Annotated in this window: 52 protein-coding genes (1 of these 52 running past the window's edge); 44 read left to right on the forward strand and 8 right to left on the reverse strand. The window is 58.5% G+C overall.

Annotation, left to right across the window (positions count from 1 at the left end; genetic code table 11):
• Positions 1-124 precede the first annotated feature (124 nt).
• Genes msrA through VL688_12210 form a run of 4 tightly spaced genes read left to right on the forward strand, consistent with a single transcriptional unit; the run spans position 125 to position 3345 of the window.
• Entirely contained in the window at positions 125-742 is a 618-nt protein-coding gene (gene msrA, locus VL688_12195; protein ID HTL48811.1) for a peptide-methionine (S)-S-oxide reductase MsrA, read from the forward strand.
• 56 nt (positions 743-798) lie between these two features.
• Positions 799-1818 (forward strand): PA0069 family radical SAM protein, encoded by a 1020-nt coding sequence (locus VL688_12200; protein HTL48812.1) that lies wholly within the window; start codon positions 799-801, stop codon positions 1816-1818.
• Positions 1819-1840: 22 nt separating this feature from the next.
• On the forward strand, positions 1841-2350 hold the full coding sequence (locus VL688_12205; protein HTL48813.1) for a hypothetical protein: 510 nt from the start codon (positions 1841-1843) through the stop codon (positions 2348-2350).
• Positions 2351-2352: 2 nt separating this feature from the next.
• On the forward strand, positions 2353-3345 hold the full coding sequence (locus VL688_12210) for a heparan-alpha-glucosaminide N-acetyltransferase domain-containing protein (protein HTL48814.1): 993 nt from the start codon (positions 2353-2355) through the stop codon (positions 3343-3345).
• On the opposite strand, the gene VL688_12215 is transcribed toward VL688_12210, so the two are convergent.
• Positions 3312-3680, reverse strand: a complete 369-nt coding sequence (locus tag VL688_12215) for a hypothetical protein (GenBank protein ID HTL48815.1) — start codon at positions 3678-3680, stop codon at positions 3312-3314. The genes VL688_12210 and VL688_12215 overlap by 34 nt on opposite strands.
• Positions 3681-3768: 88 nt before the next feature.
• Between VL688_12215 and VL688_12220 the strand changes: the two genes are divergently transcribed.
• Complete coding sequence (locus VL688_12220; protein HTL48816.1) at positions 3769-4149, forward strand: hypothetical protein; 381 nt, start codon at positions 3769-3771, stop codon at positions 4147-4149.
• A gap of 1 nt (position 4150) precedes the next feature.
• Here the strand turns inward: VL688_12220 and VL688_12225 are convergent, their stop codons facing one another.
• Positions 4151-4585 carry a hypothetical protein gene (locus tag VL688_12225; GenBank protein ID HTL48817.1) on the reverse strand — a complete coding sequence of 145 codons (435 nt, stop codon included), beginning with the start codon at positions 4583-4585 and terminating at the stop codon, positions 4151-4153.
• Positions 4586-4754: 169 nt separating this feature from the next.
• On the opposite strand from VL688_12225, the gene VL688_12230 reads away from it, so the two are divergent.
• From VL688_12230 to VL688_12245, 4 genes are all read left to right on the forward strand, one after another.
• Positions 4755-5030, forward strand: a complete 276-nt coding sequence (locus VL688_12230) for a DUF493 domain-containing protein (GenBank protein HTL48818.1) — start codon at positions 4755-4757, stop codon at positions 5028-5030.
• 2 nt (positions 5031-5032) lie between these two features.
• Complete coding sequence (locus VL688_12235; protein HTL48819.1) at positions 5033-6181, forward strand: PQQ-dependent sugar dehydrogenase; 1149 nt, start codon at positions 5033-5035, stop codon at positions 6179-6181.
• Positions 6182-6216: 35 nt separating this feature from the next.
• Positions 6217-7578 carry a YhjD/YihY/BrkB family envelope integrity protein gene (locus tag VL688_12240; protein HTL48820.1) on the forward strand — a complete coding sequence of 454 codons (1362 nt, stop codon included), beginning with the start codon at positions 6217-6219 and terminating at the stop codon, positions 7576-7578.
• A 113-nt stretch (positions 7579-7691) separates the two neighbouring features.
• On the forward strand, positions 7692-8444 hold the full coding sequence (locus tag VL688_12245) for an SIMPL domain-containing protein (GenBank protein ID HTL48821.1): 753 nt from the start codon (positions 7692-7694) through the stop codon (positions 8442-8444).
• 7 nt (positions 8445-8451) lie between these two features.
• Here the strand turns inward: VL688_12245 and VL688_12250 are convergent, their stop codons facing one another.
• Positions 8452-8763: a hypothetical protein gene (locus VL688_12250; protein HTL48822.1), complete on the reverse strand. Its 312-nt coding sequence runs from the start codon at positions 8761-8763 to the stop codon at positions 8452-8454.
• Positions 8764-9080: 317 nt separating this feature from the next.
• Here VL688_12250 and VL688_12255 point away from each other — a divergent pair, with 317 nt between their 5' ends.
• Together VL688_12255 and VL688_12260 are read left to right on the forward strand one after the other, a co-directional pair.
• The gene (locus VL688_12255) at positions 9081-9668 is read left to right on the forward strand and encodes an SPOR domain-containing protein (protein HTL48823.1); all 588 of its coding nucleotides are present in this window, start codon (positions 9081-9083) and stop codon (positions 9666-9668) included.
• 173 nt (positions 9669-9841) lie between these two features.
• A complete protein-coding gene (locus VL688_12260; protein ID HTL48824.1) occupies positions 9842-11281 on the forward strand; it encodes a diguanylate cyclase in 1440 nt (479 codons plus the stop codon).
• Between the two features lie 11 nt (positions 11282-11292).
• On the opposite strand, the gene VL688_12265 is transcribed toward VL688_12260, so the two are convergent.
• Positions 11293-12075, reverse strand: a complete 783-nt coding sequence (locus VL688_12265; protein HTL48825.1) for a hypothetical protein — start codon at positions 12073-12075, stop codon at positions 11293-11295.
• Positions 12076-12150: 75 nt separating this feature from the next.
• On the opposite strand from VL688_12265, the gene VL688_12270 reads away from it, so the two are divergent.
• The 17 genes from VL688_12270 (at position 12151) to VL688_12350 (ending at position 36118) form a co-directional block, all read left to right on the forward strand.
• Positions 12151-12795 (forward strand): hypothetical protein, encoded by a 645-nt coding sequence (locus VL688_12270; GenBank protein ID HTL48826.1) that lies wholly within the window; start codon positions 12151-12153, stop codon positions 12793-12795.
• Positions 12782-13930, forward strand: coding sequence for a TRAM domain-containing protein (locus VL688_12275; GenBank protein HTL48827.1), 1149 nt, complete (start codon positions 12782-12784; stop codon positions 13928-13930). The genes VL688_12270 and VL688_12275 overlap by 14 nt, the downstream gene beginning before the upstream one ends.
• Positions 13930-14325 carry an HIT family protein gene (locus VL688_12280; GenBank protein HTL48828.1) on the forward strand — a complete coding sequence of 132 codons (396 nt, stop codon included), beginning with the start codon at positions 13930-13932 and terminating at the stop codon, positions 14323-14325. The genes VL688_12275 and VL688_12280 overlap by 1 nt, the downstream gene beginning before the upstream one ends.
• Positions 14326-14393: 68 nt before the next feature.
• Positions 14394-16091, forward strand: coding sequence for a hypothetical protein (locus VL688_12285; protein HTL48829.1), 1698 nt, complete (start codon positions 14394-14396; stop codon positions 16089-16091).
• Positions 16088-17824, forward strand: coding sequence for a hypothetical protein (locus VL688_12290; GenBank protein ID HTL48830.1), 1737 nt, complete (start codon positions 16088-16090; stop codon positions 17822-17824). Before VL688_12285 ends, VL688_12290 begins: the two co-directional genes overlap by 4 nt.
• A gap of 6 nt (positions 17825-17830) precedes the next feature.
• Positions 17831-19534, forward strand: a complete 1704-nt coding sequence (locus VL688_12295; protein ID HTL48831.1) for a glycosyltransferase family 39 protein — start codon at positions 17831-17833, stop codon at positions 19532-19534.
• On the forward strand, positions 19531-21252 hold the full coding sequence (locus tag VL688_12300) for a hypothetical protein (GenBank protein HTL48832.1): 1722 nt from the start codon (positions 19531-19533) through the stop codon (positions 21250-21252). Before VL688_12295 ends, VL688_12300 begins: the two co-directional genes overlap by 4 nt.
• Before the next feature lie 108 nt (positions 21253-21360).
• Entirely contained in the window at positions 21361-23856 is a 2496-nt protein-coding gene (locus VL688_12305) for a glycogen/starch/alpha-glucan phosphorylase (protein ID HTL48833.1), read from the forward strand.
• A 291-nt stretch (positions 23857-24147) separates the two neighbouring features.
• Complete coding sequence (locus VL688_12310) at positions 24148-25242, forward strand: DUF4912 domain-containing protein (GenBank protein ID HTL48834.1); 1095 nt, start codon at positions 24148-24150, stop codon at positions 25240-25242.
• Positions 25243-25249: 7 nt separating this feature from the next.
• Positions 25250-26833, forward strand: a complete 1584-nt coding sequence (locus tag VL688_12315) for a 1,4-alpha-glucan branching protein domain-containing protein (GenBank protein ID HTL48835.1) — start codon at positions 25250-25252, stop codon at positions 26831-26833.
• A gap of 28 nt (positions 26834-26861) precedes the next feature.
• On the forward strand, positions 26862-27083 hold the full coding sequence (locus VL688_12320; GenBank protein ID HTL48836.1) for a winged helix-turn-helix domain-containing protein: 222 nt from the start codon (positions 26862-26864) through the stop codon (positions 27081-27083).
• A gap of 166 nt (positions 27084-27249) precedes the next feature.
• Positions 27250-29748, forward strand: coding sequence for a DUF3536 domain-containing protein (locus VL688_12325; protein HTL48837.1), 2499 nt, complete (start codon positions 27250-27252; stop codon positions 29746-29748).
• Positions 29749-29763: 15 nt separating this feature from the next.
• On the forward strand, positions 29764-30942 hold the full coding sequence (locus tag VL688_12330; GenBank protein HTL48838.1) for a diadenylate cyclase: 1179 nt from the start codon (positions 29764-29766) through the stop codon (positions 30940-30942).
• Between the two features lie 314 nt (positions 30943-31256).
• Positions 31257-31868, forward strand: a complete 612-nt coding sequence (locus VL688_12335) for a YceI family protein (protein HTL48839.1) — start codon at positions 31257-31259, stop codon at positions 31866-31868.
• Positions 31869-32002: 134 nt separating this feature from the next.
• A complete protein-coding gene (locus VL688_12340) occupies positions 32003-32218 on the forward strand; it encodes a hypothetical protein (GenBank protein ID HTL48840.1) in 216 nt (71 codons plus the stop codon).
• 18 nt (positions 32219-32236) lie between these two features.
• Complete coding sequence (locus VL688_12345; protein ID HTL48841.1) at positions 32237-33952, forward strand: DUF692 family protein; 1716 nt, start codon at positions 32237-32239, stop codon at positions 33950-33952.
• Positions 33953-33988: 36 nt separating this feature from the next.
• Positions 33989-36118, forward strand: coding sequence for a hypothetical protein (locus VL688_12350; GenBank protein HTL48842.1), 2130 nt, complete (start codon positions 33989-33991; stop codon positions 36116-36118).
• A gap of 7 nt (positions 36119-36125) precedes the next feature.
• Here VL688_12350 and VL688_12355 read toward each other — a convergent pair whose 3' ends face one another.
• From VL688_12355 to VL688_12365, 3 genes are read right to left on the reverse strand one after another with little or no spacing between them, the layout of a single operon-like run.
• On the reverse strand, positions 36126-36869 hold the full coding sequence (locus VL688_12355; protein HTL48843.1) for a class I SAM-dependent methyltransferase: 744 nt from the start codon (positions 36867-36869) through the stop codon (positions 36126-36128).
• 2 nt (positions 36870-36871) lie between these two features.
• The gene (locus VL688_12360; GenBank protein ID HTL48844.1) at positions 36872-38413 is read right to left on the reverse strand and encodes a hypothetical protein; all 1542 of its coding nucleotides are present in this window, start codon (positions 38411-38413) and stop codon (positions 36872-36874) included.
• Positions 38414-38441: 28 nt separating this feature from the next.
• Positions 38442-40658, reverse strand: coding sequence for a YfhO family protein (locus VL688_12365; protein HTL48845.1), 2217 nt, complete (start codon positions 40656-40658; stop codon positions 38442-38444).
• A gap of 166 nt (positions 40659-40824) precedes the next feature.
• Here VL688_12365 and VL688_12370 point away from each other — a divergent pair, with 166 nt between their 5' ends.
• The 16 genes from VL688_12370 (at position 40825) to lhgO (ending at position 57011) form a co-directional block, all read left to right on the forward strand.
• On the forward strand, positions 40825-41556 hold the full coding sequence (locus VL688_12370; GenBank protein HTL48846.1) for a glycosyltransferase family 2 protein: 732 nt from the start codon (positions 40825-40827) through the stop codon (positions 41554-41556).
• A gap of 82 nt (positions 41557-41638) precedes the next feature.
• Positions 41639-42631, forward strand: a complete 993-nt coding sequence (locus tag VL688_12375; protein ID HTL48847.1) for a kinase — start codon at positions 41639-41641, stop codon at positions 42629-42631.
• Between the two features lie 2 nt (positions 42632-42633).
• On the forward strand, positions 42634-43593 hold the full coding sequence (locus VL688_12380) for a thiamine pyrophosphate-dependent dehydrogenase E1 component subunit alpha (protein HTL48848.1): 960 nt from the start codon (positions 42634-42636) through the stop codon (positions 43591-43593).
• Positions 43593-44783, forward strand: coding sequence for a DegT/DnrJ/EryC1/StrS aminotransferase family protein (locus VL688_12385; GenBank protein ID HTL48849.1), 1191 nt, complete (start codon positions 43593-43595; stop codon positions 44781-44783). Before VL688_12380 ends, VL688_12385 begins: the two co-directional genes overlap by 1 nt.
• Before the next feature lie 4 nt (positions 44784-44787).
• Positions 44788-45828, forward strand: a complete 1041-nt coding sequence (locus VL688_12390) for a transketolase C-terminal domain-containing protein (protein ID HTL48850.1) — start codon at positions 44788-44790, stop codon at positions 45826-45828.
• Between the two features lie 9 nt (positions 45829-45837).
• Positions 45838-46821 (forward strand): NAD-dependent epimerase/dehydratase family protein, encoded by a 984-nt coding sequence (locus VL688_12395; protein ID HTL48851.1) that lies wholly within the window; start codon positions 45838-45840, stop codon positions 46819-46821.
• A 27-nt stretch (positions 46822-46848) separates the two neighbouring features.
• A complete protein-coding gene (locus VL688_12400; protein ID HTL48852.1) occupies positions 46849-47901 on the forward strand; it encodes an FkbM family methyltransferase in 1053 nt (350 codons plus the stop codon).
• A 52-nt stretch (positions 47902-47953) separates the two neighbouring features.
• A complete protein-coding gene (locus VL688_12405; protein HTL48853.1) occupies positions 47954-49702 on the forward strand; it encodes an NAD(P)-dependent oxidoreductase in 1749 nt (582 codons plus the stop codon).
• Positions 49703-49710: 8 nt separating this feature from the next.
• A complete protein-coding gene (locus VL688_12410) occupies positions 49711-50712 on the forward strand; it encodes a GDP-mannose 4,6-dehydratase (GenBank protein HTL48854.1) in 1002 nt (333 codons plus the stop codon).
• On the forward strand, positions 50709-51404 hold the full coding sequence (locus tag VL688_12415) for a glycosyltransferase family 2 protein (GenBank protein HTL48855.1): 696 nt from the start codon (positions 50709-50711) through the stop codon (positions 51402-51404). Before VL688_12410 ends, VL688_12415 begins: the two co-directional genes overlap by 4 nt.
• Positions 51401-52084: a glycosyltransferase family 2 protein gene (locus VL688_12420; protein HTL48856.1), complete on the forward strand. Its 684-nt coding sequence runs from the start codon at positions 51401-51403 to the stop codon at positions 52082-52084. The genes VL688_12415 and VL688_12420 overlap by 4 nt, the downstream gene beginning before the upstream one ends.
• Positions 52077-53048, forward strand: coding sequence for an NAD-dependent epimerase/dehydratase family protein (locus tag VL688_12425; GenBank protein ID HTL48857.1), 972 nt, complete (start codon positions 52077-52079; stop codon positions 53046-53048). Before VL688_12420 ends, VL688_12425 begins: the two co-directional genes overlap by 8 nt.
• Positions 53048-53752 (forward strand): nucleotidyltransferase family protein, encoded by a 705-nt coding sequence (locus VL688_12430; GenBank protein HTL48858.1) that lies wholly within the window; start codon positions 53048-53050, stop codon positions 53750-53752. The genes VL688_12425 and VL688_12430 overlap by 1 nt, the downstream gene beginning before the upstream one ends.
• Positions 53753-53784: 32 nt before the next feature.
• Positions 53785-54723: an NAD-dependent epimerase/dehydratase gene (locus VL688_12435; protein ID HTL48859.1), complete on the forward strand. Its 939-nt coding sequence runs from the start codon at positions 53785-53787 to the stop codon at positions 54721-54723.
• Positions 54724-54832: 109 nt separating this feature from the next.
• On the forward strand, positions 54833-55825 hold the full coding sequence (locus VL688_12440) for a Rieske (2Fe-2S) protein (protein ID HTL48860.1): 993 nt from the start codon (positions 54833-54835) through the stop codon (positions 55823-55825).
• Positions 55815-57011 (forward strand): L-2-hydroxyglutarate oxidase, encoded by a 1197-nt coding sequence (lhgO, locus tag VL688_12445; GenBank protein HTL48861.1) that lies wholly within the window; start codon positions 55815-55817, stop codon positions 57009-57011. The genes VL688_12440 and lhgO overlap by 11 nt, the downstream gene beginning before the upstream one ends.
• Before the next feature lie 116 nt (positions 57012-57127).
• Here the strand turns inward: lhgO and VL688_12450 are convergent, their stop codons facing one another.
• Positions 57128-57671: the 3' portion of a substrate-binding domain-containing protein gene (locus VL688_12450; GenBank protein ID HTL48862.1), read on the reverse strand. The gene runs 359 nt beyond the window's last position; the window shows 544 of its 903 coding nt (coding positions 360-903); the start codon falls outside the window, past its right edge; it ends in the stop codon at positions 57128-57130.

The following is a 57671-nucleotide window of genomic DNA, read 5'->3' on the forward strand; positions in this document are numbered from 1 at the left end:
TGGCAGGTGATCGAAGAAAGCCAGCCGCATGAGAAACTAAACGCGAACCTCATCCAATTCCGCGTTAAAGTGCCCAAGAACGGGGAAACGGTACTGGATTACCGCGTAAAGACAGGATACTGACATGAAAAAAATCATTTCTTTTTTGATGGCGGCGGTTTTGATGGCGGCGGCGCCGGCTTTCAGCGAGGAAGCGGCCCCCGAGACGCGGCAGGCGGATTTCGCAGGCGGATGTTTCTGGTGCCTCGAGCCGCTCTTCGACAAAATCCCGGGCGTGATTTCCACGACGCCGGGCTATGAAGGCGGCAGCGTGGTCAATCCGACCTACGAACAGGTTTCCAAGGGACTCACCGGCCACGCGGAAACCGTGCGCGTCGTCTACGATCCGTCGAAGGTGTCCTACGAGAAGCTCCTGGACGCATACTGGCATGAGATCGATCCCACGACCTTGAACAAACAATTCGTGGACGAAGGCACGCAGTACCGGACCATCATTTTTTATCGCGACGAGGGACAGAAGAAACTGGCCGAGGAATCCAAGGCGGCCCTGGAGAAATCCAACGTCTACGGCGGCAAGCCCATTGTCACGGAAATCATCCCGGCCGCGGACTTTTATCCGGCAGAAGAACATCACCAGGATTATTACAAGAAGAACGACATCCAATACCACTTCTACCGTATGGGCTCCGGGCGCGACAGTTACCTCAAATCCGTTTGGGGAAAAGAAAAGAAGTCCGAGTAAATTTTCCCGCCGGTTGTTATAATGATTTTCCCCCAAATTTTTTTCCGGGAGCGACGATGAAGCCGGTTCAGAATCCCCCGAATCCCTTTCTCTCCGACGACTGCCAGTACCTCGACGGGATGACTCCGCCCGCGAAGCTCGAGGTCTTTTTCGACAGGACGCGGAACATCCTGTCCAAGAACGATTCCCCGGATCTGGGCTTCAAATGGAGCCTGAATCCCTACCGCGGCTGCATGCACGCGTGCGCGTATTGTTACGCCCGGCCCACGCACGAGTACCTGGGCTTCGGCGCGGGCACGGACTTCGAGACTAAAATCGTGGCGAAGCCGCGCGCCGCGGAACTTTTGCGCGAGACTTTCATGAAACGCTCCTGGAAAGGCGAGCTTATCGTTTTTTCCGGCGATACGGACTGCTACCAGCCGCTGGAAGCGCATTACCGCCTGACGCGCGCCTGCCTGGAAGTCTGCCTGGAATTCGGAAATCCCGCGGCCATCATCACCAAATCTTTTTTGGTCACGCGCGACCTCGAGCTTTTGAAAAACCTGCACGAGCGCACGCACGTTTCGGTCACGGTCAGTATCCCGTTTTTTTCCGAAAAGACCGCGCGCATCGTGGAGCCGGGCGCAGCCTCGGTGTCCAAGCGCTTCGAGGCCGTGAAACTGCTGGCCGACGCGGGGATCGAGGTCAGCGTGAATATCGCGCCCGTCATTCCCGGGCTCAGCGATTCGGATATTCCCCAAATCCTGAAGCGCGCGAAAGAATGCGGCGCGCAAAGCGCGGCCATGGTCCTCCTGCGCCTTCCCGGCCACGTGAAAGAGGTTTTCATCCAGCAGATGAAGACGCATTTTCCGCTGGCTGCGGACAAAATCATCGGGCGGCTGCGCGAGACGCGCGGCGGAGAGCTTTACCGCTCCGAGTTCGGCGAGAGATTCCGCGGCAAGGGCGATTACTGGGACAATATCCGCAAGATGTTCGACACGACCTGCGCGAGGCTCGGCCTCAACCGCGACGCGCCGGAATCTCCGCGTCCGCCGTTCCAGCGGCCCGGCAGCCAAAAAGAATTTACTTTCGCCTGAGCGGCCTTCATAATCCGGCATCATGAACACCGTGCACATGAGAATCTGGATCGGCGTGCTCCTGCCGATGATCGGCTTCCTTTTTCTCGCCTATGCTTTTTACGCGGTGCGGCAGGGCACGGTGCGCATGGGCGGGCGCTATTCCGGCGGTAAAAAAATCAGCCGATGGGAGCATCCCTTCGCGTTCTGGTACGAAGTCATCAAATACGCGCTCATCGGCTTTTTCGGCATGAGCCCGCTGCTGCATCCGGGCGGGCCGCAGGCCTGGGCGCGCGGCATGAGCGGCCTCATGGCGCACGCGGACGTGCTGCTGATGGTGTTCGGAATCGCGGCGCTGGCGTATGCGGTCTGGCAGGTTTGGGCGGGTGTTTCCTTCGGGAGGCATTACCAGCCGATTTTAATGGCCGAGACCCCGAAACGGTTTTGGATGAACGTCTCCCGGTTTTTCTTGTTCGGCCTGATCCTGATTGCTTTCGGAAGCATGGGCATGGAGCGGCTCATCGGCCTCATGCATTCGGAATTCCACATCTGACCATGCCTTCCCGGGACAAAACCGTCGACATCCTCCGCGGTATCGCGATGGCCGTCATGGTGGAGGCGAACATGGCCGGGCCGCTTCTCAATGAGCCTCATCCGTCCGGCCTCCGGCTGCTGGGCACTCTGGCCGCGCCCCTTTTTGTTTTTCTTGCGGGCATGAGCGTGCAAATCACGGCGTCCCGGTATTCTCTTTCCCATTATCTCCGCAGGGGACTCGAGCTGATCGCAGCCGGCGCCCTGATCGACCTCGCGATATGGAAGATCCTGCCTTTCACGAGTTATGACGTCCTCTACCTGATCGGCCTTTCGCTGCCGCTTGTTTTTCTCGCGGGAAAGTTGAAGCCGTCATGGCGGGGGGCCCTGATTGTGGGGATTTTTTTCGCGGGGACCGCGCTCCGTAAGTTCTGGGGCTATTCGCCGGAGGCATTGGAAGTGCTTCTGGGAAAGGGGGCGGCCTTTCCGCCCGCGCGCGCGGTGCTCAAAAGCGGGCTTGCCGACGGCTGGTTCCCGGTTTTCCCGTGGATGGGTTTCGCGCTGCTGGGATTTCAAATGGGGGAATGGTGTGAGTCGACGCGGAGCTTCTCGAGAGCCGTGCCTCATCTCATCCGGCTGAGTCTTGCGGCCGGCGCGGCCGCGGTTTATTTTTATCCGTCTCCCGCGCTCACGCGCGAAGGCTACAGCGAACTCTTTTATCCTCCCACGCTGGGCTTTTGCCTGCTGTCGGCGGGCGGACTTTTGCTGCTTTACCGCCTGATCAAAAAGATCGAAGGCCTTGCGCCCTGCGAGCCGCTGGCCCTGTTCGGGAAAAATTCTTTTTTCGTGTACGTCCTGCACCTGGTCGTCATCGAATACGCGCTGGTGCCGTTTTTCGGCCGGGAGCCGCTGCCGGTTTTTCTGGGACTCTATGCGGGGATGATGGGGCTTCTCGCGATTGCCGCCGTGCTCAAGGCGAAGGTTCAGGCCTCGAGCTGGGGAAAGGCGTCGCCGTAGGTGACTTCGGTGGGATGCTCCGCCTCGTAGCGGGTCATGAACTCCAGGAACATTTCGCGGGCGTCGTGGTTCTCGACGCGGAAACAGGCGTCCTGGGCCATCTCGATGCGGGTCAGCGTGAAAACGCTTGGGGAAAGCTGGTAGGCGGCAACGCTGTCGTCGCAGGCCTTTTTGTAAAGCGCGAGACGGGCGTCGTGGGAATCTTTTTTGACGCGCAGCTCATACGCCTTGGCCGCGGCGTGTTCCGCGCGCACCATGTGATAGCTGGCCTGCCACGACCGCCAGCCGCAGCCCGGAAGCAGCGCGAGGAGTCCGAGAAAAGCCCAAAGTTTCATGCCCGCCGTTTTCATGGGCAACATGGTAACAAAAACGGCGTTTAAAAAAAAGTACGGATGGGCCGATGAGAAGAAAAGGAGGCTTTTTATGAAAACTTTGTTTCTGATCGCGATCGCCGTCTTTGCCGCCTGGGTGGCCGGCGTCCGGGTGCATCCGGAAGTAGCCCCGGATTATTTCCGGATTTATTTGGAGAAAGATTACCGCAGGATCGACTTCCGCAACGGGACGCAAGCCCTGGGTGAATTCGTGGCCGAGCGCGACGGCCGGGTCGAGATGAAAGTCCGGGAACAGCTCGTGAATTATCCGGTTTCCGACATCGAGCGGATGAAACAGATCGGCCCCGTGGAAATCTGCCGGGCCCTGGGGGAAGGAAAGATTCTCATGCCTGCGGGAAAGCCGCTTTTCAGCTTCCGGCCCGAAGACGGCCTCTTCTCGCACAGAAAGCTCGAGCTCGCCGCGCCCCGCTGATTCAGCTTCCGCTCCCGCATAGCGAGTCCAGCCGTTCCAGCTCGCCCATCAGGATGTCTCTGGCCGGGCGCAGTTCCCCATCCGGCAATTTGACATAGACCTTTTCCCCGTGAGCCGAGCGGTAGCACCACTTGGAAATCCAGGCTTCCGCGGTTTCCTTTTTGTAATTCCGGGAGAGGTGGAACCGGATGAACGGGGAAACGAGGCCGGCTTTGTAGTAGCGGCCGTCGTAAACGATCTCGACCGGGGTTTTTTCGAGAAGATCGATGAGGTAGATCAGTTTCGACAGCTCGGACGGAGGACGGCTTTGAAAGTGCTGCAGCGCGGCAGGGGCGCTGTCAAAGACAGGTGCTGAGGTGAGCAAAGGTTCGGCCGCCCCGGCGGTAGAGGCCAGCGGAAAAAATCCCACAAGCAAGACAAAGGACAATTTCTTCATAGGGATCCTTCTCTAATGGTTCATGCCCGCAAGCTTTTTACCGCATAAAGGTCTCATGTTGAATAAGGATTCCCATGAGAACGATGTAAGGTTTGCGTAAAGAATGAGACTCGTTTTCCCTGAGCGAAAAAAGCTTTATCGCCCGGAGCCGAGGCGGTATGCTGATGCCATGGAAACGGACAAAAATCCTTTTGAAGGCCATGAACTGCAATTCCCTCTGAACTGCCATTTCCGTATCGTGGCCCAGAACGTGCCCGGCATCCGCGAAAGCCTGGAAGCCGTTCTCCGGGGCCTGGACATACAGTCGCCGCTGCAGGAAGGCCAGGCCTCGGCCAAAGGCGCCTACCGCACTTTTAATTTCGACGTCGAGATCGAGTCGCGCGAAGCCATGAACCGCATCGACTCGAGCCTCCGCCAAAATCCCAACGTCAAGATGGTCCTCTAGCCATGGAAAAATTCCGGATCGCGGTTCTTGCGATGCTGCTCCTTACTCCCGCGGCGCATGCGGAGGAAAAGGTGACGGCCGTTCCCGCCTTCCCGCATCTTTCTTTTGAGCAGCCCGTGGACCTTCAAGCGCCCGGCGACGGCTCCGGACGCCTCTTCGTCGTCGAACAGAACGGGACGATCCGGGTCTTTGCCAATGATCCCGAGGTCCGGGAAAGCGCGGTTTTCCTGGATATTCACGAACGCATCGCGCAGGAGCACAGCGAAGAAGGCTTGCTGGGTCTGGCCTTTCATCCGGATTTCAAGACCAACGGTTTTTTTTACGTGAATTACACCGCGCCCGATCCTCTCAGGACCGTGATCGCGCGCTACAGCGTCAGTGCGCAGGACCCTCAGAAGGCCGACCCCGCGAGTGAAAAAGTCGTTCTCGAGTTTCTCCAGCCGTACGCCAATCACAACGGCGGGCAGATCGCCTTCGGGCCGGACGGTTTCCTGTACATTGCCGCCGGGGACGGCGGTTCCGGCGGCGACCCGCACGGCAACGGCCAAAGCCGGGGCACGCTGCTGGGCAAGATCCTGCGGATCGACGTGAACCGAGAGGAAAAGGGGCTGGCATACGCCATCCCTGGGGACAATCCTTACGCCGGCAATCATGAAGGCCTGCGCGAAGAAATCTTCGCGTACGGGCTTCGCAATCCCTGGCGGTTCAGCTTTGATTCCCAGGGGCGGTTATGGGCGGGGGACGTGGGACAGGACCGGATCGAGGAAATCGACCGGATCGAGAAAGGAAAAAATTACGGCTGGAATGTGATGGAGGGAAGCCTTTGTTTTTCCCCGGACGAAGGGTGCCCGCGCGAAGGCTTGGAACTTCCGGTGGCGGAATATGGACGGGACAAGGGCCAGTGCGTGACCGGAGGCCACGTTTACGAAGGTGAGGCTGTTCCTTATCTCAAAGGCCGCTATGTGTACGCGGATTTTCTCAGCAACCGCGTCTGGGCGCTCCGGGAAAAGCCGGACGGCGGCTTTGAGCCCGAAGAGCTGATGCAGACTTCTTTTCATACGGCCTCGTTCGGGGTGGACGAGAAGAAAGAACTGTATTTCTGCGCCTTTGACGGGCAGATCTACCGGCTTGAAGCCGCGGGAAAAGCCTGATTGTTCAAAACGAGACCGGCGCTATAATACCTCCCATGATCGCAAGACTACTGAACTACCTGAACCATGACCTCTGGCGAGTGCGCGCACGCACGCTGCCGCGCCGGCGGTCTTTGGTCGTCCGCACCCTGCGCATCCTCATGCTGTCCTTCAAGGAATTCAACGGCGACCAATGCTCGCTCCGGGCTTCCGCGCTGACGTTTTATTCTTTCCTGTCCATCGTGCCTCTGTTTGCCATGGCTTTCGGCATCGCCAAGGGGTTCGGACTCGAACAAGTCCTGCAGACCCGGCTCCTGGAGGAGATGAAAGGCCAGGAAGAAGCCATGAACCGCATCATCCAGTTTTCGCAGGTGATGCTGCAGAACACCCAGGGCGGCGTCATCGCGGGCATCGGCGTCATCCTTCTCTTTTGGACCGTGATGAAGGTGCTGACCAACGTCGAGGACGCGTTCAATCACATCTGGAGGGTGCAGAAAGGCCGGAGCTGGGGCCGCAAGTTCTCGGATTACCTGTCCTTCATGCTGATCTACCCGATTTTTCTGATCCTGGCGAGCAGCCTCACGATTTACGTGGTGAGCCAGCTTTCCGAGCTGACGCGCGAATTGTCCTTCCTGGGCCGGATCGGGCCTGTCGTCCTGGGGACGCTGCAATTTCTGCCGTACCTCGTGCATTGCGGGCTCCTGACATATCTGTATATCTTCATGCCCAACACGCGCATCCCATTTTCCTCCGGGCTGCTGGGCGGGATGGTCGGCGGCATCACCTACCAGGTCGTGCAGAAGATCTATATCTATTTCCAGATCGAAGTGGCCAAGCTGGGCGCGATCTACGGCAGCTTTGCCGCGCTGCCCCTTTTCCTGCTGTGGCTGCAGATGAGCTGGATCATCATCCTGTTCGGGGCCGAGATCTCGTTTTCCCATCAGTACGAAGAAGCCTACGAATTCAGCGAAGACGCGGACCGGGCCAGTCCGGCGCTGCGAAGGCTGCTGTCCTTGTGGGTCACGGCTTACTGCGTGAAGGGGTTCCAGGCGGGAAGGGGGCCCGTGGGATTCAACGAGCTCTGGGAAAAACTCGACATTCCTGTCCGGCTTTTGAGGCCGCTTCTGTCGCAGCTCGCGGGCGCCGGCATCCTGGTCGAGCTGGCCGACGAACACGGAACGGTCAATGCGTATCAACCCGCCCGGGACATCGGCCAGATGTCGGTGAGTTCGGTCCTCGAAGCGCTGGACAACCGCGGCGATTATAATTTCCCGATGGAAAAGCACGGGGATCTCGGCCAGCTGAAAGCCATCCTGGGCTCGTTTTCCGAAACGATCCAGAAATCGCCCCGCAATATCCTTCTCAAAGACCTCGACGACACGGGAAACGTGCCGCTGACCCCGCCCGTCCGCGCCTGAAATTCCATCCCGCAAAAAAAATCGAAATTTATTTCGAATTTTGTTAAGCCCCGGTCCGTCCTGTGCCGATATCTTTGCCCCTTTAAAATCGTGTTTCGACTCAGGAGCCGGCCATGGAAACGAAAAACACCCTCAATCACTCCCAAATCATCATCCTCGGACTCTGCCTCTTCGCGGCCTCGGTGCTTTCCACCGTGATCCTGTCGCGAACGCTGGTCCAGATCAAGAAATTCAGCCAGGAAGTCATTACCGTGACCGGCTCGGCCGAGACCCAGATCGTTTCCGACGACGCGGTGTGGCGCTGCGAGTTCTGGAGAAGGGACCCGGCCATGACCCAGGCCTTTGCGCTTGTCCGCGGCGATTTGAAAGAGGTTCAGGAGTACCTGCTTTCGAAAGGCGTGAAGCCCGAGGAAATCACCGTGGAGCAGGCGTCCACGTCCACGATTTACCGGAAAAACGAGAAGGGGAACGACACCAACGACATCGAGGGCTACCAGATCCTTCAGTCCTTGGCCGTGAGAAGCCGCGGCGTGGGCAAAATCGCCGAGCTTTCCCGGATTTCCACGGAACTGATCGACAAGGGAATCCAGTTCACGTCGCTGCAGCCGGAATACTTTTATACGGGACTGGCCGGACTGAAGCTGGAAATGCTGGCCCGGGCAACGGAAAACGCCAGGGAGCGGGCGGAGAACATGGCTCAGGCCACGGGGAACAAGATTGGGTTCATGAGGTCGGCCAAAATGGGCGTTTTTCAGATCACGCCCGTGACTTCTTACGAGATTTCAGACTGGGGGACCAACGACACTTCTTCTTTGGAGAAGAAGGTGACAGCCGTCGTGAACGTCAGCTTTGCGATCGCGAGTTAGCCTGGGATCAAGCCGCCACGGCTTCATGGCGGTCATGGAGCGACTTGATGTGCTTCCACTTCCGTTCGGCCGAGTGGTAGTCGTGCTTAAGCTGCCTGATGTTCTCTTCGTAGGTGATTTTTTTGAGCGTCCCGGCCACGTTTTCGACATGTTCCAGCGTCAGGTCCAGCATTTCAGCTTCCTGAAGCTTTACGTGGACGACGATTTTGAGTTCCTGGGACTCTTCGTAATCACTGAGCTTAATCTGGGCGTACAGGTCCTCAAAATCCTTCCGCAGGGACGACATCTTTTTCTTCAAAAGCATACGGCTTATTTCCATAAAATCCCCCTTTCCAAGGATGACCCGATGCTGTAAGTATCGCCCCCGGGCAGGCAAAACTTAATCCTCTTAAAGTCTTTTTTTCGAACTTTAAATTGTCCGGCAAGGCCGTCCTTCCGGCCTCAGCAAGTTCGCGTCAATGATGAGGAAGCGGAAAGAAAAAAATTTCAAAAAAATATTTTTTTGCCTTGTCGCAAGCGCGCCTTCCGATTATAGTAACAATAGTAACGAAAGCATCAATATCCGCAGTCAGGGAGCACCCGGTGGAAGAAACAACAGTCGAGAGACGGCGCGGCAGCCAAGTGGGACAAGCGTTTGTGACGTGTCTCCAAATTTGCTCCCTCTTCGCCGCGTGCGCGCTCTGGATCCGCATCGGGATCGGCACCATCGAAAATTGCGCGCTTCTCCGGCTTCCCATCGTTCCCGTGGTTTCGCACCAGCCGCTCGGCAAGATCCAGCACGGTTACCTGAAGGCGACTCTGCCTACGCAGTATTTCATCAAGATCCAGGCGCGCAATATCGAGGAAACGATCGCGCTGCTGGCGCCGAAAACGCCCAAAGCCGCGCCTGCCGTGAAAGTCGAGATGAAAACCGAAGCGCCCAAGCCCCAGGTCGAGACTGCGGAACCCGAACGCAGGTCTGAGCCCATTGCGGTCGAACCCGCCGAAAATCCCTATACGATCCAGCTGGTCACGTACATGAGTGAGGCGCGCGCCATGCAGGAAGTGGAAGCCTTGAAAGGCAAAGGCTGCGGCGCTTTTATCATCCCCAGCGGGTCTTATTACCAGGTCTGCATCAATCACTTCGCGGAAAAGCCGCAGGCTCACGAAGAAATGCTCAAGCTGCAAAATCAGGGCGTTCTCGACGTCTACCAGGGCGCTTACGTGCGCCAAATCCACCGGTAATTTTTTCCCGCAATTCTCTTCCGGCCCCCTACCCATTTCGAATTCCGTCAGGTATCCTTCTAAAGGACGCTTTCTTTAAATAAATTAATATAAACGCCTTTGCCAATGAGCAGAGAGTCCGGGTTCATAACCCGAGAAAACCGGCGGGCCTTCACCAATCCCAAGGGGAAATAATGGCAGACGAAGAAATTTCCTCCGATTCACTGCGCAAAGAGATCGTCACTCTCCGCAATCAGATCAACAACCTCAAGTTCGAGCTCAGCAAGCGCGACCTGAAAACCGCGGAAAAAGCCAAGGAAGACGAGTCTCTGAAAGGCATCCGCGAATATGCGGCCTGGGTCGTGTTCGCGACGCCCGCCGTCCTTTGCGTGCTCGCGCCTGACGGCACGACGCGCTTCATCAATCCGTTCTGTGAGACTTTCACCGGTTACCGCGCCGACGAAATGCTCGGCAAAAACTGGTGGCGGCTGTTTTTTCAGGGCGACGATTTCGCCCAGATCGGCAAGCTGCTGCGCGCGCTGGATAAGGGCGACGTGCGCGACTACGAACTCACGATCACGACCAAGGGCGCGCAGAAACGCACGCTCGCGCACCACTCCATCAACCGCTACGACGAAACGGGAAAGCTCAAGGAAATCATCCTCGTCGGCATCGACGTCAGCGCCCGCAAGCGCGTGGAAAGCCAGCTGGAACGCAGCGAAGAAAAATTCCGCACGCTCATTTCCAACATCCCTTGCGCCGTGTACCGCTGCATCCCCAACGAAGAAAAGTGGACCATGATCCACATGAGCGATTACGTCGAAAAGATCGCGGGTTATTCTTCGTGGGACTTCATCGAGAACAGGACGATGCCTTATTTCGAAATCATCCATCCCGAGGACCGCGACCACGTGAAGCGTTCGATCAAGACCGGCATGGAAAACCGCCAGCCGTTCATCGTCGAATACCGCATCAAGCACAAGGACGGGACGATCCGCTGGGTCTACGAAAAAGGCCAGGGCTATTTCGGCAGGGAGAACAAGCTGCAATGGCTGGACGGCGTGCTGTTCGACATCACCGACCGCAAGGAGATGGAACGCAAACTCGCGGAAACACTCGAGAAGGTCAAAAACCTCTCGCTCACCGACGAATTGACGCAGCTTTACAACCGCCGCGGCTTCATCACGCACGCCGAGCAGCAGATCAGGGTTTCCGACCGCAAGAAGCGGCCGATCTCCATCCTGTTCGCGGACCTGGACGGCATGAAGGAGATCAACGACCAGCTCGGCCACAAGATGGGCGACCAGGCGCTGATCGAAACGGCTGCGATCCTGAACAACACGTTCCGCAAGGCCGACGTGATCGCGCGGCTCGGCGGCGACGAGTTCGCGGTGCTGGCCGTCGAGACGAACGAGGAAACGGCTGTCGTCATGAGCGACCGCCTGCAGAAAAATATCCGCGAATTCAACGAGCAGACCGGACTTCCATTTAAGCTGGCGATCAGTACGGGTATTTCGACTTACGATCCGGAAAATCCGTGCTCACTGGAAAAACTCCTGGAACGCGCCGACGACGAGATGTACAAGATGAAGCGCATCAACAAAGGTTTGGACCGCGACTCACCGGCCGCGTAACGCCCCAGCGGTCAATGCTTCAGTCCCCACTTTTTTTTAAAGAAGTTCAGACCCGTCTTTTTCAGCCACGGGATCGTCAGGATCGACGTGTAATGGCCGAGCGGAAGAAGGATAGTTTCGGGCCTGCCGAGTTTTTCCCGCAGCTGCTTGCCGTAGCGGTAGGGAATGACCCGGTCGAAACGTGCCAGGACCATCAGGATGGAAGCCGGATCGATCTCTCCGCAAACCTCCATCGGGTCGAGTGTAAAGACTTCCCGCAGGGCCTGGCAGAGCTGGGTCTTCGAATAACCCGTCCTGGCCAGCGCCGCCCGCAGATAACTCCTCATCAACGGGTCCTCTGAGGCCACGAAAATTTCCGGAATATTGCCGCCCGGCAGCACAAAAACATGGGAGCTCAGGCGTTTGTCCCGCGAGGCCCACAGGAAATTGGCCACGGCGCCAAAGCTCATGCCGAAGCTGCCGGTTTTTTCCGGATCGATGTCGCCGCGTCCCAGCAAATGGTCGAGGAGCGCCTGGTTTCTCGAGAGCGTGGCAGAAAGATAATCGTGCAGCTGTTCGAGCCCGAGCGAGTGATCGAAGGAAAAGATATTCCGGTCCATGATGGCCGTGGCGAGACCGTTCGCGGCAAAATAGCGCGCGAAAAAGCGTTCGAAGAAAAGATCTTCCAGGAACGCGAGGCGGCCCAGCATCGGGGTGATGCAGACAAGAGGAAAAGGACCTTCGCCCGCGGGAAGATAGAGTTCGTGCGGGTAGGGACGGCTTTCTTGAATGACGCGAACGTTAGTTTTTGACATTGGAATTGCGATTTCCTATTGTATACCGGGTTCGCGATTCCATGAAATTTTTCCTCATCCGCTTTTGGGGGACGCATGCCGTTTGCCGAAACCATGACCGCCGCCACCGATTATCTCCTGGCCGCGCTGTGCTTTTTCTGGGCGGCCAGGCTGCGCTGGAGTTTCCAGGACGGTTTCCGCGCCCGCCTTTTTTGGGCGCTTCTGTTCGCGGCTTCCGGGCTTGCCGCGGTGACCGGAGGCACCCACCACGCCCTCGCGGCCCGGAGCGGCGCCTCACCGGATCTTTTGTGGAAGCTTACGCTGTCCAGCATCTTGTTCGCGAGCTTTTGCCTCGTGGCGGCCGCCGCTTTTTCCTGGACGCGCGGCCCGTGGAGATTTTTTTTGCTCGGGCTGGCCGTCCTGAAAACCGTCTTTTTTGCAATGAAGGTGGGAAACGACCCAGTCTTCAAATGGGCCGTCCTGGATTATGCATCGGCCATGCTGCTGACGCTTGCCGTTGCCGGAGCCGCGCGCGGCCGCGGCACGGGAATGATCGCGGGCGGCATCTTGATTTCATTCGCGGCGGCTTATCTTCAACAATCCAAAATCGGGATGGGTGAGCTGCTGAATTACAACGTCCTCTATCATCTCATCCAGATGGCCGCTTTTTATCTCTTTTTCCGCGGCGCGCGATCCGCCTCGGAGGCCGCGCCGGCAGGGGACTCTCGTGCCGGAACTTAAGATCGAGAAACTCGTCTACGGCGGCGACGGCATGGGCTTTCTCGAAGGCAAGGTCTGCTTCGTGGAAGGCGCGCTTCCCGGCGAAAAAGTCGCGGTCGAAATCTTCCAGGATAAAAAGAATTTTTCCCGCGGACGGCTTGTCTCGATTCTCGAACCGTCGCCCGCGCGCCGGGCGCCCGAGTGTCCGTATGTCGCGTCCTGCGGCGGCTGCCAGTACCAGCATCTCGCTTATGAAGAAGAACTGCGCTGGAAGGAAAATCAGGTCCGCGACTATTTTGCCCGCGAGCTCAAAACCGATCCCGGGCGGGTCAAGGCCATCCGCCATGCCGCGAAACCTTACGGCTACCGGAACAGCGTCACGCTCCATGCGGCCCGCGGCGGCGTTCCCGGTTTTTTCGGCCGCGATAATGAGAGTGTGGTTCCCGTCGCCGAGTGCCTGATCGCGGATCCCGCCCTTGCGCCGGTGTTTTCCCGCAGCATTCCCCAAGGGGAAAAGAATCTCAGCTTCCGCCTTTCCGGCGCCGGGGAAATTCTCTCCAGCGCCGACGACCGCCTTTTCCAAGTGAGCCTTTTGGGCGAATCTTTCTGGACGCATTCGCGGAGCTTTTTCCAAAATAACCTGGCCGTCACGGAGCAGCTCCTCACGCAGGCCCGCGCGTGGGTGGACGAAGCGGGCCCCGATACTTTCATGGATCTTTACGCGGGTTCCGGCCTTTTTGCCCTGATGGCCGCGCCGGGCGTGAAGTCCCTTGTGTGCGCGGAAGAAAATCCTTATAGTCTTCAGGCGCTCGAGAAAAATCTGGAGGGGCGCCCCGCTTCCGTCGTTTTGGCCGAGGGCCGGGTCGAGTCGTTTTTGCATGAGCTCTGGGAAAAAGAAGCGAAGGGGAAGACTTTTGTCTTTCTCGACCCGCCGCGCCAGGGGCTGGCGCCGGAAGCCGCGGATTTTTTTGCGCACGACTTCGACGGCGAGGCGCTCGTTTACCTGTCCTGCCACATGGGCACGCTTCTCAGGGACTTGAAGAAGTTCCAGGCTAATCCCGCTTATGAATTGAAAGAAGTCGTTCCGTTCGACATGTTTCCGAGGACCAAGCACATCGAAGTCGCGGCTTTTTTCCGCCGCCGAAAGGAGTCTTAATGCCTACGATTTTCACGAAGATCATCAACGGGGAAATTCCCTGCCACAAGATTGCCGAAAGCGCCGATTACCTGGCGTTCCTCGATTTGAAGCCGATCCATGCCGGCCACACGCTCGTCATTCCGAAGAAAGAAGTGGATTACATCTTCGACATGGACGACGCCGCGCTCGGCGGGCTGGTAGCCTTTGCCAAAAAGGTGGCGCATGCGGTTAAAAAGGAAATCTCCTGCAAAAAAATAGGCGTGATGGTCGCGGGGCTTGAAGTGCCCCACGCTCATATCCACCTCGTTCCCATCCACGGCGTCGGCGACCTGAATTTCGCGAAAGCGCAGCCCGCTTCCCAGGAAGACCTCGCCGCCGTCGCGGAAAAAATCCGACGCCACTGGAAAGGCTGAAGTTCCTTCACTTCCGTTCCCTTTTTGCCGTTTTTTAGAAGTAAATCATGAGCATCCAGGGGACTTCCTTGAACAGAACCTTTTATCACGCGATCGCGCTGGCCTCGGCCGGGGCGGGCGTCTGCCTTGCCGCGGCAAGCCTGCTGCATCCGGCATTCGCGCACGCGGCGTTCAACCGGCTTTCCTTTTATATCCTGGCGCTCGTTGTGGCGGCCTGGGCCTCGGCGCTGAAAGAATGCGCGGACGCGCACCCGCCGGACTGGCGCGCCTTTCTCAGGGAATACGGTCCCGGCCTTGCCTTCTGCCTGACGGCCGCGGCTTTTATTTTTATTTCCGTGCGCCCGTATTTCCGCATCCTGGACGACGAGACCTGCCTGCTCTCTGTGTCCAAATCCATGCTGGCCGAAAGAAGCGTCGCCAACATCACGCAGGGCAAATGGCTTTTTTACAATCTCAGCGAAGGCGATTTCAACGAGCCCAAACGCCCGTTCCTGTTTCCTTTCCTGACGTATCTCCTTCACGTCCTGTTCGGCTACCGCACGGTGAATCCGTTCGTCCTCAACTTCCTATCGCTGGCCGGCCTTTTTTTCACGGCATTTCATCTTTTGAAGCGCAACGCGGGGAGTGCCGCGGGAGTCGCGGGCGTCCTGCTCATCGCGGCGCAGCCGGTCGTAATCCAGGCCGCGACTTGCGCCGGGTTCGATCTTTTCACCGCGTTCCTTGTCTTCGCGGGCATGGCCCTCGTCGACGCCTATTTCCTCAAGCCCTCTCCCGCGAAATTAAGCCTGGTGTGGATGCATCTGATCCTGCTGTCGCACGCGCGTTACGAAGGCGTGCTCTATCTCGCCGTGGCTGCGGTCCTGCTGTTCTGGATGGGCGCGCTGAGATTCCGCTCGTGGAACGATTCTCTGGTTTACGCGCTGACGCCGCTCATGCTGCTGCCGGTTTTACTGCAGCGCCTGTATGTTGAGACGGACCTGCAGAATCCGGCCGGCGTGAAGCCTTTTTCGTTCGCGCATTTCCTCCATCACAACGCGGACTTCCTCAAGAGCCTGGGGCGCTTTGACTTTGCGCTGCCGTACGCCACGCCGGTCAACATCCTGGGTGTCGTGTCCGGAATTATTCTGACCACGGCCTTTTTCGAAAAGCGCTGGCCCGCAGCCCCGGCCCGGCGCAGCGCGGTCGTGGTGTCTGCGGCCATGTTCGGCGCGTACTGGACCGTGATGAACGCGCATTTCGGGGAGTTCCTGCGCCTGGAAGACGGAAGCCGCGTCATGGCGCTGATGGCGATCGTGCTCGCGTTTCTCGCGGCCCTGCTGCTCGGCCGCCTGGCGGTGTTCCGGCAAAGGCCGGCGCTGCTTGTCGCGCTGTCGCTTTCCGTGTTCATTCTTTACCACCGCTTCAGCGTCGAAAATCGATTCCAGAACGCCCTTAACCGGCCGCGTGAATACCGCATCGTGATGGATTTTCTGGGGAAGCAGTTCCCTCAAAGCATGATGGTCGTTTCCAACATGCCGCAGCTTTACCCGGTGCAGAATTACGGGGCCGTGAATTTCGACACGGCCAACAATAATCGCGCCGCTTTCCTGAAGGAGCTCAAAGACGGGCTCTACCATCATATCTTCGTGATCCAGGAAATCGATTACGCCACGGGACAGGCCATTCACGATACCGCGCTCGATCCCGGATATCCGCTCGAGCCGGTTTACGAAACCCAGCGCGAGCCCGGCATTCTCCTGCGCATCTCCAAGGTGGTGGCGCCGTGAAGAAACAGCAGCGTCCCGCCCCCCAGATGGCCGAAAGCCCGGCTGCCGGAAAAATCGTGGCCGCTCTTTTTCTGATCGCTGCCGGCGGGCTTGCCGCCGCGGGTTTTGCGAACCGGGATTTCATGCTGCAGTGCTTCCTGCGGCTTTCCTATTATATAGTGTGGCTGCTCGCTGCCCTGTGGGCCGTGATCGCGGGCGAATCGGTCCGGAAGCACGGCCCCGCGGTGAGGGGATTCCTGAAAGAAAACGCGGGCGGGATTCTCTTCTCATTCCTTCTGGCCGCCGCGGTCTTTGTTTCCGCGCCGCCTTATTTCCGCATGCTGAGCGACGAAACCAACCTTTTGTCCGTTTCCAAATCCATGCTCTTCAACCGCTCGACGGCCAATACACTGGAAGGTTTTTTCCAGTACTTCAATTTCTCGCCGCTGCATTACACCTACGAGAAAAGGCCTTTTCTTTTTCCGTTCGCCGTTCATCTGCTGCATCTTCTCCTTGGGTATCATCCCTGGAACGCGTTTGCCGTGAACTTCCTCGTGCTGGGAACGCTTTTCAGCGCGGTTTTTATTTTCCTGAAGCGCGCCGCCGGATTTTGGGCCGCATTGGGCGGCGTTCTCTTTTTCGCGGCGCAGCCGGTGATCACGCAATCCGCGTCGTCGGGAGGATTCGATCTTTTCTTTGTTCTCTTTCTCGTGCTGGCCTTCGCGGCGCTCGCGCTTTATCTGGAAAACCCGGGTCCGGAAACGCTGCTGCTTTTCTGGTTCCAGCTCCTGCTGTTCATCCATACGCGCTACGAAGGCCCCATGCTCGCCGCTGTCCTCGTGCTCGCGCTTTTGGCTCTCGGCAAAATAAAACCGCGCCAATTTCTGGACGCGCCTTATTACGCGGCCACGCCGCTGCTCGTCCTTCCCGTGCTGTGGCAGAGGATCCTGACGCAGGGCCTGGAAACGCCGCCTGGCGTCAAAGCTTTTTCCGTGGAGCATTTCCTGCGGCACCAGAAGGAATACGTGCAAAGTCTGGGCGATTTCGGATTCTTCCTGCCGTATGCCACGCCCGTCAACATTCTCGGGACCTGCGCGCTCGTGTACTTCGCTTTTCTCTACGCGTCGCGCCGCTGGCCCGCGTCACCGGCGTCCCGCACGCTTGTGACGGCCGCGGCGGCTGTCCTCGCCGCCGAATGGGTGCTGACCAACGCGTACTTTGGCGAGCTGCTTGCGGACCCGGGCGGCGGCCGCGTCCTGACCTTCGCGTTTCTGGTCCTGTCGGTTCTCGCGGTCCTGTTTCTGGTGCGGCTCGCGCCTTTCAAGCGCAAGCCTTTCCTCGCCGCGGTGCTGGGCCTTTTCTGCTTCGGCCTTTATCATCCGCTCACGATCGAAAATCGGTTTCTCAACGCCCTCGATCTGCCGCGTGAATACCGCACGGTGCTGGAATTTCTGCAGCGGCAGGACGGCCGCAACATCCTGATCGTGGCGTCGCGGCCGGGCCTGTATACCGTGCACGATTACGGCGCCGTCAAATTCGAATGGGCCAACGAGCACAAGGAAGATCTTTTGATGAAATTGAAGCAGCGTCTCTACAGCGATATTTTCGTGATTCAGAACATCGACGATGCCACGGGGCAGATCCTGGAAGACGGCGGGCTGGACGGCAGCTATGCGCTGGAAACCGTCTTCATCACTGCGCGCCAGCCCGATCCTCTGGGTTATACGCGGATTTCCAGGGTCGTGAACCGTTAGGAAAACATGGAAACTAAAAAACCAGCCGTGACCTGGTTTGCCGCCGCGCTGTGGCTTTTGCCCGCGCTTGTCCTGGGCGCCGCCACGACTCACAATCCGGATTTCATGCGCGAATGCTTCCTGGGCGGAAGCTTTTATTGCATGGCGCTGCTGGTTCTCGGCTGGACCGTCGTGTTCAAGGAATGGTGGGACGCGCGGAGGCCGGACATGCGCGGCTTTCTCCGCGAATACGGCGCGGGGCTTTTGTTCTGCGGCGCGCTGACCGCGGTCATCTTCGTCTCTGTGCATTCTTACTTCCGCGTGCTCAGCGACGAGGCCAATCTCCTGTCAGTCTCGCGGTCCATGACGTTCCAGAGAAGCGTCCACAATGTCATCCAGGGCAAATGGACCTTTTATAATTTGCGCCCCTACGAATTTATTTACGAAAAGAGGCCGTTTCTGTTTCCGTACCTGCAGTACTGGACGCACGTTTTCCTCGGCTACCGGCCCTCGAATCCCTTTGTCGTGAATGCCGCGTGCACACTCGTCCTTTTCTGCTGCCTGTTCGTGGGCCTGCGGAAAAATCTTGGGGATGCGGCCGCTTATGCCGGCGTCCTGCTCGCCGCGGCGCAGCCGGTCCTGACGCAGACCGCGACTTCCGCCGGCATCGACATGGTTTTCGTCATGCTGATCACGGCGTCGCTGCTCACGCTCCAGGTCTTCCTGGACCGTCCCGGCCCCGAGATTTTTGCGTTGCTGTGGGCGAGTCTCATGCTCGTCGCCAATGCGCGCTATGAAGGGCCGATGTATGCGGTCCTGGTCTTTGCGCTTCTCGCGTGCATGAAAAAAATCCGGCGCGAGTGGTTCGGCAGCTCTTTTGTTTTTGCCGCGACGCCGCTCATGCTGCTGCCGACGTTCTGGCAGCGGGTGTTCCTTAAGACGGACCTCGAAGTCCCGGCCGGCAAACAGGCGTTCTCGCTGGCGAACTTTATCGAGAACAGCATGGAATTCATCCGGTCCCAGTTCCGGTTCGACTACTTTCTGCCCGTCGCGAACGTCGTGAATATCCTCGGCTTCGCGGCAATCGTGTGGCTGGCAGTGGCGCTTGCGCGCCGGAAATGGCCGCATGATCCCGCGCAAAGGCCCTTTGCCTTGATCGCGTCTTCAGCCGCCGCGGCCTACGCCGTGGTCGTCTATGCCCATCACAGCAGCTTCATCACCGATCCCGCGGGCGCGCGCCTCATGACGTTCGGCTGCCTGGTGCTTTCTCTTCTTTGCCTGCTCTTTCTCCTGGCGCTTTTTCCGGGCGAGACAGGGCGCGCCGGCGTGCTGCTTTTTTCCGTGGGTATGTTCTGCCTGTATCATCCGGTGTCCGTGCGTAATTATTTTTCGAACGGCCTTGTCCTTTGCCGGGAATACCGCATGGTGCGCGATTTCCTGAAGGACCAGTGGCCGCGCAATTATCTCGTCGTGACGAACGTGCCCGGGCATTACACGGCGCTGGACCGGGGCGCGGTCAAATTCACGTATGCCAACGAACGCAGGGATGAGCTGCTCACGCAGTTCGGCAAGCATCTCTTCAGCGAGATCTTCGTGGTGCAGGAAGTCGACGTCTCGGGCGCGGTCGCGCAGGAAACCCTGCTGGATCCGGCTTACAAACTGGAACCCGTTTTCGAGTCCGATCACAAGATGGGTGTCTTTATCCGCATCTCGCGCGTGGTGAACCCATGAGCCCGCAAGTGACGGCACAGCAGCCCAAAGCGCCCCGTCTTTTCTCGCTCGCCGCGATCAGCGCGGCCCTTGCCATCGGCGTCTGGACCGCGCTCGACCGCGGACGGCTCCTGATGTGGTTTTACCGCTATTCGTATTACGCCATGGGCCTGCTGTTTTTCATGTGGATCTACGGCCTGGTCCTGGCCTGGCGCGAGGCAAAGCCGGATGCGCGCCGCTTCCTGAAAGAAAACGGGGCGGGCCTTCTTTTTTGCCTGGCGCTCGCGGCCCTTGTTTTTATTTCTTCGCGGCCGCAATACCGCCTCTTGAGCGACGAGACGAACCTTCTCTCCGTTTCCAAATCCATGCTCTACGACAAGCACGTCGCCAACGTCACGCAGGGCAAATGGTTTCATTACAATTTTTACGCCGAAGAGTACCAGCCGGAGAAAAGGCCATTCCTTTTTCCGTTCGTGACCTACCTGGCGCATACGATCCTGGGCTTCCATGCCTGGAACCCGTTCGTGGTGAATTTTTTCTCGCTCGCGGCGCTGCTCTTTCTCGTCTTCGTCTATTTAAGGAAGCATGCGTCCGGGGCCGCGGCCTATGCGGCCGTGCTGCTGGCCGCGGCGCAGCCGGTCGTGACGCAGACCGCGACTTCCGCCAGCATGGATATGCTGGCCCCGCTGGTCTTTCTCGCGGTGCTTCTCACCGTGAAATATTTTCTCGACCGGCCCGGCCCGGACAGTTTTTTGCTGCTCTGGCTGCACCTGTTGCTGCTGGCCAATGCGCGCTATGAAGGCCCGCTCTATGCGGCGCTTGTTCTCGGGCTTTTGGCCTGGTCCGGACGACTCAAGGCCGGCTATTTCCGTTCTTCGGCGGTTTATCCGCTGACACCGCTCGTCCTTCTCCCGGTTTTCTGGCAGCGTTTCATGATCCCGACCGATCTCGAAGTGCCTCCGGGCGTGAAGCCCTTTTCGCTGGAGCACCTTTTCCAGCACACTCTGGATTTTCTCGGGACGCTCACGCGTTTCGATTTCGTGCTGCCGTACGCCACGCTCGTCAATCTCGCGGGACTGGCCGGCCTTCTTTTCTTCGCGACCCGATTCGCGGCCCGCCGGTGGCCCGCGGAAAAGCCGCAGAGGCAGGCGGTTTCCATCGCGGCTTTTTTGTTCCTGGCTTACTGGGTCCTCATCAACGCGCACTTCAGCCCGTTCGCGCTGATCTACGACGGAAGCCGCCTTCTCGTGCCCGCGGTGCTCGCGCTCTCGGTTTTTGCCGCGCTTCTTCTGGAACGGCTGCCGCTTTTCAAACGCCGGCCCTTTTATCTTTTGATGGCGTCGTTTTCGCTCTTTTGCCTCTACCATCCGGTCACGATCGAAAACAGGGGATGGAATGCCGTCCTGCTCACGCGTGAATACAAATTCATGACGGAATTTTTCGAAAAGCAGAAACAGAAAAATTTTCTCGTCGTCGCTTACCGCACCGGCATCTACGCGGCGCGCGAATACGGGGCCGTGAATTTTTATTCCGCGAACGCCAACAAAGACGAATTGCTGGGCGAATTCGGCCATCATCTCTTCAGCGATATTTTCGTGATCCAGGAAATCGTCTGCGCGACGGATGAGCCCACGCCCGAAACCCGGCTGGATCCCGCCTTCCACCTGCAAAAAATCCTGGAGTACGCGAAACAGTACCCCGCCTCCAGCAAAATGCGCCTCTCCCGGGTCGTGTTGTAGGGGATGGCCTGCTTTTTGCTTTAATCAAAGGCAAGGAACCTTGGAGAGCCGGCATTTCTCTGCTAAGCTAGGGGGGTTTTTCGCCGATAATTCAGGCTCGGATAGGACATGGCCAAAAAAACCGGAGAGACCGCGAGAATGCCGAAGAAAAAGACCAACGGCCCATGGCAATTGGTCCATAAGGACATGACCAAAGAGGGGCTCAAGACCTCTTTTTGGTCGAGCCTCTATTACGCCCTGGCCAAGGACCGCTACACCACCACGTCCCACGACGACTTCATGGCTCTGGCCATCACCGTGCGCGACCGCATCGTCGAGCGCTGGATCGCCACACAGCAGGGCTATCACAGCGAAAACGCCAAACGCGTCTACTATCTTTCCATGGAATTCCTGATCGGCCGCCTGCTGGGCAGCAACATGATCAGCCTGAATTTGTGGGATGAGGCCAAGAAGGCGCTGGGGGAAATGGGCCTGGACCTGGAAAAGCTCATCGACGAAGAACCGGACGCCGGCCTCGGCAACGGAGGCCTGGGCCGCCTGGCCGCCTGCTTCCTGGATTCCATGGCCACGCTCGGCATTCCCGCGCACGGCTACGGCATCCGCTACGACTACGGCATTTTCAATCAGCGCATCCTGGGCGGCCATCAGGTGGAATCGCCGGACGAATGGCTGAAGCTCGGCAATCCCTGGGAATTCCCGCGCCCGGAATATTCCGTTCTCGTGAAATTTTACGGCGACACCTTTTTCTATCACGATCACCAGGACAAACTGCGCGTCCTGTGGCGCAACACGCAGGACGTCGTCGCCATGCCGTACGACATCCCGGTACCAGGCTACAAGAACGACGTGGTCAATACGCTGCGGCTGTGGTCGGCCCGCGGTTCCGAAGAGTTCGACCTGGAATATTTCAACACCGGCGACTACGAGCGCGCGGTCTACAATAAAATGTTCTCGGAAAACATCTCCAAGGTGCTTTACCCCAACGACGCGAATTCCCTGGGCCGCGAGCTGCGCCTGAAGCAGGAGTATTTTTTCACCGCCGCGTCCATCTTCGACATCATCCGCCGCTTCAAGTCCGGCAACGACGATTTTGCGAAGCTGCCCGAGAAGGCGGCCATCCAGCTGAATGACACGCATCCCGCCCTTGCCGTGGCGGAGTTCATGCGCGTCCTCGTGGACGAGGAACAGCTGGAATGGGAAGACGCGTGGGACATCACGGTGCGGACGTTTGCCTACACCAACCACACGGTCATGCCTGAAGCGCTCGAATGCTGGTCGGTCGCGCTTTTCGAGAAGCTCCTGCCGCGGCACATGCAGATCATCTTCGAAATCAACGTCCGGTTCCTGCGGCAGGTCGCGAACAAGTACCCGGGCGACACAGAACGCCTGAGACGGATGTCGCTGATCGAGGAAGGGGCGAACAAGCAGGTCCGCATGGCCTTTCTGGCGATCGTGGGCAGCCATTCCGTGAACGGCGTTTCGGAGCTGCACTCCAATCTCCTGAAGAACCACCTGTTCAAGGATTTTTACGAATTCTTCCCGGCTAAATTCAACAACAAGACCAACGGCATCACGCCGCGGCGCTGGCTGCTGAAATCCAATCCCGGGCTGTCGAATCTGATCACAGAGACGATCGGCGGCAAGTGGGTGACGGACCTGGATCAGCTGAAGAAACTTTCCTCCTGCCAGAAGGACGCGTCGTTCCGCAAGAGCTGGCGCCAGATCAAGGAAGACAACAAGCGCAAGCTCGCCGACGACATTTATCACAATACGGGCATGAAGGTGGACCCGCAGGCCATGTTCGACGTCCAGGTCAAGAGGATTCACGAGTACAAGCGCCAGGTGCTGTTCGCTTTTTACATCATTTCGGAATACCTGAAGCTGAAGGAAAACCCGAAAGCCTTCGTGCAGCCCCGTGTTTTCCTTTTCAGCGGCAAGGCCGCGCCGGGATACACCATGGCGAAACTCATCATCAAATTTATCACGAGCATCGCCTACGTCATCAATTACGACAGCGCGGTCAAAGACCAGCTCAAGGTGATTTTTCTGGAGAATTACCGGGTTTCGCTCGCGGAACGGATTTTTCCGGCCAGCGACCTCTCCGAACAGATCTCGACCGCGGGCACGGAGGCCTCGGGCACGGGCTGCATGAAATTCATGATGAACGGCGCGCTGACCGTCGGCACCTGGGACGGGGCGAACATCGAAATGGCGCAGGCCGTAGGTCAGGGGAACATCTTCACGTTCGGGCTGAGGGCGGACGAGGTTCTGAATCTCCAGCGCGGCGGCTACAACCCGCGGGACTATATCCAGCAGTCGCCGGTCCTGTCAGAAATCATCCGGATGATCCAGTCGAATTTCTTTTCGCCCGTCGAGTACGGCATCTTCGAGCCGCTGGTGAACAGCCTCCTCAACCGGGATTCGTTTCTAGTCTGCGCGGATTTCGATTCTTATTGCAAGACGCAGGACTCGATCTCGCGCAACTTCAAAGACCCCGACGATTGGGTCCGCAAGGCCATCGTGAACGTCGCCAATTCCGGAAAATTTTCCAGCGACAGGACGATCCTGGAATATGCCCGCGACATTTGGGACGTGATCCCTTAATTCCGCCCGTCTCCTCTTCTGCCCCTCTAACTGCTTTTGTTTTCGAGACTTGCAGGCCGAACCCTGTTTCCCGGCGCGGTTTTATAAGGAAACTCTTTACGCTATTCTCAGGGTTCCACGGCTGATTTTCTGATTCCATAATAAAAGAAGAAGTGTATACTAATCAGTCCCGGACCCTGCCTCCGGGATGCTCGGGTTCATTGTGATATAAAAGGCATGTTTTTTGCTTTGTAAATCATCAAGCCCTCAGATTTAAATTGCAAAAAATCTGGTCTAATCGGGGAAGTTCCCATGGCTCCGCTACGCATGAAAAAAACAGACAAAGTGAAAGAATCGCAGCCTGCCAAGAAGATTTCCGCCAAGACCAAACCCGCCGCGCGTTTGCAGAAAAAACCCGAAGAAAAAAAACTTCCCGTCCGCCGCAATCTCGTCGCCGAAGCGCGCCTGAAGGCCGCGCTGCCGTCCAAGCCGCTCAGAACTCCGGCCAAGGCCGCTAAGGAAACGCTGACTTCCCCGGAAATTTTCGGGCCGGCCAAATCCGCGCCTGATGCGGCCTCCGTGCGTGAAATTTTCAAGATGCCGGCGGAACTGCCGGCCAATTACGGCGATAACATGATTTACCTGCTCGTGCGCGACCCGTATTACCTTTACACGTATTGGGAAATCCAGAAGGACCATCAGGAGCGGACGCTCGCGAAACTCGGCGGCAATTGGGCGGACGTCCGGTCCATCCTGCGCATTTATGACACGAGCGACAAAAAAAGCGCCGCGTCTTTTTTCGACATCGAACTCCAGAACATGGCCGTCAACTGGTTCATTAATGTAGAACCGGGCCGCAATTATGTCGTAGAAATCGGACTGCTGCATAAAGACGGCCGGTTTCTGGCGCTGGCGCGATCGAACGAAGTCGCCACGCCGCGCGCGTCTGTCTCCGACGTGCTGGACGAAGAATGGATGGGCCTGGATTTTGAAAAGCTCTTTGCCCTGTCCGGCGGTTTCCACGCGGGCAGGAGCTCCTCCGAAGACGTCAAGGAATGGCTGCAGAAGCACATCCAGGCGGGCATTTCTTCGGGATCCGGCGGGAGCATCTCGAGCCTTTCCAGCCCGGTCAAAGGAAAGCAGCGCGGCTTCTGGTTCGTGCTGGATTGCGAAGTCATCGTCTACGGCGCCACCGAACCTGACGCCGCCGTGACGTTCCAGGGCCGTCCCGTGAAGCTGCGTCCGGACGGCACGTTCTCTTTCAGGTTTTCCCTCCCGGATGGAAAGTTCGTATTCGACGCGCGCGCGGTTTCGGCCGACGGCCTGGAAGAGCGCGTGATTACCCCCACCGTGCAAAGGACCACGGACCGACCGGCCCCCGTCATCAAATCTGAAGAAAAGGTGTAAGGTCGTCATGGAAAAAGGGCTTTTGTCCATCATCTTGCATGCCCACTTGCCTTTCGTGCGGCATCCCGAGCACGAATATTTCCTGGAAGAAAATTGGTTTTACGAGGCGATCACCGAGACTTACGTCCCGCTGATCAACATGTTCGAAGGCCTGGAAAAAGACAGGGTGGCGTGCCGCATCACCATGTCGCTCACGCCAACACTGATTTCGATGCTGCGGGACGGCCTGCTCCAGGATCGTTACGTACGCCACATCGACAAGCTGATCGAACTGGCCAACAAAGAGGTGGAACGCACCCGGTTCCAGCCGGAATTCAACGAAACCGCGCTTCATTATTATTGGCATTTTACGCAGGCGCGGGAGACTTTTGTGAACCGCTACGGCAGGGACCTCACCACCGCGTTCAAGAAATTCCAGGACGCGGGGCTGCTCGAAATCATTACCTGCTCGGCCACGCACGCGTTTCTCCCGCTCAATCACCGGACCGGCGCTTCGGTGCGCGCGCAGATTTCCACCGCGGTCCGGCAGTATGAAGACGTGATGGGGCGCAGGCCTGCCGGCATCTGGCTTCCCGAATGCGGCTATTATCCCGGCGTGGACTCGTTCCTCAAGGAAGAGGGCATCCGCTATTTCCTGGTCGACACGCACGGGCTTCTCTACGCGTCGCCGCGTCCCAAGTACGGCATTTTCGCGCCGGTCTATTGTCCGTCGGGCGTGGCGGCTTTCGGGCGCGACGTGGAATCTTCCAAGCAGGTCTGGTCCGCCATCGAAGGCTATCCCGGCGACGCGGACTACCGCGAATTTTACCGCGACATCGGCTTTGACCTCGACTACGACTACATCAAGCCCTACATTTCTCCCGACGGTCTGCGGGTCAATACAGGCATCAAGTATTACCGCATCACGGGCTCGAACCACAAGCAGCCTTATGTCCGTTCGCGCGCCGTGGAAAAAGCCGCGAGTCATGCCGGCAATTTCATGTACAACCGCGAAAAGCAGGTGGAATACCTGTTCGAATTCCTCGGGCGCAAGCCGGTCATCGTGGCGCCCTACGACGCGGAACTCTACGGCCACTGGTGGTATGAAGGCCCCGAGTTCCTGAACTTTCTCATCCGCAAAGTCGCGTTCGACCAGAAGACGGTACGCCTGGCCACGCCGTCGGACTACCTGAGGGAATATCCGGTCAACCAGGTTTCCACACCTTCCACGTCGAGCTGGGGGTACAAGGGTTACGCGGAAACGTGGCTGAACGACACCAATGGCTGGATCTACAAGCATCTGCACAAGGCGGCGCTGCGGATGAGCGAATTGGCCAACCGCTTCAAGGATCAGGATCCGCTGAAGCAGCGGGCACTCAACCAGGCCGTGCGCGAACTCTTTCTCGCGCAGTCGAGCGATTGGGCTTTCATCATGCATACCGGCACCATGGTCCCGTACGCGGAAAAAAGGACCAAGGACCACATCCTCAATTTCACCAAGATCTACGACGACCTGATGCAAAACCAGGTCAACGAAAGCTGGCTGGCGGAATTGGAAAGCAGGGACAACATTTTCCCCAAAGTGGATTATCACGTCTTCTGCGGGGAATAACCCCCGTTCAAACCGAAAGGAGCACGACATGCGAGATGAATATAATGCCATCGGCGAAGCCGCCGGAAAAATCTACCGCGCCCTCGAACAGGGGGAACAGGCAGTTTCCAAACTGCAGAAAGCCTCCCAGGTCAGCGATGAAGCGCTTTTCAATCAGGCGCTCGGCTGGCTCGCGCGCGAAGAGAAAGTCACGTTCAAGGCCGGAAAGACGCCGAAAGTGGCGCTTTGTTCCGCCGGAGCGGTCCGCTAATCCGCGGCAGGGGAGAGATTCCTGTTCGCGGGAATCTCTCCTTGTCCGTGTCCCCAAGCCCCCAACGGGCTCGAAGCAGTTTCTTTTTGCAATTCCAGCGTTCCTTCAGCATAATCTTTCAGGGACGTCCCTTCACCGTTATATCCCAGGCATTTAGGAATCGTTCATGACAAAACCGGTCTGCATTTGCTTTCACGGGCATTTTTACCAGCCCCCGCGCGAAAATGCCTGGATCGAAGACATCGAACGCCAGGAAAGCGCCGCCCCTTTCCACGACTGGAACGAGCGCATCTATTCCGAGTGCTACCTCCCCGGCGCGCGCGCCCGCGTCATCGGCCACGACGGCAAGATCGTGGACATCGTCAGCAATTACGAAAAAATGAGTTTCAACTTCGGGCCCACGCTCATGTCCTGGATCGAGATCAAGCATCCGGACACCTATCAGGCCATCCTCCAGGCCGACCGGCACAGCATGAAGATGCACCAGGGGCACGGCAACGCCATCGCTCAGGCTTACAATCACGTGATCCTGCCGCTCGCGAATGCGCGCGACAAAAAAACTCAGGTGCACTGGGGCCTGCGGGAATTCCGGCACCGTTTCGGGCGCGAGGCCGAGGCTATGTGGCTTCCGGAAACGGCCTGCAATGAAGAAACTCTGGAGGCGCTGGTGGAAGAGGGCGTGAAGTTCATCCTCCTCGAGCCGCATCAGGCCGAAGAAGTGAAGCCGCTTGCCGGCGGCGAATGGCGCGGCGTGGGTTCCGGACAGATCGACCCGCGCCATGCTTACCGCTGCTTCCTCAAGAAAGACCCGTCCAAGCACATCGACATTTTTTTCTACGACGGCCCGATTTCCAAGTCCATCGGTTTCGAAAGCGTGCTTGCCGACGCCAAGCACCTCATGCACCGCATCGAAGGCGCGATCGTGGACCACGGACACAAGCCGCAGCTCATCCATGTCGCGACCGACGGCGAAACTTACGGCCATCACAAGCCGTTCGGCGAGCGCAGCCTCGCGTACTTCCTTTATACGATGGCCCGGGAGAAGGGCTACCGCGTCGTCAATTACGGGGAATACCTCGAAGAGAACCCGCCCGCGTTCCAGGTGCGCATCAAAGCCGGCGAGAACGGCGAGGGCACGTCCTGGAGCTGCGCGCACGGGGTCAAGCGCTGGAAGGAGCATTGCGGGTGCCGCGGCGGCGGGCCGGGGGAATGGACGCAGCATTGGCGCAAGCCTTTGCGCGACGCGCTCGACTGGCTGCGTGATGAGCTCGCAAAAGTTTTCGAGGCGCAGGGCGCGCCGTACCTCAAGGACGTCTGGGAGGCGCGCGACGATTACATCCACGTGATCCTCGACCGCAAGCCGCCCGTCGTTAAGGCGTTCTTCACGCGGCATGCCACGCACGCGCTCGCGCGCAAGGACATGACCTTGTGCCTGCAGCTTTTGGAGATGCAGCGCCACGCCATGCTGATGTACACGAGCTGCGGCTGGTTTTTCACCGAGATCTCGGGCATCGAGACCGTGCAGATCCTGCAGTACGCGGCCCGCGCCATGCAGCTTGCCCAGAGCGTCTCGGGCGTGAACCTGGAGCCGCAGTTCCTGGAAAAGCTCGCGCTCGCCAAAAGCAACGTCGAGGCTTACAAGGACGGCCGCGGCGTTTACGAGCAGCTGGTCAAGTCGAGCATCGCGACGCTCGAGCACATCGTAAGCTATTACGCGATCGGGTCGATCTTCGAGGATTATTACCCGCACAAGGAAAACCTCGATATTTACAGCTTCAACCTGCAGGTGGTCCAGCAGCGCAAGGAATCGTCCGGGAACGTGACGCTCAACATCGGCCGCGTGAAGATCACCTCCAAGGTCACGCTCGACGAGAAAGACCTGATCTTCGTGGCCGTGCAGATCGGGCTTTACGATTTCCGCTGCTCGGTCAAGGCGTTCGCGACCGACCGGGAACTGGAGAAGCTGGACCAGGAACTCTTCGACGAGCTGCACACGGGACACATCATCGAGCTGTTCAAGACGCTCGACCATTACTTCGGGGAAAAATATTTCGCGCTGAAAGACCTGCTGCTGGAAGACCGCCTCAGGATCATCACGCGGCTCACGCGCGAGCAGATCGAAAAGGTCAGCAAGTTTTACGAGCGGGTCTACGACGAAAACCGCAAGATCAACGAGATCTACCGCTCCATCAACCTGCCTATCCCTTCGGAATTCCGTTACGCGGCCGAGCACGTGCTCGCCAAAAGGCTGATGGAGGTGCTCCAGCAGCTTTCCAAACAGGGATTCCCGATCCGCAGGATGACCGCGGCAAACCGCATCATCGACGCGGCCAAATCGCTGAATGTGGAAATCACCAAGGGGCAGATCACCGAGTACCTGAATGCCGAACTGCGGCGGACGATCCAGCGGTTCGTCCAGAAGCCGGGGACAGACCTCATCCAGGAATGCCTGTGCATCTACAAACTTTCCAAAAGGATCGGGATCGAACTCAACCCCATGGACGCCCAGGACGATCTGTTTCAGCGGGTGCGGCATTGGCGGGAAAATCCCCAGGACATTCCGCCGGCCATCATGCCGTACGCCAATCAGTTTCTCCAGCTCATGGCGTCGCTGCATCTTTCGACCGCAGAATTGAAAAAACTGATGCAGAAATCGATGGCTTAACCCGGGAGACCGCCCATGTGGGATACCCTCCGCCAGATCGGATTGGCGGGCCTTGTCGACATCGGCTTCATGTCGCTTATCCTCTACAGCGTCCTCGTCTGGATCAAGAGGACGCGGGCCGCTTTTGTCCTGACGGGCATTATCATCATCTTCGGCGTTTACCTCCTGTCACGGCAATTCAACCTCGTCCTCACGTCCACGATCCTGGAAAATTTCTTCGCCATCATCCTGGTGGCGCTGGTCGTGATCTTCCAGGAAGAACTGCGGCATTTTTTCGAGCGCGTCGCGGTCTTCAGCTTCAATCCGAGGCTCCGCTTCCAGGGACGCAACCAGCTCTCGCGCGAGGAAACCGAGATTCTCGTGCGCACGCTCATGGACCTGGCCAAAGAGCGCATCGGCGCGCTTGTCGTGCTCAAAGGCAGCGACATCCTGGCGCGGCACCTGGAAGGCGGCATACGCCTCGGCGGCGAGATCAGCGAGGCGCTTTTGAAAAGCATCTTCGATCCGCATTCCATCGGCCATGACGGCGCGGTCGTCGTCGAAAAAAAGAAGATCACGCAATTTTCGGTTTACCTGCCGCTGACCAAAAACCTCCGGAACCTCGGAAAGGGCGGGACGCGCCACGCCGCGGCGCTCGGCCTCAGCGAATTGTGCGACGCGATGTGCCTTGTCGTTTCGGAGGAGCGGGGCACAATCTCCATGGCCCGCCACGGCAACATCTCGGTCGTGCGCAACGCGGAAGAGCTTGCCGTCATCATCGAGCGCTTCTACCAGGAAACCGACCCGCGCAAAGAGCCGCGGCCCTGGCAGGATTTCTTCAAGCAGAACAGCCAGGAAAAGCTCGTGGCATTTCTCCTGGCCCTCGCTTTCTGGTTCGTCTTCGCCCACGGCTCCGAACCGTCCAGCCGTTCTCTCCAGATCCCGGTTTCCACGGAAAAACTGTCCTCGCCGTGGAGCGTCGAAGTCATGGAGCCCAAGGAAGTGGAGCTGACCTTCCGCGGGCCGCGCAAGGCCTTTTATTTCTGGGGCCACGGCAAAGTCAGGATGTCCCTGGGCGTGCGCAAGGAAGAGGGCGTCCACAAGATCCGGCTGACCCCCCAGAATTTTTCTTTTCCCAAAGACCTCGTGCTCGAATCCATCAATCCCGATGAAGTGCGCCTCAACGTCGACAACACGCAGACGGGCAAGGGATGATCAAAAAAGCGACGCCGAGGCCCGGTTATTTTTCAGGCCTTGCTTATCTAATTCCCGGCCGCCCCCCCAGAGAAAAAGAAGTGAATTTATTTTCCGGAAAGCCGTCCTTTTAGAGGTTGGCAATGACTAGGCCCCGTGCTTTGGCAGGTTATAAGACGCAGGAAGGCCGGGCGTAAACTCTTTGTAAATGACTGCGTATGCGGCTTTTGGGAAATTTTAAGGGCCAAAAATTCATTGCAATTTAAAGGAGCAATGATCAGAATAGCGCTTCTATGAACACACTCTTCATCCCCCCCTCGCCTCGGAGGTTTTCCATGAAAAAGATTTTTTCCATCGCCTTTTTTGTCCTCATTCTGGGTTTGCCCGCGTCGTCGCAGGCCGCGACCTACAATCTGGATGCAGACCACACCACCATCAATTTCAAAGTCCATCACCTGATTTCGTGGGTGAACGGCCAGTTCAAACAGTTTGAAGGCACATTCGATTACGAACCCGGCAAGCCGGAGACCTGGAAGGCGAAGGCCACGATCCAGGCCGCGAGCATCGATACCGGCGTGGCGCCGCGCGACAAACACCTGCGCAGTCCGGAGTTTTTTGACGTCGATCAATTTCCCACGCTCACATTCGAGAGCACCAAGGCCACGGCGGTCGACGACAAGCACGCGAAGCTCGAGGGCAACCTCACAATTCACGGCGTGACCAAGCCGGTCGTGCTCGACGTTGAGATCCTGGGCGAAGTCAAAGATCCGTGGGGTAATCAGCTCGCGGGCTTCACCGCGACCACCACCATCAACCGCAAGGATTTCGGGCTGACCTGGAACAAGACCGTGGAAACCGGACAGCTCCTTGTGGGCGAAGACGTGCAGATCACGATCGAAGTTTCCGGCATGAAGGCAGGGGCCGAGCAGGCGCCGGCGGCATCATAAGAAGAGCAGAGAAAAAGTCAGTGCAGCAACATCCGGGATTAAAGCCCCGGGTGAAGTCAACCAGCAGTACAAAGGAGGATTCAATGGAAAAGAACAAGAAGAAGGCTTTATTGGCTGCTTCCATGGCCGGTCTCATGGCCGTCGCGGGCGCTGTGATTCTGCCCGGACTCGCCCATGCGGAAGGCGTTCAGTGCCATGGCGTGAACAGCTGCAAAGGCACGGGCGAATGCGGCGGCAAGGGTCATAGCTGCGCCGGTAAGAACGCCTGCAAGGGCCAGGGCTGGATCACGGCTGCCGATGACGCTGCCTGCACGGCTCAGGGCGGCACGCTGAAAGAAGCGGCTGAATAATTAAACGCCGAGGTTGACGTGAAAGCGCAACAGGACAACAGTGCCTCCCCGTCGTGGCCGGTTCTTGGCTGCGGCGTGGGCCTCCGTTCGGACCACTACAATGATGTTCTGCGCGAGTGGCCGAAAATGGACTGGTTCGAGGCCGTCACGGAAAACTACATGGATTCCGGCGGCAGGCCTCTCCACATCCTGGAGCAGGTACGGCGCCGTTATCCTGTTGCGCTTCACGGCGTTTCCCTTTCCATCGGGTCCATGGACCCGCTCCATCCCGGTTACCTCCAGCGCCTGAAGGCGCTCGTCGAACGCATCGAACCTTTCGCCGTTTCCGACCACCTGTGCTGGTCCGGCATCGATACCCAGCAATTGCACGATCTTCTGCCGCTGCCGTACACCGAAGAGTCGGTGAGGCACGTGGTGCGGCGCGTGGACCAGGTGCAGGAACTCCTGCGCCGTCCCATCCTTCTGGAAAACGTTTCCACGTATGTGACCTACAAGCATTCCACGATGAAGGAATGGGATTTTCTCAGTGAAGTGGCCGCGCGTTCGGGCTGCGGCATCCTGCTCGACCTCAATAATATTTACGTGAACTCCCGCAATCACGGCTTTGATCCCAAGGAATACCTCGACGCAATCGACGGCTCCAAGGTCGCTCAGTACCACCTCGCCGGCCACACGGACATGGGCGATTTTCTTTTCGACACGCACACCGGCGAAATCATCAATCCCGTCTGGGACATTTACAAAGACGCGCTTGCAAGGTGGGGGAAAGTCTCCACGCTGATCGAATGGGACGAAAAGATCGAGGAATATTCGAAGCTCTCAAGGCAGGCGGAAATGGCGCGCGCGCTTTACGACCGTGCCGGCACCGCGCGGCAGAAGGCGCCGGTCCGCGTATCGCTCGATAAAGCGCCTGAGGCTGGGCCCTCGCTTCTGGAATCGCAGCGCTGGATGAAAAGCTACATCCAGCCGCACGGCTCCCAGGAACCTCATCAGGAAGGATCGTTACTTAATCGCCAGGGCCGGGCGAGCGGGGAAGAACGCATGGATGTTTACGCGGGCGGTTATGCCGCGCGCATGCGCGACGCGCTGGACGATGTTTACGAAGCGCTCAACCGCATCCTGGGCGAAAAACTTTTCTGGGAGATGGCGCAGGCTTACGCCGCGGAATACCCGTCGCAGGAATATAACCTGAGCCTCGCCGGCCGGCATTTGCCGGAATTTCTCCAAAAGCAAAATCCGATCACGGCAAAGTTCCCGTTCCTGCCGGACCTCGCCGCGCTGGAAAGGCTTGTGGCCGCGTCGTTCCATGCGTTCGACGAAAAGCCGCTTGCGCCGTCGGACCTTGCCGGGCTTTCGCCGGACGATTTCGAGAGGATCCGCATTTTCTTCCAGCCTTCGGTGGCCGTCATGAAGTCCGCGTGGCCGGTTTGCGATTTGTGGGAAGCAAGGAATGCGCCCGCGGGAAAACTTAACGTCCCATTCGAAGGCCGGCCCCAGAACGTGCTCGTCGGCCGCCGGGACCTGAAAGTCCATTGCCAGGTCCTCGACGGCCGCCAGGTCCTGCTCCTGGAACTCCTGCTTTCCGGAAAAACCCTGGGCGAGGCGTGCGAAATCCTGCTGCAGGGCGGGGACGAACCTCTGCCCGTGTCCGAGTGGTTCGCGCAGTGGATGGCCGCGGGCTTTTTGCGCGGCTACGAGATCGCGCATCCGGCCGACGCGGCCGGAAACGGCTAGCCTCCTGACAACCCGATTTCAACCGTGGCGGGCTGAGTGACTTCGAGCTCCCAATCCAATCCCAACGGTTCGAGCTCCTGGAAAGTTTTCGCTTACATCGCCGTTCCCGCGGCCCTTGCGTTTCTTCTCATCCTCAAGGTGTTCCTGATCTCCGGATGCTTTGCCTTCGACGCGAATGACGACGCGGGCTACACGTTCCTGAGCCTTGCCGCCGCGCGCCATGTGCTCCGGCAGGGCGCGTTGCCGCTTCTGAATCTCTATCATGCTTTCGGGACGCCGATCCCGGGCGACTGCCTCACGTTTCCGTTTGCCCCGCAGGCCGTCACGTATGCGTTCCTGCCCGGCAAGTACGCGATGACCGTGAACCGTTTCGTGCTGGCCTGGATTACCGTGGCCGTCCTGACGCTCTATTACCGCCGGCGCCTGCCGCATCCCTGGGCCTCGTTCTGCGCGGTGCTCGCGTTTCTCACCCCGGGCGCGCTGTGGAATTTCGCGCACCATCACTATCAGACCGCGCTTCTTTTCTCCGCGGCGCTTTTGCTTTTCGAGGAGCGCTTCATCGAAAACGGGAAAAAGCGCGACGCGGTTTTCTTTTACGCGGCCGCGGTGCTGATGATCCAGAGCCTCAGCATGATGATCGTGCTGATCGCCGTTTTTTTCTCGGCGGCGAACGCCTTTTTCGAAGCCGGAAAGGAAAGAAGGCCCCGCGCGCTGCGCATCGCCGCGCTTCTTGCCGCGGCCTTTGTTTTCCAGATTCCGGAAGTCCTGTCCTTCCTGGCGCAGGCCGCGGGAAGCCTGCGCGCGTCTTCGGGGTTCGGCATCGAAATCCCGCCGCGCCGGATGCTGGCAGGCATCCTGGGCGGCCTCACGGATTTCCGGCATCTCCACGAAGCCTGGATTTATTTTCCGCTGCCGCTCATGGCCGCGGTGGCCGCGGGATGGAAAAAGACGGGCCGAGGCGCCGTGAAAATTCTGACCCTTGGCGTCCTGCCGCTTTTCGGCGTTACGGTGCTGCTCATGTGCCAGCGCCTTTATTGGGCGATCCCGTATTTGAAATCGACGGACATCACGCGGTTCTGGTGGGTCTCCAATATTTTCCTGATGGCGGCGCCGGGCGCTTTTTTTGCCGGCCTGAAGGAAAGGACGGTGCGGCAGGCCGCCCTTTTTGCTTCCGCCGTCTTCGCGGGCTTTCTGCTTTCGCAGCTCGCCGTCGATTACCGGACGCTCGACCGTTTCGTTCGCGAACCGGTTTTTATTTTCACGGTGCTGGCGATGGCGTATGCCGCTTTTCTCGCGCTGGGCGGAGAAGCGAAGGCCGCGGCCGTTTCCAAAATCTTTTCCGCGCTCATGGCGCTGACGGTGCTTGCCGCGCTGTACCCGGTGGTCCGCCATACCCTGGGCTTCGAGGATCTGAAAAAATGCCGCGTCTCGCATTGGTTTTCCGACGCCGCGGACCAGGATTACGCGCTGCAGCCGCTCGTGCCGTTTCTCCAGCCGGGTTCGCGCATCACGCACGAAGCGCACATGGTTTACCGCCACGACGCGAAGGTGAATGCCAACGGCCTTTTCGGCGCGCAGCCCGTGACGCCGCTGCATTACCGCCCTTTTGACGAATATCTCATCGGCCGGGGGCTCGTACAGAAAGAAACGGACACGTACGGGCTCGGCCAGTACCATTTTATCCAGCCGTGGAGGGCGGACGCTCTCCGCGATCTCGGCATCCGCTACGTGGTGCAGGGCGGACGTAACCCGCAGGCCGAAAGCGAGGGCTGGAAAAACGTGACGAATTACGCCGTGCTTTCCCTTTATGAAAATCCGCGGCCCGTCAGCCTGGCGTATCTCGAAGAGGGAAGCTCGAGGACGGCGCTGCCGCAGGAAGCGATCCGGTTCCGCCGCAACGGCCTGGAAGCCGCGCTGCCGGCGCTGGAGAGGGAAGAAGAACTCGTGGCGGCTTTTGCGGCAAGGCCCGGATGGAAAGCGCGTGTCGATGGAAACCTTCGGGCCCTGGACTCTGCGGCCGGGGAAGCGCCGCTTCTCCGCGTGAAGGTCGGGCCCGGCAATCATGCCGCCTCTTTCGATTACGAACCGTTCAGCCTGGGACAGGTTTTGCTTTGCGCGATTTTATCGCTGGGAATTTTGGGGCTCGCGCTTCGGCGCGCGTCTTGAGAAGGGATCAGGCCCGCTTTTTCGCGAGCATCACGATGCTGGAGCCGAAGGGAAGCGAAAGCCCGCGCGCCATCCACGCGGCTTCCTGGTAAACGGCCCAGCGGCAAAGGTCATTGACCGGCCCGGGCGGGATTTCGTTGAAGGATTTCTTCTCGCCGCGCCGCAGCAGCCGATCCAGCCTGTCGAAAATCACCAGCCCCAGCTTCAGCGGAAAAAGAAGAAGATTGTAGTAAGTGAAATAAACGATCTCGAATTTTTCCCGGAACAATTTGTCCATCATGACGCGGTTGTAGCGCCGGTAATGATGGACGACCTCGTCCATTTGCGTCCAAAGCCACTGATGGGCCGGCGTCGTGATCAGGACGTGGCCGCCTTTTTCGAGATGCTGGTCAAACCATTCCACGGCCTCGGCGTCGTTTTCGATGTGCTCGAAGACTTCGATCAGGACGATCAAATCAAAACGGCGTTCGAGTTTCTGCGGCAGTTTCCATTGGCGCACCTCCGCCGACCCCCGGAATTTTTCCGCGACATACGCCACCGCGTCCTCATTGAGCTCGAGCCCTGTCACCTTGCCGTATTGCTGCAGCGTGGGAATGTTGCAGCCGTAGCCGCAGCCGACGTCCGCGATGCTGAGAGGGCGCGCCGGGGCCAGGTGCTTTTCGATGACGGTCTGCACGATTTTTTTGCGCCCCTGCCAGAGCCAGTGTTTGTCCTGAACGTCTTTCATGAGGCGGTATTCGGAGATTTCCATGGTTATTTCCTTTTGAACAGGATGTACGGGCCCCAGGACTGCACGGGCTGGTAGTGCGAAAACAGGAATTCTTCCAATCCTAAATAGACTAGCATAATGTTCAACTTGAAGGGGCCATTGTCCTTGTAAGTCAGGATCCAGTCGGGCGGATTGTTCTGGATGTTGTGCGAAACCGCTTCCTGCTGTTTGCCGGGCTGCGGCTGGTCCTGGAATTTGAACTGGAAGCTGACGCCGGGATACGGCACGCGGCCGGTCAGCGCGTACAGGACGTGCAGGTTCGTGAGCACGAGAAAGGAATCTTTCTGGGGAATGTGGTCGCGGACATACGGCGCGATGGCCTCCAGGTTCCGGCCCCAGATCTCGTAAACGTGCCAGCCCTGCAGCGGCCCTTCCTGCATCGTGTAATCGCAGCAGCGCCCGTATATCGAATGCGTCTTCCGGCCGCTGATCGATTCGCAGGCGTAGCCCACGCAGCGCGCGGTCTGGAACAGCACGAGAAAAGAAAGCAGCGCGGCCCCAGCCTTGAAAAGAGGGGATTTCCTTCCGCCTTCGGCGGCATCGCTTTGGAAGATTACGCAGAAGCCGAGCGCGACGATCATGCCCAGAAGCGGCATGTGGCCGGGATGGCGGTGCGAGCCGGTAATGTGCGAGAAAATCGCGGTCATGGCCACGCCCGCCAGCAGCACGTAGAATTCGCGGAGTTTCCAGAGGCTGCGCCGCGCGAGCCAGGTTCCGGCCAGAAGCGGCAGCCAGTAGCCGTGATTCAGCCATTCGCCCGGCGAAGTCATGCGCTGGAAGCGGCTGCCCATATTGTTATTGTAGTAATCGAAGTTGTTGACGAGAAAGGCCGGAATGTCGCCGATCAGATGCAGGCCGAGGAGCGCCGTGGCCCAGCAGCCGGCGGCGTAGCCGAAAAATCCCCAGGCCCGGAACTCGCGGTTGACCAGAAAAAAGACCAGGAAGACGAAGCCGAACAGGAGTCCGTCATTGAGCTTCGTCAGTACCGCGCTCAGCGCAAGAAATCCGGTGGCGAAGCCGGTCCAGAACGCAGCCTCGCGGCTCGTGAAAGGCATGCGCGCCAGAAGCAGGCAGGTCCCGACGATGCCCCAGAAGCTGACGTAAGTGTCGTACGTGGGAAAGGCGTAAAACCAGTTGAAGCCGCACGCGGTCATGAGCGCTGCGAGAAAGGCGAACGGCCAGGGAATCCATTTCTTCGCGGCGGCATACACCACCAGAGTCGCGAGCGAGCTGGTCACGACGAGCAGCGTCAGGATCGCGGCCTTGCCGAATCCCAGGATCTTGAAAAGCAGGGCGAGTGTGTCCACGTAAAGGGGCACGGCGTGGAAATGAAAATCCACGTAAAGGCGCTGGCCCATCGTGATGCGCCAGGCCGTGTTCAAAAAGCCGCCGTAATCTTCGGGATCGAACCCGTACAGCATCGCCTTCTTGAGCAGCGCGAAATTCACGAGCAGGAGCGCGGCGAGCGCGAGCCATTCCGCGAGCGCGGGATATCTTGCCGTATTTTGGACCGTCGGCTTGTTCATGATTTTGAAAATCCTGTTTTTCCGAAGGTTAGGGCGCGCGTCTCAGCGGCATCAAGGCGTCCGCGGCGAAAACAAAGAGTGCCAGCGTGAAAAAGATACCATACGCGGCCACGGTAACGCTGCGGAAACTTTCGCCGTCATTCCAATAATATAATTTCACGCGATGCCTGCCGTGCGGAACAAAAACAGCCTTGAAGCCGACGTTCGCGTGGTTGACCGCCGTTTGTTTTCCGTCGACGGACGCATGCCAGCCCGGATGCCAGGCATCCACGTAATAAAGCCAGGCGCCTTTCGGATAAGTGACGTCCGCCTCCGCCTCCAGGCGGTTGAAAGAAAAGTCCGTGACCTTGACGCGGCCCGCTTCCGCATTCGGCGCGGGAGTCCAGGATGCCTGGATTTCCGCGGGGATGCCTTCAAGGAAAACTTTTTCCGGCTCGCGATTCAGCCGGAAAAGGCTTTGTCCGGCCGACTCGGTGCTGGGCGAAAACTCGACGTCGGTGACAAGCCGCAGCTTCGGCCCTTCGCAGCCCACGGTGCCGAAGCACGAGCTGCGCGCGATCATGAAAAACTTTCCGAACCATTCATTCCATTCGAAGTTGGTGTACTCCTCGGCGTGATAAGTGTCAAAGAAAAGGAAGTTGTAGATTTCCTTCTGGAACCGCGCCGGGCTGCGGTTCAAAAGCTCTTCGGCCTCGACCATGCGGGGCTGGGTTCCCTTCAGGCCCCGCGCCTCCTGATATTGAAACGGGAAAACCTCGAGAAGTTCGCGGCTCAGGCTGGCGATGCGCATGGGCCAGGTCTTGAAAAAAGCGGCCTGGAAAAGATAAAGGTTTGCCGTAAGGGCGGCCACGGCAATCAGTCCGCTCAAGCGGGGAAAACGGAAGGCCAGGAGAACCGCGAGGCCGCCGGCGGCCGTGATCACGAGGCCCTGCGAAAAAACCTGCGGCCACAACACCCAGTTGTCCGCCTGCATGGCGTCGAACGGCAGGCGCATCCAGACCATGAACCCGAGGACGACGGCAAGGCTGGCCGGAAAAGCGAGGAGCACGCGCCGGCGCGCGGAGGAACCGGCCTCCGCCGCATGCGCCAGGAAATGATCGAGGCCGAAACCCGCAAGCAAAATAAGAAACGGCCGCATCAGGCCGCCGAGAATGCCCACGTAACGGAAAAGGCGGATGGGCGGAAAAATTTCGTAGATGAATTCCGCGATGGGCGTGTTTGCGCCGAGAGAGAGCGCGCCGATCAGAAAGAGCGACGCGGCGAGCGCCGCATGAAAAAGATTCCTTACACAAACGAGGCCGGTCAGGAGAAAGGCAAGCGTGAGCCCGCCGACGAAAACGCTCATCTTCAGCGGCACATAGGACGGGTAAAGGGCCGTCAGGAATTTTTCCGGCCCGGTATAGCCGCCGTGCTGGAGGAAAAGCTGCAGCGGCACCGTGAAATCGGAGCTTCTTCCTTGCTGCATGCTGTCGATGTGGTCGTACATGTGAAGCGCGAAAAGGACAAACAGGCCGGCCACGGCGAGAAAGGCCGCGGCGCCCGCGGCATTAGGCCCTTCCGGCGCGAAGAGTGTTTTGAAGAGCGTCCTTTTGCGGAAGATCATGAAAACGAGAAAGACGGAGACGATTAGCATGTTGAGCGCCGCGAAATAAGGCGGAATCCCGAATTGCACGGTGACCGACACGAGGCCCGCAAGCCAGAGGTAAACCGCTTTTTCTCTTTTATAGAAAAGGACCAGGAAGTAAAGGATGAGCGGCAGCAGGTAGAAGATCCGGAAATTCCAGTAGACGTTCGTCAGCCAGATCGTGCTTCCCACCATCGCGACGGAGCAGAAAAGGACGGAGGCGCGTTTTTTGAAAAGTTCGCCGCCCAGAAGGGAAGTGCCGAGAACGAGCATGCCTTCTTCCAGCAGGATGGAAAATTTAAAAAGGAAATTAACGTCCCGGATGCGCAGAAGGCCGCCCGCGAGGCCCGCGAAGTATTGGGCCGGGGTGAAGGTGTCGAGCTGCGCGTAGTCCATCGATATCCCATAAACGCCGTACGGGAACCACTGGGCCAGCTCATGATGGAAGAAAAAGTTGGTGTAATAGGTGTAAAAGCGCTGGAAAACGTAGATGGTATCGCCCTGGTACCAGACATGGCGGTCCCAGACCGGGAAGCGGAAGAGGGCCCAGGCCAGCAGCAGGAATAAAACTTCGGGCGCCCGGAAAAGGGCTTTTTTGTCGAAGCTGAGGGTTGTCTTCATGAAGTCGGGTTTTAGCCGGGTGGAATCCAGGAACCCGGCTGCCCCGCTTGCCGGGACAAAATTTACTACGACATTTTTCGGAACTTACTGAATTTTAATCTTTTAAGCGTTCGAGCCGATAATATTGTTTCCTGAACCGGCCTTTTGGCCGTCGGAAAGGAAGGACATGAACGCGCAAAATCGTGACCCCAAAGTCACGCTGGCCGTCTATACCCTCAATGAAATTGACGGGATGCGCGCGGTCATGCCCAAAGTCCGCAAAGAGTGGTGCGACGAAATCATCGTGATCGACGGCGGGTCCACGGACGGGACGGTCGAGTACGCCAGGGAGCAGGGCTATGCCGTTTACCGGCAGAAAGAGCCGCGGTGGGGCGGCGCGCACCGGGAGGCTTACAGCCGGGCCGCGGGCGACATCGTGATCGATTTTTCCCCGGATGGGAATTCCGTGCCGGAACTCATCCCGCAGCTCGTGGCCAAGATCAAAGAGGGATACGACATGGTCATTGCGTCGCGTTATACCGGAGGCGCCAAAAGCGACGACGACACCGCGGTGACGGGCTTCGGCAACAGTCTTTTTACATTTCTGGTGAACTTGCTTTTCGGCTGCCGGTATACGGATTCGCTGGTCATTTACCGCGCCTTCACCCGCCCGTTTCTCGAAAAAGCGGGGGTCGTCAACTGCAGCCTGCCGCAATGCGTGACCGTCCTGACCTGCATCCGGGCGGCGAAAATCAAGGCCAGGACCGCGGACGTGCCCGGGGACGAGCCTCCCCGCATCGGAGGCCACCCCAAGATGAACCCCTTGATCGACGGGCTGCGCGTGCTGGCCGTGATTTTTAAGGAATTTTTTATTCGCGATTTTAAAAAAAGCTGCGTTTCCCAGAACATTCAAGCGTGAGGGTCGCTTTTGTGAGTTTTGGCGGGTACACTAATAGGGACGCGTCATCGCTTAACCGGTTATCCACCTCCTCGAGGGTTTCATGATCATCAGCAGGACCCCCTTCAGGATTTCTTTCTTCGGCGGCGGCAGCGACTATCCGGCCTGGTACTCCAAGTACGGCGGCAAGGTCATTGGCACGACCATCGACAAGTACTGTTATATCAGCTGCCGTTATCTCCCTCCGTTTTTTACCTATAAACACCGGATCGTGTATTCCAACATGGAATACGTGAACGACCTTTCCGAGATTAAGCATCCGGCCGTCAAAGGAATCCTGGAAACCCTCAAGGTCGACCGCGGCATGGAAATCCATCATGACGGCGACCTGCCGGCGCGTTCCGGGCTGGGTTCGAGTTCGTCTTTTACCGTGGGCCTGCTGCATGCCCTTCACGCGCTGCATGGCAAATTTATTTCCAAACGCGATCTCGCCAACGAGGCCGTGCACATCGAGCAGGAAGTGCTCAAAGAAAACGTGGGCTCGCAGGACCAGATCCTCGCGGCTTACGGAGGCTTCAACATGATCGAGTTCCACCAGGGCGGCACGTACGATGTCCAGCCCGTGATCCTGCCCAAAGAACGCCTCACGGAATTCCAGCAGAACCTGATGCTCTGCTTCACAGGCATAACACGCATCGCCTCGACCATTGCCAAGGCGCACATCGACAACCTGGAAAAAAGGAAGCGCGAAATCCAGATGATGCAGCAGATGACCCACGAGGCCATCAGCATCCTGCAAAGCTCCAGCCAGATCGACGAATTCGGCAAGCTTCTCCACGAATACTGGAACTACAAAAAAAGCCTCTCGGACAAAGTGACGACTCCCGAGGTGGACGAAATTTACACCGCCGCGCTCGAGGCCGGAGCCCTGGGCGGCAAGCTGCTCGGCGCGGGAGGCGGCGGATTCATGCTGTTTTTCGCCAAGCCGGAAGCGCAGCAAAAGATCCGGGAAAGGCTCAAAAAACTCGTCCATGTGGGCTTCCGTTTCGAATTTTCCGGAAGCAAAATCGTGATTTACGAACCCTACAACTTCTAGACATGAATAAAGAAAAAGCCAAACAGATTTACCACGATGTTTACCTGGTCCGCCGCTGCGAAGAAAAAATCCGCGACGAATACGCCTCGGACGCGATGAAAACGCCCGTGCATCTGCACGTGGGCGCCGAAGCCATCTGCGCGGGCGTCCTGGCCGCGCTTCCCAAAGGCCTCAAGGTTTTCGGGACTTACCGCAATCACGGGCTCTACCTGCCGCTCACGCAGGACCCGAAATCGTTTTTCGCGGAGCTGTACGGCAAGGCGACAGGCTGCGCCCAGGGCAAGGCCGGTTCCATGCATCTCACCGCGCCCGAGCACGGGCTTTTTCTCACGTCCGCGGTCGTGGCCACGACGATTCCGGTGGCCGTCGGCGCCGCTCTCGCGCATCAGTACCGCAAAGAAAAAAACGTAGTGGCCGTTTTCTTCGGCGACGGCGCCGTGGAAGAAGGTGCGTTCTGGGAAAGTCTGAATTTTGCCTGCCTGAAACAACTTCGCGTCTTCTTTGTCTGCGAGGACAACGACCTGGCCATCCACACGCCGACCGCGCATCGCCAGGGCTTCAAGTCCATTCCCGAAGCGGCCGCGGGCTTCCGCTGCCACATGGCCACCGCGGACGGATGGGATCCGGAAACAGTTTACGCCGCGGCTTCCGGACTTCTTCAGAGAATGGAAGCCGAACCCAAGCCCTGCTTGCTGCATTTCAAATATTTCCGTTATCTCGAGCACGTAGGCGTGGGCGAGGATTTCAAATTCGGCTATCGCCCCAAGCCGGACGAGCCCGCGCTGCAAAAGTATGATCCTCTGAAAGCTGCCGAGCGCATGGCCGCCAATCACGGCCTTTCGGATTCCGACATCCAGAAGATCAACCAGGAAGTGGACGCACTTATCGAGGAGAGCGTGGCCAAGGCCAAGACCGACCCCTTTCCCGACGAACAGGAATTCGGACGCGGAGTCATGAGCTGATGAAAGCCTCCCAGCCGGTTGAAAAATTGAACTGGCCGCTCATGGCAGACAATATTTTGCCCGAAGACCGGCAGGCCGTGATCGAGTTCCTGAAGCACAACGACCGGCTCACGCAGTGGAAAGAAGTGCGCGCGTTCGAAAAGGAATGGTCCGAGTGGATCGGCGTGAAGCACAGCGTGTTCGTCAATTCCGGCGCGTCCGCGAACCTGATCACGCTGGCCGCGCTGAAAGAAATCGCCGGGCCGGGCGAAGTCATCGTGCCGACGCTGACCTGGGTGTCGGACATCGCGTCGGTGCTGCAGAACGGTTTCACGCCGGTATTCGTGGACATCAACCCGCGGCATCTCGGCATGGCCGAAGACGAGGTCGCCAAAAAGATTACGCCGAAGACCAAGGCGGTTTTCCTCACGCATATCCTCGGCTACAACGCGCTGACGGACGGACTGATGAAGACCCTGAAAGAAAAGAATATCCCGCTCATTGAAGACGGCTGCGAGTCGCACGGCGCGCGCTTCAAGGGCAAGAGGATCGGCTCGTTCGGCTGGGCCTCCAACTTTTCCTTTTATTACGCGCATCACCTCAGCACCGTGGAAGGCGGCATGGTGTGCACGAACGACGACGAACTGTACCAGATGATGCGCATGTTCCGATCGCACGGTCTGGTGCGCGAGATGGACGACGAAAGCCTCAAGAAGCGCTATCACGAAAAGTATCCGGACCTCGACACGCAGTTTATTTTTGCATTCCCGGCCTACAACGTGCGCAGCACGGAGATCAACGCGGTATTCGGGCGCAACCAGCTGAAGCGGCTGCAGGACGAGATCGACGAGCGCAATGAAAACCTCAAAGTGTTTCTGGGCGGGCTCGATCCGGCAAAGTACCGCACGGATTTCGAATTGGAGGGCGTGAGCAATTACGCGTTAACGCTGGTGCTCCAGAAAAATTTCACGGACAGGGCGGAGAAGGTCACGAAGATGCTGGTCGAAGCCAACGTCGAATACCGGCGCGGCACTTCCGGCGGCGGCAACCAGCTCCGCCAGCCGTACCTGAAAAGACTTTTCGGGGACGCGTACAAAAACTATCCCGAAGTCGAGCACGTGCACTTTTACGCGTATTACATCGGAAATTATCCCGGCCTGGACAAGGGCTTGATCAAAAAACTCTGCGCCATGCTCAACTCGATCGATTGAGGCCATGAAAAAACACATCACTTACCGCGACGCGATCAACGAAGCCTTGATGGACGAAATGACGGCCGACGACCGCGTGTTCGTCTTCGGCCTGGATGTGCCCGACCACAAGCGCATCTTCGGCAGTACCGCGAACCTCGTCGAAAAATTCGGGCCGGAGCGCTGCTTTGCCACGCCGCTTTCCGAAGACGGCATGACGGGCGTTGCGCTTGGCGCGGCCCTCAGCGGGCTCAGGCCCGTGCACGTTCATATCCGCGTGGACTTCATGCTGCTTGCCATGAACCAGATCGCGAACATGATTTCCTGCGCGCGCTACATGACCGGCGGCAAGGTCAAGGTGCCGCTTGTCATCCGCGCCGTGATCGGCCGCGGGTGGGGCCAGGGCGCGCAGCACAGCAAGACGCTGCAGAGCATTTTCGCGCATATCCCCGGACTCAAAGTCGTGATGCCCACGAACCCGCAGGACGCGTACAGCCTTCTCCGGACTTCGATCCAGGACGAGGACCCGGTCATTTTTCTCGAGCACCGCTGGCTCTACGACGCGTTCGGCGACGTGGACAAGGAATTCAAGATCCCGATCGGCAAGGCGCTGGTCAAGCGTGACGGCACGGACATCACGGTCGTGACGACGTCCTGGATGATGGTCGAGGCCCTGAAGGCGCGCGAGATCCTGATGCGCCGCAACGTGTCCGTCGAAATTGTGGACGTGCGCACGATTGCGCCCGCGGACATGGACACCATCGCCGCGTCCGCGGCCAAGACCGGCCGCTGCATCGTGGCCGACTACGACTGGGTGCCCTGCGGTTTCAGCGCCGAAGTCGCGGCGGAAGTCTCGAAGCGCTGCTTCGGAAAATTGAAGCTGCCCGTCGAAAGGATCGGTTTTGCACCCACGCCCTGCCCGACGACACGTCCGCTCGAAAATCTTTTTTATCCCTCCGCGATCACCCTCATCAGAACCATCGAAAAAATGATGGGCCTTTCGGAAACCGATCTCTCCGGAGAAAAGTTTTATTCCTGGGAAGAGCGGTTCAAAGGGCCTTTCTGACGGAGCCGCATGTTTAAGGGCAGAAAAATTCTCGTCACCGGAGGCACGGGGCTGATCGGCCGGCCGCTGGTGGAAATGCTGATCCAGGAAGGCGCGCACGTGAGGATCGCATCGCTCGACGATCCGTCGCGCGCGCATCCCAAGGCCGAATTCGTCCAGGCGAACCTCATGCATTTCGAGAATTGCGCCAAGGCCTGCCAGGGTATGGACGACGTGTTTCATCTGGCCGGCGTCAAGGGCTCGCCCGCCATGACCGCGAAGAAACCCGCGAGCTTTTTCGTGCCCATGGTGACTTTCAACACCAACATGATGGAGGCCGCGCGCCAGGCCGGCGTGAAGCGCTTCCTTTATACCAGCTCCATCGGCGTGTATGCTCCGGCCGAAGTTTTTCACGAAGATGATGTCTGGAAAACTTTTCCTTCGCCGAACGACCGCTTCGCGGGCTGGGCCAAGCGCATGGGCGAACTGCAGGCCGAGGCTTACCAGATCGAATACGGCTGGAAAGACATCGCGATCGTGCGGCCGGCAAACGTGTATGGCCCCTTCGACAATTTCGACCCGCAGAACGCCATGGTGATCCCGTCGCTCATCCGCCGCGCCATGGACGGCGAGAATCCATTGACGGTGTGGGGCGACGGCTCCGCGGTGCGCGATTTCATCCACGCGCGCGACGTGGCCCGCGGCATGATGCTCGCGCTCGAAAAAGGAGGCGGCCAGCCGCTCAACCTCGGAAGCGGCCTGGGCGTCAGCGTGAAGCAGATCGTGGACATCATCGCGGCCAACATGCCCGTGAAGCCCAAAGTCGTGTGGGACACGTCCAAGCCTTCCGGCGACAAGAAACGGCTGATGGACATGACGCGGGCGAAAGCTCTCGGCTTCGAGCCGAAAGTCTCCATCGAAGAAGGCATCCGCGAAGTCATGGACTGGTATTCGAAAAACCGCGAAGAAGTAAACAAGCGCTACAATGTTTTCACCGAGAAGAAATTTGCGTAAGCGGCTCTGCCGCCGGCGGGTACTCGCATGACGACTTCACTTGATTTGATTGCCTCGGATCCGGGCTTCAAGACCACGAAGCTTTTCCGCGAGCTCCAAAAGAATCCCTTCGGCTTCATCGACGTCGGCGCGCTGGGCGGCATCCATCCCATCGTCGATCCCATCGCGGGCCTTACGCATGCCCTGTGCTTCGAGCCGGACGAAAAAGACTGCGAGGCCCTGAGGAACAAATACGCGGAAGCTTCTTCGTTTGCCCGCGTAACCGTGGAGCAGACGGCGTTGGGCGCGCCCGGCAAGGAAAAGGAAAATCTCTACATTTCGAAAGTCGCGACCAACACGTCGCTTCTCAAGCCTAACCCGCACTTCATCAGCCGTTACCAGGCCAAGAAATTTGAAGTGGACCGCGTGCTGCCCATCCAGACGCGCACGCTGGACAGTGTCCTGGCCGGCGGGAAAGACCTCGGAGGCAGAATGGGCGAAATGTTGAAGCTGGACACGCAGGGCAGCGAATACCGCATCCTGAAAGGCGCGGAGAAGCTTCTCGACAAGACTTGCCTCGCGGTGTGGTGCGAGGTGGAGTTTTTCGAAGTCTACGAAGGCCAGGAAACTTTTTCGGACATCGACAGGCTCCTGCGTGAGCATGGATTTTTGATTTACGGGATCTACCCGCATTACCGTTCCACCAAATCGCTGGACCGCAGCCAGTACACGACCGAGGAGCGGCTGATGTGGGCCGACGCGGTCTTCATCAAGGACCCGCTCGACTCGCGCAACCAAGGGCGCAAGTTTTCGGAGCGCGACCTCCAGAGTCTTGTCCTCATCGCGATGCTCACGCGGTTTTATGATTTCGCCCTCGAGCTCGTGCGCGGCCCTTATCCGGAGCCCGCGGACCGCAAGGCGCTGGAAAACCTGATCCTCACGCTCGCCAAAGTGGACAATTACGGCCTGAGGGACGACATCGAGCGTTTGAACAAGGCCTGCTCGAAAAATCCGGACCGGACGAACGTGCTGGTCGGGCTCTTTGTCTCGCGGCACCAGTCGAACAACACGGTGGACCATCTCCTGGACCGCGTCCGGTAGTTCCGCCCCTGCTCCGGCCCAGCCCCTCGGGCGGAGAAATTGAAGGAATCATATGAAACTGGGAAAAGTCTTCGTCGCCGGCGGCACCGGGCTCGTGGGAAAAAACATGGTGAAGCGCCTGGAAGCGATGGGCGTGGATTACCAGGCGAGCTACTACCAGTCCCAGCCTCTTTTTTGCCGCAGCAAATACCGCCGCGTGGATTTTCAGAAATTCGACGAGACCATGGAAGCCCTGAAAGGCGTTTCGGAACTCATCATCTGCGCGGCCGTCACGCACGGCGTGAAGAGGATGAAGGAAAATCCCGGCGCCGGCATCCTGCCCAACCTCAAAATCACCAGCCACCTGCTCGAAGCCGCGCGGCGCCAGAAAGTTTCACGCGTTGTTTTCCTGGGCAGCGGCACAGTTTACCAGGAAGCCGAGCATCCGATACGCGAGGACGACCTGAATCTCAATCTGCCGCCGTACGGCCTGTACCTGGGCATCGGCGGGCTGTCACGCTATCTGGAACAGCTTTGCTTTTTTTATGCGAAGCAGTTCGGCATGCAGATCGGCATTTTCCGGCTGTCGAATGTCTACGGCCCGCACGATCATTTCGGGGAAGACCGTTCCCACGTGCTGCCGGCGCTTATCCGCCGCGCGCTTAAAAAAGAAAATCCCTTCAAGGTGTGGGGCCGCGCCTCGGTGGTCCGCGATTTCATTTACGTCGAGGACGTGGTCGAGGCCATCCTGCGGCTGCTCGACAAGCATTGCCGCCCGGATCCCATCAATTTCAGCTACGGCAAAGGCGTCACGATCGGAGAAGCCGTAAAAACCATCCTGCAGGTCTGCGGCCATTCCGTGGCGCCGCAGTATGACGAAAGCGCGCCGACCGCCATTCCTTACCGCGTGCTGGACTGCACCAAATTCGAGCAGCTGCTCGGGCCGCTGCCGCGCACCTCGCTCGAAGAGGGCGTGCGCAGGACCGTGGCCTGGGCCGTGGAAGAAGACATTTTCAAGACGCGCGCCGCGAAAACGGCCCCGAAGACCCGCTACCTCCTGACCGGCGTATCGAGCGGGCTTGGGCGCTACCTGCATGAGAGGCTGGGCGGCGAGGGGCTCACGCGTGAAAATGCTCCGGAAGTTCTGGAAAGCGCGCGCGCCAAGGGCTGCGACGTCGTCGTGCATGCGGCATTCAGCGCGCCGAAGACCGGGCCTTCTTCGATGCTCGCGGCCTGCCTCGAGGACAACATCGGGCTCACGCAGAAGCTCGCCGAAGTGCCGCACCGCAAGATGATTTATATTTCCTCGATCGACGTTTATCCCAAGACGCCAGGCCCGCACAGCGAGGATGAGGACATCCACTTCCGCGACATCGCGGGATTTTACGGCATCATGAAGCTGACCTGCGAGGCTCTCGTCCAGCAGAAATGCCCGAACCATCTTATCCTGCGCTGCTCCGCGTTTTTGGGGCGGTATTCCCGCAAGGCCAATCTCAAGGTGATCGCCGAAGACCCGAAGCCCGAACTGAAGCTCCAGGCGGGCTCGCGTTTCAATTACATCCTCCATGAAGACGTGGCGGCCTTTATCGAATACGCGGTCGAGCACGACCTGCGCGGCATCTACAACGTCGCATCCAGCGGCGCGGTCACGCTTTCCGAAATCGCGGAGTGGGTTAAGAAAAAGCCCGTGTATGGCGATTACCTTTATGATTCCGGGGACATCTCCAACCGTAAAATTGCGGCGGTTTTCCCCGCGCTGAAAAAAACATCGCGCCAGGTCGCGGAACATTTCCTGGCGAGCGAATATTCTTATTCTTTTTAGGAGCCATGATGGACGAGAAGAAAATCAAAAAAGTGCTGATCACCGGCATCGCGGGTTCGGGAGGCAGTTATCTGGCGGAATACATCGTGAACCATCATCCCGGCGCCCAGGTGCACGGCATGGTGCGCTGGCACAGCGCCGCGGGGAAGGAAAACCTCGCGAACGTTTTGGACCGCGTCCAGCTCCACGAATGCGATCTCAACGACATGGTTTCCGTCCTCGAAGTGATGAAAAAGGTAAAGCCCGATGCCATTTTTCATCTGGCCTCGAACGCGAATGTGCGCGCGTCTTTCATTTATCCCCATGCGGTGCTGAGCAACAACATCCTCGGCACCTGCAATCTTTTCGAAGCCGTGCGGCTTACCGGGATCGACCCTTTGATCCAGCATTGCTCCACGTCCGAAGTCTACGGCCAGGTGGACCCCAAGAACGTGCCGATCAAGGAAGACTGCCCGATCCAGCCGTCCAGCCCTTACGCGGTGTCGAAAGTCGCGCAGGATTTTCTGGGGCTCACGTATTTCCGCAGTTACAACATGAAAATTATCCGCACGCGCATGTTCGCCTACATTAATCCGCGGCGCGCGGACCTTTTCGCCACGTCGTTCGCGAGGCAGGTGGCGCGCATCGAGGCCGGACTCCAGAAAGAGCTCAAGCACGGGAACCTCGATTCGATCCGCACCATGATCGACGTCCGCGACGCCATGGAGGCGTACTGGGTGGCGCTCGTGCACTGCAAGGCGGGCGAGACCTACAACATCGGAGGCAAGACCACGATTTCCGTAGGCGATTTTCTGGAGCTGCTCAAAAAGCACGCGAAGACCAAGATCCCGACGGTTCAGGACCCGGCACTGCTGCGGCCCGCGGACGTGACGCTCCAGATTCCGGACACGTCAAAGTTCAAGGCCGCCACGAAGTGGGAACCGAAGATCAGCTTCGAAGAAAGCGTGGTCAGCCTGCTCGAAGAATGGCGGCGGCGCGTGAAGCGCGAAGCCGCGGAGGCGAAATCATGAGCGGCCGGCCGACGTTCACGCTTTTCATGCCGACGATGAACGAAGTCGAGGGCATGAAGGCCATGATGCCGCGCGTGAATAAAGCCTGGGTGGACGAGATTCTGGTCGTGGACGGCGGCTCCAGGGACGGCACGCTGGAATACGCCGAGGCGGAAGGCTACCGCATCGCGCATCAGACCAAGACCAAAGGCATCATGGGTGCTTACATGGAAGGCCTGCCGCACGTCAAAACTGACGTGGTGATCGCGTTCAGCCCGGACGGCAATTCGCTTCCCGAGCGCATCCCCGCGCTTGTCGAAAAAATGAAAGAAGGCTACGACATGGTGATCGTGTCCCGGTATCTCGACGGCGCTAAAAGCGAGGACGATGATCCGGTGACGGCGTTCGGCAACTGGATGTTCACGACCATGATCAATGTCGCGTTCGGCGGTCATTATACGGATTCGCTCGTCATGTTCCGCGCGTGGGTCAAAGATTCCCTGGGTTCGATTTCGCGCGTGGAATTCCCGCGCGCCGGATTCGAGCCGCTCATGTCCATCCGCTGCGCCAAGGAAAAAAGAAAAGTCACGGAAATCCCGGGCGATGAGCCCAAGAGAATCGGCAGCGCGCGGAAAATGGACCCGCTGAAAAACGGCATGGACATCCTTCGCCTCATCGCGGCCGAAAAAATGGCGCGGGGACGGCGTCCATGAAAGTCACCCTCCTCCTGCCGACTCTGAACGAGGTCGAAGGCATGAAGGCCGTGCTGCCCCGCATCCGCCGTGAATGGGTGGACGAGATCTTCGTCGTGGACGGCGGTTCCACCGACGGCACGATGGAATACGCGAAGGAACAGGGATGCCGCGTATTGCGTCAGACACGCAAAGGCGTGCCCGGCGCATACCGCGACGCGCTGGAACACATCGACAGCGATATCATCATCACCTTCAGCCCTGACGGCAATTCGGTCCCGGAAAAAATCCCGGAGCTGATCGCCAAGATGAAAGAGGGCTACGACATGGTCGTTGTCTCGCGCTACATGCCGGGAGCGAAAAGCGAGGACGACGATCCGGTGACGGCCTTCGGCAACTGGATGTTCACAAAAATGATCAACATCCTGTTCGGCGGAAATTCCACGGATTCGCTGGTCATCTTCCGCGCCTGGAAAGCGGACCTGGTCAAAAAGGCGATCGAAGTGCCGCCGCGCGCGGGCTACGAATTGTACACGACGATCTACTGCGCCAAGCACAAACTGAAGACCGCGGACATCCCCGGCGACGAGCCCAAACGCATTGGCGGCGAGCGCAAGATGAACCCGCTGAAGAACGGCCTCGCGGTCCTGGGGCTCATCCTTTCCGAAAAGTTCTGCCCTCACCGGGGGAAACATGAGTAAGAAGAAGCTGCTGCTTTGCGGCGCCACGGGATTCATCGGCCGCAACATCCTGGAATCGCTTATCCGCAGTGACGCTTACGAGATTACCGCGGTCCATCATAAAAAGAATCCCCCTGACACGCTTGCGAAGGAAAAGAAGATAAAATGGGTCCAGGCCGATCTCACGCAGGCCGGCGACGTCGCCCGCGTCATCCCGGGCCAGGAAATCCTGGTGCAGGCCGCGGCCACGACTTCCGGCGCGAGGGACATCGTGACGAAGCCCTTTTATCACGTCACGGACAACGCGGTCATGAATTCGCTGCTTTTCCGCAGCGCGTACGAGAACAAGCTGAAGCACGTGGTGTTTTTCAGCTGCACGACCATGTACATGCCGCAGGACTCGCCGGTGAAGGAAGAGGATTTCAAAGGCGAGATGATCGACAAGTATTTCGGCGTGGGCTGGACGAAAGTCTACATCGAGAAGATGTGCGAGTTTTACGCGCGCCTGGGGCCGGCGAAATACATCGCGATCCGGCATTCGAATATTTACGGCCCGCACGACAAATACGATCTCGAGCGCTCGCATGTGTTCGGCGCGACGGTCGCTAAGGTCATGGCCGCGAAAGACAGAGTGGAAGTGTGGGGCGACGGCTCGGACGAGCGGGACCTGCTCCACGTGGATGATCTCGTGGATTTCGTGGAGCTCGCGCTGGAAAAGCAGGACAAGCCCTTCGAGCTTTTGAATCTGGGCTCGGGCGTTTCGGTTTCGGTGAAGCAGCTTGTGGAAGCCATCATCCGCGCGTCCGGAAAGAAGCTGGACGTTCATTACGATTTGTCGAAGCCGAGCATCGGCTTCAAGCTCAAGATCAATCTCGACAGGACGCGGAAAAATTTTGGCTGGAAGGCTCGCTTGGGGCTCGACGAGGGCATCCGGAAAACGCTTGAATGGTACCGTGCGAATTATAAGCCTGAGCCGGCGGTTTGATGGAAGCGATTATCCTCGCCGGTGGGCTCGGTACGCGCCTCGGCGCGTTGACGCGGGACGTTCCCAAGCCCATGGTGCCGGTGAAGGGCCGGCCGTTCCTGGAATACCTGATGGATTACTGGCGCGGGCAGGGCATCACAGGCTTTGTGCTGTCGGTGGGTTATAAGTCCGAAGTCGTGCAGTCCCATTTCGGCGCAAGTTACAAAGGCGCGCCCGTGCGGTACAGCGTGGAAAAAGAGCCTCTCGGTACTGGCGGTGGTTTGCTTCAGGCCCTGCGCATTTGTTCGGGCAAAGGGCCGGTGCTGGCGCTGAACGGCGATACTTTTTTTGCCGCCGGATTAAAGCCGCTGGCGGATTTGTACGGCAAAGCCAAGGCGGATCTGGTCATGGCGCTTTTTGAAGTGGCATCGCGTGACCGTTACGAAGGCGTCGCGCTCGAAGCCTCGGGCCGCATCAAAAAATTTATCCGGCGCGAAGACAAACAGCTTTGCCAGTTCGCCAACGGCGGCGTTTATCTGATCAATCCAGCGCTGGCGCAAGGCGCGCCGGAAGGGAAGGCGTCGCTGGAAAACGAATTGCTGCCCGCGTGGCTTTCGCAGAAAAAAGCCGTTTACGGCGCGGCGGCGCATGGAACCTTTATTGACATCGGAACGCCCGAGGATTACGCTCGGGCCGAACAAGTGCTGGCCCGGGGACAGGTCTAAGACCTGTCCCCATGAATAGGAAAGGAGTTCCCTTGAGCGAACGTATTTTGGTTACCGGAGGCGCGGGCTATCTCGGGTCCATCATGGTCCCGGAACTTTTGAACGCGGGCTACCAGGTCACGGTCCTGGACAATTTCATGTACCATCAGAACAGCCTGAACCATGTGTGCGCGAACCCGAAATTCGAGGCCGTGCGCGGAGACACGCGCGACGCAAAGGTGATGAAAGCTCTGCTCGCTAAAGCCGACGTCATCATTCCCCTTGCCGCGCTTGTCGGCGCGCCGCTCTGCGACCGCGATCCCATCGCGGCCACGACCACCAACCGCGATGCCGTCGTGAGCATCGTCAAGGCGCTCAGCAAGGAACAGAAAATCCTGATGCCCGTCACCAACAGCGGCTACGGCGTGGGCGAAAAAAACAAGGAATGCACGGAAGACTCGCCGCTCAATCCCATTTCGCTGTACGGACGTGACAAGGTCGAAGCGGAACAGGCGATTCTCAGCCGGCCGAATTCGATCAGCTTCCGTCTGGCCACGGTTTTCGGCATGAGCCCGCGCATGAGGATCGACCTTCTGGTCAACGATTTCACTTACCGCGCGGTCTATGACCGGTTTATCGTGCTTTTCGAGGCGCATTTCAAGCGCAACTACGTGCACGTCCGCGACGTGGCGCGCGTTTTCCTGCACGGCCTCAAGAATTTCGACAAGCTCAAGGGGCAGGCGTATAACGTGGGGCTTTCGGACGCCAATTTGTCCAAGCTCGAGCTCGCGCAGCGCATCAAGAAGTTCATCCCTTCGTTTACGATCATGGAAGCGCCTGTCGGCGAAGACCCGGACAAGCGTGATTACATCGTGTCCAACGCGAAGATCGAAAAGACCGGCTTCAAGCCGCAGCATTCGCTGGACGACGGCATCCGTGAATTGATCAAGGGCTACACCATGATCAAGAACACGATTTACACCAACATTTAACCGTTAGCATGGACGGGGACAGGCCTTGTGCGAATACTGAGGCGTCAAGCTTCAGAGAGCCTGCCGAAATCATTGGGATTTCGGCGCAGACCTGTCCCCAAGGCTTTGAATGCACACGGCCTATGGCATGCCGCAAACGCTTGCGGCGGGCGGTACAAAATTCATGAATCCCGACATCGATTTCACCAAACCCGATGATCTCGAAGGCGCATTCAAGGCGCTCGGCAGGAATGTGGCGGTCTCGCGCGGACATTGGGAAAGAGACAATGACTGCGAGGCGCGCGACCTGGCCTGGAACCACATCGATCAGATGCACCGGCAGCACATCCACGGCACTTACACGGACGCGCTCCGCTTTTTCCGCTCCCGCTCGAACGCCGTTTCGCTGACCCGCATGCGCATGCCGCTGCTCGGGATTCCTCTCTGGGTCGTGGTCAACGACATCCAGCTCGGCGAAGGCCTGTATTATCAAACGTTCACGCTTTTCAATCTCCTTCACGTGCACATGATCAACAAAATCAGCCCGCGGGCAAACAAGTCCCGCGAAGAGCTCGACTGGTTCGTGGTTTCGCATAAGCTTCTCAAGTTCCTGCACGCGCCGCTGACAAAAAGATTCAGCGGGATCATGCAGCTCCAAAGCGGGGAAGACGTTCCCATCCGCGTGCGCCGCGCGGCGCTGCGCGAAAAAGGGTATTCATTCGACACGGACAAGCCTGACATGATGAATTCCAACAAAGTGACCAGCGGCGTGATTCCTCCGAGGCTTTCCGGCGCGCAGAGGATTTCCCTGGATGGGCTCGAGGTTTCGGCGAGGCCGCACCGCGTGGCCGCGGGCCCGGTCGAATTTCTGGTGCTGCGCCAGGGCCCGCGTGACATGACGGTCTGGACCGAGGTGTGCCCGCATCAAGGAGGCCCTTTGTCGGAAGGGAGGATTTGCCAGGACCAGATCGAATGCCCGTGGCACGGCCTCAAGTTCGCCGGCGCGCGGCTTACGGAAGACAAACCTTACGGAAAGTTCGGGCGCTATGAATTGCGCCTCGAAAACAACACCCTGAGCATCGAGGAAAAGGAAGCCGCTGCGGCGCCGCGCCATGCCCTATGATTTCGTAATCGCCGGAGCCGGCATCGTCGGCCTGGCCACCACTTTCGAATTGCGCAAACGCCATCCGGGCGCGCGCCTGCTCGTCCTCGAAAAAGAACCGGAGCCGGGCCTGCACGCGAGCGGGCGCAACAGCGGCGTGCTTCACTCCGGCATTTATTATTCGCCGTCCACGCTGAAAGCGAAGATCTGCCGCGAAGGGCAGAGGCGCATGATCGCTTTCGCGCGGGAACACGGCATCGCGATCCGTCAGGACGGGAAAGTGATCATCGCCTCGCGCGAACAGGACATTCCCGTGCTGCACCGGCTCATGGGGAACGCGAAGGCCGGCGGGATCAAGGCCGAATTGCTCAGCGCGGACGACATCATGAAGATCGAGCCGCATTGCAGGCCTTTTCAATACGGCATCCATTGCCCGGAAGTCGCGGTGATCGACAGCCGCGCCGTCGTCCATAAGCTCGCGGAGCTGCTTACGGCGCAGGGCGTGGAAATCCGGTATTCGGAAAAAATCACCGGCGTCGACGAGGCCCGCAAAACCCTGCGCACGTCGAAGGGGAAGCACGATTTCTCTTATTTCGTCAATTGCGGCGGCGCCCACGCGGACAGAATCGCCAGGTTTTTCGGGCTGGGGCAGGACTTCGTCCTCGTGCCTTTCAAGGGAATTTATTATCACCTGCGGAGCGACCGGGATTTCCTCGTGAGGTCGAACATTTATCCCGTGCCTGATCCCGAGATGCCGTTCCTGGGCGTGCATTTTACGCGCGTGATTCAGGGAGGCGTTTATGCCGGGCCCACGGCGATTCCTGCGTTCAGCCGCGAAAACTACGGGCTGTTCCAGGGAATCCAGCCGGAAGAAATGGCGGCGATCATGGGCCAGCTTACGAAGATGATGTTCGGGCCGGACCCGATTTTCCGGAAGCTGGTGAGGCAGGAACTTTCCAATTACATCAAGTCTTACTTCGTCGCGCGCGCGCAGAAACTCATTCCTGAAGTCCGCTCCGAAGACCTGGAGCTTTCCGCCAAGGTCGGCATACGCCCGCAGCTGGTCAACCGCAAGACCCAGAAGCTGGAAATGGATTACGTGCTGGAAAAGACCGCGTGCTCCCTGCATGTCCTCAACGCGATTTCTCCGGCGTTTACCAGCGCCTTTGCGTTCGCGGAAGAGATTGTTTCCCGCATTAGTAAATAGGAGCTATGGGCATGGACGGGGACAGGTCTTTAGACCTGTCTCCATGGGCGTGAATGCATGAGGCCTGTTGCGAGCGCGCGGGCCTTTGCAGGCAAGCGAGCGCTTAATATCGCGGATCAACACGACTGGCGGATGACGAGCTCGGGAAGGAATTCTTTCTGCAAGGGTCCGACGGCGCTGCCTTCCAAAAGGGAAATCATCATCGCCACCATCTCGCGCCCCATTTTTTCCAGCGGCTGGCGGATTGTCGTGAGCGCGGGTTCCAGGTACTTGCCTCGTTCCAGGCCGTCATAACCGATGATCGCGACCTGCTCGGGGCACTGGATCCAGGATTCTTTCAGCGCGCGGATGGCGCCGATGGCGATGTCGTCGTTGAAGCAGACGATGGCGCGGGGCAGCGGCTTGACGTTCTGGATCATGTCCATCATTTTCAGATAGCCGTCTTCCTCGAAAAAATAATCGCACTTGCGGTAGAAAGACGGCTCGAACTCGAGCCCGTTCTGCGTGAGCAGCTCGCGGTAGATCTCGTAGCGCTCGCGCGCATCGAGTGATGCTTCGTCCGGGCCCTGCAGCATGCCGATCTTGCGGTAGCCTTTGCTGATCAGGTGACGGACGGCGAGCGTCGTTCCCATTTTGTTGTTGCAGTAGACGATGTTGGCC

This window comes from Verrucomicrobiia bacterium (assembly GCA_035495615.1).
In the GTDB taxonomy this organism is placed as follows: Bacteria; Omnitrophota; Omnitrophia; order Omnitrophales; family Aquincolibacteriaceae; genus DATJFP01.

Bases quoted from the DNA above. Each gene is read 5' to 3' on its own strand.
- VL688_12430 (HTL48858.1), top strand. From the start codon at position 53,048: ATGGAAGCGATTATCCTCGCCGGTGGGCTCGGTACGCGCCTCGGCGCG.
- VL688_12380 (HTL48848.1), top strand. From the start codon at position 42,634: ATGAATAAAGAAAAAGCCAAACAGATTTACCACGATGTTTACCTGGTC.
- VL688_12375 (HTL48847.1), top strand. From the start codon at position 41,639: ATGATCATCAGCAGGACCCCCTTCAGGATTTCTTTCTTCGGCGGCGGC.
- VL688_12260 (HTL48824.1), top strand. From the start codon at position 9,842: ATGGCAGACGAAGAAATTTCCTCCGATTCACTGCGCAAAGAGATCGTC.
- VL688_12210 (HTL48814.1), top strand. From the start codon at position 2,353: ATGCCTTCCCGGGACAAAACCGTCGACATCCTCCGCGGTATCGCGATG.
- VL688_12420 (HTL48856.1), top strand. From the start codon at position 51,401: ATGAAAGTCACCCTCCTCCTGCCGACTCTGAACGAGGTCGAAGGCATG.
- VL688_12390 (HTL48850.1), top strand. From the start codon at position 44,788: ATGAAAAAACACATCACTTACCGCGACGCGATCAACGAAGCCTTGATG.
- VL688_12330 (HTL48838.1), top strand. From the start codon at position 29,764: ATGTGGGATACCCTCCGCCAGATCGGATTGGCGGGCCTTGTCGACATC.
- VL688_12235 (HTL48819.1), top strand. From the start codon at position 5,033: ATGGAAAAATTCCGGATCGCGGTTCTTGCGATGCTGCTCCTTACTCCC.
- VL688_12280 (HTL48828.1), top strand. From the start codon at position 13,930: ATGCCTACGATTTTCACGAAGATCATCAACGGGGAAATTCCCTGCCAC.
- VL688_12405 (HTL48853.1), top strand. From the start codon at position 47,954: ATGAAACTGGGAAAAGTCTTCGTCGCCGGCGGCACCGGGCTCGTGGGA.
- VL688_12415 (HTL48855.1), top strand. From the start codon at position 50,709: ATGAGCGGCCGGCCGACGTTCACGCTTTTCATGCCGACGATGAACGAA.
- VL688_12270 (HTL48826.1), top strand. From the start codon at position 12,151: ATGCCGTTTGCCGAAACCATGACCGCCGCCACCGATTATCTCCTGGCC.
- VL688_12320 (HTL48836.1), top strand. From the start codon at position 26,862: ATGCGAGATGAATATAATGCCATCGGCGAAGCCGCCGGAAAAATCTAC.
- VL688_12300 (HTL48832.1), top strand. From the start codon at position 19,531: ATGAGCCCGCAAGTGACGGCACAGCAGCCCAAAGCGCCCCGTCTTTTC.
- VL688_12310 (HTL48834.1), top strand. From the start codon at position 24,148: ATGGCTCCGCTACGCATGAAAAAAACAGACAAAGTGAAAGAATCGCAG.
- VL688_12225 (HTL48817.1), bottom strand. From the start codon at position 4,585: ATGAAGAAATTGTCCTTTGTCTTGCTTGTGGGATTTTTTCCGCTGGCC.
- VL688_12250 (HTL48822.1), bottom strand. From the start codon at position 8,763: ATGGAAATAAGCCGTATGCTTTTGAAGAAAAAGATGTCGTCCCTGCGG.
- VL688_12200 (HTL48812.1), top strand. From the start codon at position 799: ATGAAGCCGGTTCAGAATCCCCCGAATCCCTTTCTCTCCGACGACTGC.
- VL688_12340 (HTL48840.1), top strand. From the start codon at position 32,003: ATGGCCGTCGCGGGCGCTGTGATTCTGCCCGGACTCGCCCATGCGGAA.
- VL688_12325 (HTL48837.1), top strand. From the start codon at position 27,250: ATGACAAAACCGGTCTGCATTTGCTTTCACGGGCATTTTTACCAGCCC.
- VL688_12410 (HTL48854.1), top strand. From the start codon at position 49,711: ATGGACGAGAAGAAAATCAAAAAAGTGCTGATCACCGGCATCGCGGGT.
- VL688_12335 (HTL48839.1), top strand. From the start codon at position 31,257: ATGAAAAAGATTTTTTCCATCGCCTTTTTTGTCCTCATTCTGGGTTTG.
- VL688_12215 (HTL48815.1), bottom strand. From the start codon at position 3,680: ATGAAACTTTGGGCTTTTCTCGGACTCCTCGCGCTGCTTCCGGGCTGC.
- VL688_12385 (HTL48849.1), top strand. From the start codon at position 43,593: ATGAAAGCCTCCCAGCCGGTTGAAAAATTGAACTGGCCGCTCATGGCA.
- VL688_12365 (HTL48845.1), bottom strand. From the start codon at position 40,658: ATGAAGACAACCCTCAGCTTCGACAAAAAAGCCCTTTTCCGGGCGCCC.
- VL688_12360 (HTL48844.1), bottom strand. From the start codon at position 38,413: ATGAACAAGCCGACGGTCCAAAATACGGCAAGATATCCCGCGCTCGCG.
- VL688_12315 (HTL48835.1), top strand. From the start codon at position 25,250: ATGGAAAAAGGGCTTTTGTCCATCATCTTGCATGCCCACTTGCCTTTC.
- VL688_12305 (HTL48833.1), top strand. From the start codon at position 21,361: ATGGCCAAAAAAACCGGAGAGACCGCGAGAATGCCGAAGAAAAAGACC.
- VL688_12400 (HTL48852.1), top strand. From the start codon at position 46,849: ATGACGACTTCACTTGATTTGATTGCCTCGGATCCGGGCTTCAAGACC.
- VL688_12220 (HTL48816.1), top strand. From the start codon at position 3,769: ATGAAAACTTTGTTTCTGATCGCGATCGCCGTCTTTGCCGCCTGGGTG.
- VL688_12230 (HTL48818.1), top strand. From the start codon at position 4,755: ATGGAAACGGACAAAAATCCTTTTGAAGGCCATGAACTGCAATTCCCT.
- VL688_12265 (HTL48825.1), bottom strand. From the start codon at position 12,075: ATGTCAAAAACTAACGTTCGCGTCATTCAAGAAAGCCGTCCCTACCCG.
- msrA (HTL48811.1), top strand. From the start codon at position 125: ATGAAAAAAATCATTTCTTTTTTGATGGCGGCGGTTTTGATGGCGGCG.
- VL688_12240 (HTL48820.1), top strand. From the start codon at position 6,217: ATGATCGCAAGACTACTGAACTACCTGAACCATGACCTCTGGCGAGTG.
- VL688_12295 (HTL48831.1), top strand. From the start codon at position 17,831: ATGGAAACTAAAAAACCAGCCGTGACCTGGTTTGCCGCCGCGCTGTGG.
- lhgO (HTL48861.1), top strand. From the start codon at position 55,815: ATGCCCTATGATTTCGTAATCGCCGGAGCCGGCATCGTCGGCCTGGCC.
- VL688_12440 (HTL48860.1), top strand. From the start codon at position 54,833: ATGCACACGGCCTATGGCATGCCGCAAACGCTTGCGGCGGGCGGTACA.
- VL688_12425 (HTL48857.1), top strand. From the start codon at position 52,077: ATGAGTAAGAAGAAGCTGCTGCTTTGCGGCGCCACGGGATTCATCGGC.
- VL688_12395 (HTL48851.1), top strand. From the start codon at position 45,838: ATGTTTAAGGGCAGAAAAATTCTCGTCACCGGAGGCACGGGGCTGATC.
- VL688_12370 (HTL48846.1), top strand. From the start codon at position 40,825: ATGAACGCGCAAAATCGTGACCCCAAAGTCACGCTGGCCGTCTATACC.
- VL688_12355 (HTL48843.1), bottom strand. From the start codon at position 36,869: ATGGAAATCTCCGAATACCGCCTCATGAAAGACGTTCAGGACAAACAC.
- VL688_12245 (HTL48821.1), top strand. From the start codon at position 7,692: ATGGAAACGAAAAACACCCTCAATCACTCCCAAATCATCATCCTCGGA.
- VL688_12205 (HTL48813.1), top strand. From the start codon at position 1,841: ATGAACACCGTGCACATGAGAATCTGGATCGGCGTGCTCCTGCCGATG.